Source organism: Paralimibaculum aggregatum, from assembly GCF_030270585.1.
Classification (GTDB): domain Bacteria; phylum Pseudomonadota; class Alphaproteobacteria; order Rhodobacterales; family Rhodobacteraceae; genus Thermohalobaculum; species Thermohalobaculum aggregatum.
In genome coordinates, this window is record NZ_BSYI01000010.1 from 57,509 (window position 1) to 114,072 (window position 56,564).

Consider the following 56,564-nt stretch of genomic DNA (forward strand, 5'->3'; position numbering starts at 1 on the left):
ATCAACTGCATCATCGCCGCGCAGTCCGGCGCCACCGCCCCGGCGACGCTGGCGGGCTTCCTCGCGCAGTCCCTCGCCGAGACGCTGAGCGGGCTGGTGCTGGTCAACCTCTTCGCCCCCGGCCATCCGATGATCTTCTCCAACTGGCCGCTGGTGATCGACCTGCGCACCGGCGCCTTCTGCGGCGGCGGCGGCGAGATCAGCGTGATGAACGCCGCCGCGGCACAGCTCGCCAACCGGCTCGGGCTGCCCTCGGGGGTGGCCTGCTCGATGGCGGATGCCAAGGCGGTGGATGCGCAGATGGGGGCCGAGAAGGCGCTCTCCGCCGCGCTCACCGGCATGGCCGGCGCCAACATGGTCTACGAGGCCGCCGGCATGACCGCCTCGCTGCTCGGCGCCAGCTTCGAGGCGATGGTGCTCGACGACGAGATGCTCGGCCATGTGCACCGCGCGATCCGCGGCATCGAGGTCAATGACGAGACGCTCGGCCTCGGCGCGATCCGCGAGGCGGTGCTGGGCGAGGGGCATTTCCTCGGCGCGGCGCACACCATGGCGGCGATGCAGCGGGACTATCTCTACCCGAAGCTCGCCGACCGCGACGCGCCCGCGGTCTGGGCCGAGAAGGGCGCGCGCGATGCCGCCGCCCGCGCGCGGGAGCGGGTGCGCGAGATCCTCGCGGCGCCGGATGCCGGGCACCTCGCGCCGGAGGCCGATGCGGCGATCCGGGCGCGGTTCCCGATCCGGCCGGGCTGAGACGCGCTACCCCGCCGCGGTGAGCTTCTCGAAGAGCCGCGCCACCGCCTCGGCGCCGGGATCGTTGTGCCCGGCAAGGCTCGCCGCCGCGACATAGCTCGCCCGGCCGGCGCGCGCCCGGGTGATCGCGGCCGTTGCATCGGCCCCGCCCCGCGCCGCCCCGGCCGCCGCCGCGAGCCCGTCCGGCAGCGCCTCGAGCGCCGGCTGCAGCGCGTCGATCATCGTCCGGTCGCCCGGCCGCGCGCCGCCGACCTGCTGCACCCGGTCGAGCCCGGCCTTCAGCGCGCCGATGCCGTCCTTGCCGCTGGCCGAGGCATCCCCCGCCGCGGCGAAGAAGATCGCCAGCAGCACGCCCGAGGAGCCGCCCATGGTCTGGCTGAGCTCGAGCCCGATGGCGCGGTAGAGCTGCGTGCGGTCCGCCAGCGGCAGCCGGTCCATCGCGCCGATCAGCGCCCGCGCCGCGGTGGCCAGGGTGCTGCCGGTGTCGCCGTCGCCGGATTTCGCGTCGAGCGCGTTCAGATCCGCCTCCGCATCGATCAGGATGCCGCAGCAGCGCTCGATGAAGGCCCGCGCCTCGGGGTTGGCCGAGGGGATCGGCTGGATCGGCGTCAGCCCGTCCGGCAGCGCCGCCACCGCCACCTCGCCGAGCGCGAGGCAACCCGGCCAGGCCGCCGGCGCCACCGGGGCGAGCAGCGCCGCCTCGTCGGCCTTGGTCACCGGCAGCAGCGAGACCGAGAAGCCCTGCATGTCGAGCGAGGTCATCAGCGGCGCCGGGCCGATCAGCCAGTGTAGCTGCCCGCCGATGCGCGAGCGGCTGAGCTCCTCGGCCAGCACCCCCATCTCGAGCGGCGTCGCCCCGCCGAGATTGTTGAGCAGCGCCGCATGCGGCCCCGGCCCGATGGCCGGCGCGAGCCGGTCCACCACCATCTCCATCGCGTCGAGCGCGGTCGAGAACTCCACCTGCTCGATGCCCGGCTCGCCATGGATGCCGAGGCCGAGCTCCGCCTTGCCGGCGCCGATCCGGTCCTCCTTGGGCGAGCCCGGGATGGTGCAGGTGTCGAGCGACATGCCGATCGAGACGACGCCCTTCACCACCCGCTGCGCGGCCTCGGCCACGGTGTCGAGATCGGCCCCCTGCTCGGCCAGCGCGCCGGCGATCTTGTGCACGAAGAGCGTGCCCGCCACGCCGCGCGCCTGCGGCAGGTCGGGCAGCGCCACGTCGTCGTCGACGATCACCATCGCGACCTTCAGCCCCTGCGCCCGCGCGCGCTCCGCCGCGAGGCCGAAATTCAGCCGGTCGCCGGTGTAGTTCTTGACGATCAGCAGGCAGCCCGCCTTGCCGGTGACGGCGAGGATGCCGGCCAGCACCGCATCCACCGACGGCGAGGCGAAGATGTCGCCGCAGACCGCCGCCGTCAGCATCCCCTGGCCGACGAAGCCGGCATGGCTCGGCTCGTGCCCGGAGCCGCCGCCGGAGACCAGCGCCACCTTCGAGCGGTCCCAGTCGGAGCGCACCACCACCTTGATGTGCGGATAGCCGTCGAGCCGGGCGAGCCGCCCGCCGCCGGTACGCAGCGTGCCGTCGATCGCTTCGGTGACCAGCGTCTCCTTCGCGTTGATGAACTGCTTCATGGGTCGGGTCCTCTCCTCAGATCCGGTCGCCGGAGACATCGAAATAGAGCGCGTTGCGGGGCTGGATGGCGAGCGCGTCGCCCGGCTCCAGCGGGGTGTGGGCATCGGCCAGCGTGACGATCTCGTGGCCGTCCAGGGTCAGGTGCAGCCGGGTCTGGTCGCCGAGATGCTCGATGCGCGCGACGCGGGCCTCGCGGCCCTCGCCTTGGGCGATGTGCTCGGGGCGGAGCCCGATGGTCGCCGCCCCCGCCGGCGCCCCGGCGAAGAGATCCGCCGGCAGCGCGTTGATCCGCGGCAGGCCGAGCCGCCCGGCGACATAGAGGCTCACCGGGTTCTCGTAGATCTCCCGCGGGCTGCCGAGCTGCACCAGCCGGCCGGCATCGAGCACGCCGACATGGGTCGCCATGGTCATCGCCTCGATCTGGTCGTGGGTGACGTAGAGCATGGTCGCCCCGAGCCCGGCCTGGATGCGCTTGAGCTCGACCCGCAGATCGGCGCGCAGCTTGGCGTCGAGCGAGCTCAGCGGCTCGTCCATCAGGTGGATCTCCGGCTCGCGCACCAGCGCCCGGCCGATCGAGACGCGCTGCATCTCGCCGCCCGAGAGCGCGGTGGCCCGGTTGTCGAGCTTGTGGGCGATGCGCAGCACCTCCGCCACCTCCGCCACCTTGCGCCGGATCTCGTCCTCGGGCGTGCGCAGGATCGGCGAGCGCAGCGGGAAGGCCAGGTTCTCCCGCACCGTCATGTGCGGATAGAGCGAGTATTGCTGGAACACCATCGCGACATTGCGCGCGGCCGGGCTCTCGCCCGCCACCGAGCGCCCGCCGATCAGGATGTCGCCGGCATCCGGCGCCTCGAGCCCGGCGATCAGGCGCAGCGTCGTGGTCTTGCCGGCGCCGGTCGGACCGAGCAGCACCACGAAGGCGCCATCCGGCACGACCATCGAGATCGCGTCGACCGCCTGCGTCGGTCCGAAGGCCTTGGAGACCTCGCTGAGCACAACCTCAGCCATGGGAGAGCACCCCCTCGTTCAGGTCCGAGCGGATCGCGCGGCCGGTCTGGTTGTCGAAGAGCGTCGCCGTGGCGCCGTTGAAGGCGAGCCCCACGGTCTCGCCCACCCGGGCCGGCTGGTCGGAGGCGATGCGCGCCTTCACCTCGCCGTTCGGCGTCGCCAGCGTGACGATCTGCGTGGTGCCGAGATACTCCGCCGCGACGATCTCGCCGCGATAGCCGGCGCTGTCGGAGAGCCGCACATGCTCCGGCCGCACGCCATAGACCATGTCGCCGTCGAACGGCTCGCGCAGCGCCGGGATGCCGAGCGGCTGATGCGAGAGCACCGCCTCGGTCGCCCCCGCCTCGAGGCTGCCATGGAAGCGCAGGAAGTTCATCGAGGGCGAGCCGATGAAATCCGCCACGAACAGGCTCGCCGGCTTGTCGTAGATGTCCTGCGGCGTGCCGAACTGCTCGATCACCCCGTGGTTCATCACCACGATCTTGTCGCCCATCTGCATCGCCTCGAGCTGGTCATGGGTGACATAGACGGTTGTCGCGCCCATCCTGTCGTGCAGTTTCCGCAGCTCTTCGGACATATGTTCGCGGAACTCGGCATCGAGCGCGCCGAGCGGCTCGTCCATCAGGAAGCATTTCGGCTCGCGCACGATGGCCCGGCCGAGCGCGACGCGCTGGCGGTCGCCGCCCGAGAGCCCGCCCACCGGCCGGTCGAGGATCTCCTCGATGCCGAGGATCTTCGCCACCTCCGCCACCTTCTCGCGGACCTGCGCACGCGGCATGCCCTGGCTCACCAGCGGATAGCTGATGTTCCTGCGAACGTTCATGTGGGGATAGAGTGCGAACATCTGGAACACGAAGGCGATGTCGCGCTCCGAGGCCGGGCGCTGGCCGACCTCCTCGCCGCCGATGTAGATCTCGCCCGAGGTCGGCAGCTCGAGCCCGGCGATCATGCGCAGCGTCGTCGTCTTGCCGCAGCCCGAGGGGCCGAGCAGCATGAAGAACTCGCCGTCCTCCACCTTGAAGGAGGACGACTGCACGGCGGTGAACTCGCCGAACTCCTTGCGCAGGTTGCGGATCACGATCTCAGCCATGACTCACTCCGGGAAATGGCTGACGACGATGAACATCACCGTGCCGGTCAGCGTGACGATGAACGACCAGGTGAAGGCCCAGAGCACGAAGGGCTGCATCAGCATGAAGACGCCGAGCGCGATCAGCACCGAGGCGACAATCTCCCAGGGCCCGCGCCGGAGCCGCAGGAGGCCGGAAAGGAAACCCGTCATTTGCGCACCGCTCCGAAGGTGATCCCGCGCAGCAGATGCTTGCGCAGCAGGATGGTGAAGACCATCACCGGCAGCAGGAACAGCGTGGCACCCGCCGCCACCGCCGGCCAGTCCTGCCCGCCGACGCCGATGATCGTGGGGATGAAGGGCGGCGCGGTCTGCGCCGTGCCCGAGGTCAGCAGCACCGCGAAGGCGTATTCGTTCCAGGCGAAGATCAGGCAGAAGATCGCCGTCGCCGCGATGCCGGTGGCCGCCTGCGGCAGCACCACCTTCCGGAACGCCTGGAAGCGGGTATAGCCGTCGATCAGCGCCGCCTCCTCGTATTCGCGCGGGATCTCGTCCATGAAGCCCTTGAGCAGCCAGACCGAGAGCGAGAGGTTGACCGCCGTGTAGAGCAGGATCATCCCGGCATGGGTGTCGGAAAGCCCGAGCGAGCGGAACATCAGGAAGATCGGGATCGCCACGGCGATCGGCGGCATCATCCGGGTCGAGAGGATGAAGAACAGCAGGTCGTCCTTCAGCGGCACCCGGTAGCGCGAGAAGGCATAGGCCGCCAGCGTGCCGAGGAACACCGAGAGGAAGGTCGAGCCGAAGCCGATGATGACAGAGTTGAGGAACCGCTCGCCGAAGCGCGAGGGCCCGGCGATCACCATGCCCTTGGCATGCACCATCTCCTCGTACCAGCTCTCCGGCGGGTTCTCGGCCAGATAGGCCTCGGTCTGCCGGGTCTGCGTGGTGAAGAGGTTCACATAGCCCTCCAGCGTCGGCTCGAAGGCGAGCTTCGGGGGATAGGCGATGGCGTCCGAGGGCGACTTGAACCCGGTGGTGAAGATCCAGAGCAGCGGCAGCAGCGTGATCACGGCATAGAGGGCGACCAGCACCCCGGCGATCCATTGCTGCCGGCGGCTCGGCGCGGTCACGGAATAGGCGCTCATCGTTCCTTCACCCTGTTGAGGGCCTTCACATAGATCGAGGCGAGGCCGAAGACCGTGACGAAGAGGATGATCGCATAGGCCGAGGAATAGCCCGTGCGCCACTTCTCGAAGGCCTCGCGCTTCAGGTCGATCGAGGTCAGCGTGGTGATGTTGCCGGGCCCGCCGCCGGTGAGCTGCACCACCAGGTCGAACATCTTGAAGTTCTCGATGCCGCGGAACAGCACCGCCAGCATCAGGAAGGGCAGCACCATCGGCACCGTGATGGTCCAGAACTGCCGCCATTTCGAGGCCCGGTCACACTCTGCCGCCTCGTAGATGGAATCGGGGATCGAGCGCAGCCCGGCGAGGCAGATCAGCATCACGAAGGGCGTCCACATCCAGGTATCGACGATCACGATGGCCCAGGGCGCGAGGCCGGTATCGCCGATCATGCTGAAGCTGGTCGGGTCGGCCCCGGTCAGGAACGCCACCGAATAGTTGAACAGCCCGATCTGCGGCTGGTAGAGGAAGGTCCAGAAGTTTCCCACCACCGCCGGCGAGAGCATCATCGGCAGCACGATCACCGTCGTCCAGAAATTGCTGCCGCGGAACTTCTGGTTGATGAACCAGGCCAGCGCGAAGCCGAGCAGCACCTGCAGCACGATGGTCCAGAACAGGAAATGCGCCGTCGCCTGCATGGTCAGCCAGATGTCGCTGTCGGTCAGGATGCGCTCGTAGTTGCGCAGGCCGATCCACTTGACCTCGGCATTCGGCCGGTTGGCGCGGAAATTGGTGAAGCTCAGCCGGATCGTCCAGATCAGCGGGAAGATGTTCACCGCCAGCAGCAGGAAGATCGTCGGCGCCACGAAGATCCAGGCGATGGCGCGGTCGGAAAGGCCGCGGATCCGTCGCGCAAGCTTCGGCGGCGTCGCCTTTGCGGCGCGCTCGATGGTGGTCTCGCCCATGGGATGTTCCCCGGATGGTCGTCAGCTTGGGGCCGGAAGAATGCCCGGCCGCGGCAGCCCGTGCCCGCGCGCGGCGGGCACGGGAGCGCTCCTCAGAGCTTGCCTTCGTCCTCGAAGACCTCGACCCAGTCCTCGACCAGCTTGTCGAGCGCCTCCTGCGCGGTGCCCTCGCCGGCGATGACATACTTGTGCACCCGGTCCTGCATCGAGAGCAGCAGCGAGGCATAGGCGGGCTCGGCCCAGAAGTCCTTCACGATGGCCATGCTGTCGAGGAAGGTCTGGGCATAGGGCTGGCTGGTGGCGAAGCCCGGGTCCTCGACCACCGCGCGCAGCGCCGAATAGCCGCCGAGCTCCCACCACTTCTTCTGCACCTCGGGCTGCGCGAACCACTTGATGTATTCGAGCGCCGCCGCCTGGCTGTCGGAGTAGGAGACCACCGAGATCCCCTGCCCGCCGAGCTGCGCGAAATGCCCGCCCGGCCCGGCCGGGTTGGGGAAGTAGCCGGACCTGTCGCCGCCCACGTTGGGGTCGGCATTCACCCCCGGCCAGATGAAGGCGAAGTTCATCTGCAGCGCCACTTGGCCCGACTTGTAGGCGTCGATGTTCTCCGACATGTACCAGTCCGACGAGCCCGGCGGGGTGCAGCAGTCGTAGAGCGCCTTGTAGAACTCGAGCCCGGCCGCCGCCTCCGGCGAGTTGACATAGCCGTCCATGTCATAGGGCTTGTCCGGGTTCTCGTAGAGGAAGCCGAAATTGTAGAGCGCGTTGGTCACGCCCATGGTGATGCCTTCCGAGCCGCGCTCGGTGTAGATCGCCGCGCCGTAGACCGTGGTGCCGTCGATCTCGCGGCCCTGGAAGAAGGCGGCGATGTCCTTCAGCTCGGCCAGCGTCTTCGGCGGCGCGAGGTCGCGCCCGTGCATCTCGCGGAACTCGGCCTGCAGCTCGGGGCGCTCGAACCAGTCCCTGCGATAGGTCCAGCCCACCACGTCGCCGAAGGCCGGCAGCGCCCAGTAGTTCGGCGTGCCCTTCGGCCACTCGGAATAGCCGGTGACCGTGGCGGGGATGAAATCCGCCATCGAGATGCCCTCGGCCTCGAAGAAGTCGTTGAGCTTGACATAGTGGCCCGCCTCGGCGCCGAGGCCGATCCACTGGCTGTCGCCGATCATCAGGTCGCAGAGCTGGCCGCCGGAGTTGAGCTCGTTGAGCATGCGGTCGGCAAAGTTCGGCCAGGGCACGAACTCGAAGCTCATCTTGTGCCCGGACGTCGCCTCGAAATCCTTCGACAGCTCGATGAGCGCGTTGGCCGGGTCCCAGGCCGCCCAGCAGAGCGTGAGATCGTCGGCCCGCGCACCGGTCGTGCCGAGCCCGGAGACCAGCGCGAGCGCCGTCGCCGCCATGAGATGCGTCGTCTTCATCGGATATCTCCTCCCGTCTGGCGGGCGCATCTTGGTCTGCTGGTTCGCGCGCCACGCTGTCGCACCATCTCGCGATGCCTCCAGCAAGGTAACCGAGCCGCGCGGCTCCTGTCCACGAATTTTTGAGGTGCGTACCTCAGAATTGCATCGGGAAACCCCTCAAGGGGGGCCGGGCGATCAGGGAAGGTTTTCGCGTACCACGATCTCGATGCGGATCCGCTCCTGCGCCTCGAAGATCGGCGTGCGGTCGCAGAGCGTGCGCAGAACCCGCAGCGCGCTGCGGATCAGGTGGCCGACATTCTGGGTGATCACCGCCGTCACCGCGCCGCTCTCGAGGCCCCTGCGGGTGGCCGGGGTCAGCTCGTGCGCGATGGAGACCAGCTCCCCTGCCCGGCCGCTCTCGCGCAGCGCGTCGAGGATGCGGGTGTTGCCGGTGCCCATCGAGTAGATCCCCACCAGCCGCGGCCGGCTCCGCAGCACCTCCGCCACCACCGCCTCCATTCGGCGCGGGTCGTCGAAGGACTCCACCGTCGGCAGCACCGCGAGGCCGGGAAAGTCGGCGGCGATCACGTCGTCGAAGCCGAGCCGGCGTTCCAGGCTGTCGCGCGAGCGCAGCGAATTGGTCGCCACCAGCACCTCACCGCCCGCCCGCGCGAACCGGCCCATCAGCAGGCCGGCCGTCCGACCCGCCGCTATGCTGTTGATACCGATGAAATAATCCCGCGGCGCATTCGGCAGGTCCGACACCAGCGCGACCACCGCGAGCCCGGCATTGCGAAGCCGCGCCACCGCATCGCGCACCTGCGGCGTCTCCGGCGCCATGATCGCCACGCCGTCGAGCCGCGCCGGGTTGAGCCCCTGCAGCACCCGCACGATGCCATGCGGGTCATGCGCCGGGATGGTCACGATCTTCACCAGCAGCCGGTCGGCGATCTGCGCCGCCGTGGCCTCCCGCAGTGCCGCCGTCAGCGTGTCGACGAACTGGCTCGGCCCCTCCGGCAGCACGAAGACGAAGCGGTATTGCCGCTGCCGCGCGAGGTTGGCGGCGGAGGTGTCGCGTACATATCCGAGCCGCGCGACCGCCTCCTGAACCCTTGCGATGGTCTGCTTGCGCACGCCGGGGCGGGCATTGAGCACACGGTCCACCGTGGCCAGGCTGACCCCCGCCTCCTTCGCGATGTCATGGACGGTGGGCTTGTTCACGACCTGCTCTCCGATCCCCCAAGGGGTAGAGGCAGGGATGAGGCACGTCAATCAGTTATCGGCACGGAACCCGGCAGCGCCCGGCCCATGCCGGACAGCCCTGCGCGCGGCCCCCAGGCCCGTGCGCAAGGCCCCCAAGGATTGCCTGATAAAACGGCTTCCGCCGGCGCGCGCACCCGGTTGTGACGGGCGTCACCGGCCGGCGCGGTTTCCCCGCCATGCGCCCGGCAGAGCCCGCCTTTCACCCTCTGACCGCGGCATCTCCCCCCTCCAAGGACGGCCACCGTCCAGCAACCGAAACGGCCGGAAGGCAGACCCGAGCGGCGCCCCGGCACGAAATGGAGATCGAGAGAATGGCAGCCCCCACCCCCCTCAAGCCCATCATGCAGCCCGGCGTGAAGCTCCCCGGGGTCGACTGGAACAAGTTCAAGCTGATCATCGAAGGCAGCGAGAAGGCCGACCGCCTGAGCGGCAACCGATTCGACAACCACATCACCAGCGTCCAGGGCGACGACACCATCGTCGGCTCCGAGGGCAACGACCATGTCGACGGCGGCACCGGGCAGGACACGGTCGACTACACCTGGCTCGACGGCAGTGTCGATGTCGATCTCGTCGAGGGTAAGGGCGTCAAGAGCGGCAAGCTCGGCACCGACACCTATTTCAACATGGAGCATGTCACCGGCACCCGGTTCGCCGACGTGATCCTCGGCAATGCCGCCAGCAACCTCCTCCAGGGCCTCGGCGGCCACGACTATCTCGGCGGGCGCGCCGGGCATGATACGCTGCGCGGCGGCGGCGGCCACGACACGCTCGAGGGCGGCTCCGGCGCGGATGTGCTCGAGGGCGGCTCCGGCAGCGACACCGCCTCCTATTCCGCATCCGCCGCCGGCGTGACGGTCAATCTCGGTGGCTCGGTCCAGTTCATGTTCGACACCTACGAGGCCGGCGCCGCGATCGGCGGCGACGCCGAGGGCGACAGCCTGAGCTCGATCGAGAACCTCGCCGGCTCGGCCCATTACGACACCCTGATCGGCAACTATCTCGGCAACCGCCTCGCCGGCGCCGGCGGCGACGACAGCCTGTTCGGCCGTGCCGGGGCAGACACCCTGGAGGGCGGCGGCGGCAACGACTTCCTGCTCGGCGGCGACGGCGCCGATGCCAACCATGGCGGCGCCGGATGGGACATCGCGGCCTATCTCGACTCGGCGACCGGCGTCACCGTGCGGATCGACGGCACCTCCTCCGGCGGCACCGCCGAGGGCGACACCTATACCGGAATCGAGCAGGTCTACGGCTCGCATCACGACGACACCTTCCACGGCGGCGCCGGCAACGAGAGCTTCCTCGGCCTCAACGGCGACGACAGCTTCCACGGCAGCGCCGGGGCGGACACGCTGAACGGCGGCGGCGGCATCGACACCGCCAGCTACGAGGACAGCGACGACGCGGTCTTCGTCGACCTCCTGTTCGAGACCGGCGAGGGCGGCGATGCCGAGAACGACGTGCTGAAGGGCATCGAGAACCTGATCGGCAGCCATGCCGCGGAGAACACGCTCTATGGCAGCATGGAGGCAAACCACATCGTCTCCCACGGCGAGGACGACACGATCAACGCCCGCGACGGCGACGACGAGATCGAGATCCGCGGCCAGTTCAAGTTCGTCAACGGCGGCGCCGGCGACGACCTGATCACGATCATCGACGACCAGACCGAAGCGGTCTGGCTCGACGAGTGGTTCGCCTGGGGCACCGAGATCTATCACCGCGATTATGCCGGCGTGGAGATCAAGGGCGGCAGCGGCATCGACACGGTGGATTTCGACATCCCGTCGAACTGGATCGAGATCCCCGGCGGCGAGACCTCGTCCCATCCCGGCGCCTTCGTGACGCTCGGCTACGGCTACAGCTCCAGCATGAGCTTCACCCTGCGGGGCATCCACTACAACGGCGAGACCACGGCGGACGGAACGCAACTTGGCGACCGGCACCAGACCGAGGGCAAGATCGAGGACGTGGAGAACCTGATCGGCACGCAGTATGCCGACAGCTTCTCCGGCAACGACGTGGCCAACCATTTCCAGGGCCTGAGCGGCGACGACACGCTCAAGGGCAAGGAGGGCGACGACACCCTCGAGGGCGGCAACGGCGCCGACCTGCTCGAGGGCGGCATCGGCTCGGACCTGCTGATCGGCGGCGCCGGGGCCGACGTGATCCGCGGCAACGAGAACTGGTCGAGCGAGGAGGACAGCGGCTTCGACACGGTGAGCTATGCCGGCAGCAATGCGGGCGTGCAGGTCAGCCTCACCTCCGGCACCGCCTCGGGCGGGCATGCCGAGGGCGACACCTTCGAGGATATCGAGAACGTCACCGGCAGCGCCTATGACGATGTGCTCGAGGGCAACGAGGGCCGCAACCTCTTGGCCGCCGGCGGCGGCGCGGACGTGCTCGACGGCGCCGGCGGCGACGACACGCTCGAGGGCGGCGCGGGCGCCGACGAGTTCATCTTCGGCTCGGAGTTCCACTTCCAGGACAGCGACGTGGTCGTCACCGATTTCGAGCTCGGCGTGGACCGGCTCGACCTCAGCCAGCATGCCGACAGCGTCGCCGAGATCCTCGACGGCTTCACCCAGAGCGGCGCCGACGCGATCTACTACTACGAGGACTCGAGCATCCGCCTCGAGGGCATCGACATGGAGGACCTGACCGCGGCGGACTTCATCGTCTGACCCCGCCGCCGCCGCGCCGGACCCCGGCCCGCCCGCGCCCCGCGCAGGCGGGCCGAAGCGTCGGCCCCCGTCAAACAGGTCTTGAAACCGACCCCGCGCAGGCGCGATCCTCCCGTTTCCGTTCCAGTGGACAACGACAACGGGCGCAAGACCCGGCCGGGAGGAGATCATGACCGAGACACGCCCCCCGCGGGCGGCCGCCAACATGTCGCTGGCGCTGCGCGCCTGGAACATCCGGCGCAAGGCGCTGCGCATGGGCGCGGTGCAGGGCCAGGGCTATATCGGCCAGGCGCTCGGCATCGCCGACGTGCTGGCGGCGGCCTATTTCCACGCCCTCGACCATCGCCCCGAGGCGCCGGACTGGGAGGGCCGCGACCGCTTCCTGCTCTCCATCGGCCACTACGCCATCGCGCTCTATGCCGCGCTGATGGAGGCCGGGGTGCTGCCGGAGGAGGAGCTCGAGACCTATGGCATGGACGACAGCCGGATGCCGATGTCGGGCATGGCCTCCTACACCCCGGGCATGGAGATCACCGGCGGCTCGCTCGGCCAGGGGCTCGGCATCGCCGTCGGCATGGCGCTGGGGCTGAAGCGCAAGGGCAACCCGGCCTTCATCTACAACCTGATGTCGGATGGCGAGCTTGGCGAGGGCTCGACCTGGGAGGCCGCGATGGGCGCGGCGCATCACCGGCTGGACAATCTGATCGCGCTGGTGGACTTCAACAACCAGCAGGCCGACGACAGGTCCACCGCGGTGCTCTCCGCCGAGCCCGTGACGGCGAAGTTCGCCGCCTTCGGCTGGCATGTGCAGCGGGTCGACGGAAACGATCTCGACGCCGTGGTCGCGGCCTTCGACAGCGCCCGCGCGGTGGAGGCCCCCTGCCCCCGCGCCATCGTCTTCGACACCCGGATGTGCCGCGGCGTGCCCTTCCTCGAGGCGCGCGAGATCACCCATTTCGTCCGCGTCGAGCCCGACGAATGGGCCAAGGCGCTCGCCGTTCTCGACGAAGGGAGGCCGGAATGACCCGCGATTCCATGGCCCGCAAGCACCAGCCCCGCAAGGCGCCTGAGGGCCCCCGCGCCGCCACCTCCGCCATGATCGCCTCGCTGGAGGCGGAGGGCTACGATACCGTCGCGGCGCCCTTCGGCCATGCGCTGGTCGAGGCCGCGAAGGCCGACGGGCGCATCGTCGGGCTCACCGCCGATCTCTCCAAATACACCGATCTGCATGTCTTCGCGCAGGCGATGCCGGATCGCTTCTACCAGATGGGCATGGCCGAGGCGCTGCTGATGTCCGCCGCCGCCGGGCTGGCGCGCGAGGGGTTCGTGCCGTTTGCCACCACCTATGCGGTGTTTGCCTCGCGCCGGGCTTACGACTTCATCGCGATGGCGATCGCCGAGGAGGTGTTGCCGGTCAAGATCGTCTGCGCGCTGCCGGGGCTGACCACCGGATACGGCCCGAGCCACCAGGCCACCGAGGATCTCGCGATCTTCCGCGGCCTGCCGGAGATGACCATCATCGACCCCTGCGATGCCGACGACATCGCCGGCATGGTGCCGCAGATCGCGGCGCATCCGGGGCCGGTCTATGCCCGGCTGCTCAGGGGGCGCGTGCCGCGGGTGCTCACGCGCTGGAAGCCGGACTACCGCTTCGCGCTCGGCCGCGCGCAGATGATCCGCGAGGGCGGCGACGTGCTGGTGATCTCCACCGGTTTCATGACCATGCGCGCGCTCGATGCCGCCGCGCTGCTGGCGGCGGACGGGATCGAGGTGGCGGTGCTGCACGTGCCCACGGTGAAGCCGCTCGATACCGCGACGATCCTGGCCGAGGCCGGCCGCGGTGGGCGCCTCGTGGTGACGGCGGAGAACCACACGGTGGTCGGCGGGCTCGGCGAGGCGGTGGCGGCGCTGCTGCTGACCAACGGCGTGGCGCCGGCCTTCCGCATGATCGGGTTGCCGGATGCCTTCCTCGAGGCCGGCGCGCTGCCGACGCTGCACGAGATCTATGGCCTGACCCCCGCGCTGGTGGCCGAGCGGATCAGGGGCTGGCTGTGATCGGGCTGGAGCCTGCAACCCGCCCCGGCCCTCGCGGCCTGCCGCACCGGCACCGGGCCCGCCGGCACGCTCCGCCCGCCGGTCTGCCGGGCGCACGGCCCTGGCCGCCGCGGCAGCCGCAGGCATTCAGGGCATGGCCCAGGGCGGCGCCTTGCCGATCTTCTCCAGCAGGAAGTCGATGAAGATGCGCACCTTCACCGTCAGCACGTTCGATTTCGGATAGACCAGCCAGAGCACCGAATTGTCGGCGACCTCGTAGTCGGGCAGCACCCGCACCAGGCTGCCCTCCTCCAGCTCGCGGTGGACGCTCCAGATCGAGTTGTTCGAGATGCCCGCGCCGGCCATGGTGGCGATCTTCTGGCTGAGCCCGTCATCCACCACCATCCGGCAGTTGCCGCCCCGCGTGTCGAAGGTGCCCGCCGGACCATCGGGGCCCATGATCTCCCGCGGCTGCTGGTTCCGGAAGGCGACGAGGCGGTGGCCGGCGAGATCCTCCGGCACCCTCGGCATGCCGTGGCGCGCGATGTAGTCCGGCGAGGCGCAGAGCAGCCGCGTGTCGTCGGCGAGCTTGCGGCCCTTGAGGCTGGTGTCGAGCAGCGGCGTGTTGCGCAGGGCCAGATCGAAGCTGCCCTCGATCAGGTCGAACTGCGCATCCGACAGGCGCAGATCGAGACTGATCCCGGGATGGCTCTCGAGGAACTCGGGCAGGAGCGGCGCGATGTAGAGCTGGGCGAAGGTGCTGGAGGCCGCGAAGCGCAGCGTGCCTATGGCGGTCGGGCTGCCATGGCCGAGGGCGGCGCGCGCCGCCGCCTCCTGCGCCAGGATCTCGCGGGCATAGGGCAGGAACTCCGCCCCCTGCAGCGAGAGCGAGACCTTTCGCGTGGAGCGGTGCAGCAGGTCGGCGCCGAGCTCGGTCTCCAGCTTGGCGAGCCTCGTGCTGGCGACCGCCGGCGCCATGCCGAGTTCCCGGCCGGCGGCGCTGATGTTGAGCCTCTCGGCGGCGAGCACGAAGAGGCGGAGGCTCTGAATATCCATCCAATTGCATTCCTGATGCGAATTATCAGGCCGATAATTGGTCGTTTATATGGATCCTGCAAGCCTTCTCTCCGTCCTCGCACGCCCGGAACGGGAGACCGCAAACATCGCGAATCCCGGCCGGATCGCCGCGGGCGGGGCTCGCATTGCAAGGCACGGGGTGTCCAGCGGGGAGCGGGGAGCTTGCTTGGGGGGCAAATGACGCCGCCGGCGCTCAGATCGTCAGCCGTGCGAATTCCTCGATATAGTCGAGCAGGGCATCGGAGGCCGCGCCCGCCGCGCCCGGCTCTCCCTCGGCGATCGCCACCGCCACCGCCTGGTGCAGCCGGGCACAGCGCGGCAGGTCGAGCACCGCCTCGTAGTGCCGGTACCAGAAGCGCCGCGACAGCCCCTGGATCTGCCGCATCGCATTGGCGGCATACTCGTTGTGGCTCGCCTCCACCGTCAGCCGGTTGAAGCGCCGGTCGAGCCGCATGAAGGTGACCGGGTCGTCCTCGTCGGCCGAGCGGCCGAAGGCCTCGGCGATCTGCCGGAACGCCGCCCGCTCCGCCGCCGAGGCCCGCCGCGCCGCCGCCTCGGCGATGAAGCGCTCGAGCACCCGGCGGATCTCGAGCAGCTGGAGATGCCGGCTGATGTTGATCTCCGAGACCAGGATGCCCCGCCGCGGCAGCACCACCACCAGCCCCTCGGAGGCCAGCCGCTGCAGCGCCTCGCGCACCGGGGTCCGCCCGATGCCGAGTTCCGCCGCGAGCTGCGCCTCGGAGAGCACCTGCCCCGGCGCGTAGCGGAGCGTCACGATCAGTTCCTCGAGCCGGCGATAGGCGCGATCGGTGAGCGTGGCGCCGCTCTGCTGCTCGGGCTCCGCCGCCCCGTCATCGGGGCGCTCGAACTTCGCGCTGTCGTCGGTCAAGCCGTCCTCCCTCGGGGCTGCCGCGCCCCGGGCCCTGGCGCCGCCCGGCGGCGGCGCATCCGTGTCAGTATAGCCGCCTGCCGGCGAGCCGGGAAAGCGACCTGCCTCAGCGCTTCTTCAGATCCTCCTTCTTCGGCTCGGGAAAGATCCAGAGGCCGATGACCATCACCACGACGAGGCCGACCAGCAGCCAGAGCGGCGCGCCGAGGCCGGTCACGTCGCGGAAGACATGCGCGGCGAAGATCGCGCCGACGATGAAGCAGGTGACGAGGATCTTGTAGATCGGGGGCATGGTTTTCTCTCCCTCAGAAAAGGCTGTCGGCAGGCAGCGCGACGAGCACGAGACAGCCGAGCACGGCGAAGAGGCCGAGCCCGGCCTTGGTGTCGCGGATCCGCTCCGGCACCGGCTGCACCAGGAAGGGCGCGAGCAGGAAGGCCGAGCCCGCCGCCACCACCGCGACCGCCCAGTCGAGCCGCGCCGCCGCGACCGCGACCGCCAGCACCGCAATGAGGGCGGTGAGGGCGACCCCGAGCCAGAGCAGCAGCCCGCCCAGCCCGCCGGCCACCGCCTCGGGCCGCGCCGCGCGCGGGAAGAAGCCGGAGATGAACACCGCCCCGGCGCTCACGAAGAGCGCGGCGGCGCTGAAGCCTGCGAGCACGCCGAGATCGAGATTGGCGAGCGGTCCCATGGCGCAATCCTCCTGTTGCATCAGATATTCTACTGATATATTACATGCTGGACAGGCTTGGCAAGGGAATCATTGGCCGGATGGAGGAACCAGAGGTGGCAGGCACCGAGACAGGTACCGGGAAGCGCTATGTGGGCGAGCGGACGATCGACGGATGCCAGGTGCTCGTCGACGGAGAGCCGCTCGACGAGGCGCTGGAGGTCCGCGCGATCAGCAGCGACGGGTTCGAATGGAGCTATGAGGGCGAAGGGCCGGAGCAGCTCGCCTTCGCGATCCTCTACGACCACTTCGGCGATGCCGAGCGCGCCAGCGCCCGCTGCACTTCCTTCATGCGGGCCGTCGTCGCGAACTTCAACAACGACTGGGAAATGACCACGCACGACATCGATCGCGCGCTGGAGAACATCGGCACCACTGCCTGAGACGGAACGGAGCACCGGAAGAGGAGCTATCTGATGGCGACCGAGCTTACCGACACCCCAATGACCGACCGCCAGCGGAAATACCGCGAGATCTACCGCTCGCGCGTCGTCGGCTGGTACAATGGCTGGCTGCACGTGGCGATCATCTACACGATCGGCATCGCCGCCATGACGATCTACATCGAGAGCATGAACGACATCCAGTGGTACGAATGGCTGATCGTGCCCGTCGTCTTCCTCGGCGCGAACTTCTTCGAGTGGTTCCTGCACCGCTACATCATGCACCGGCCGTCGAGCTTCGCGCCGTTCCGGGCGATCTATCAGCGCCACACGCTGATGCATCACCAGTTCTTCACCGACGAGGAGATGCGCTTCGCCGGCAGCCACGACTTCCGCGTGACCTTCTTCCCGCCCTATGCGCTGGTGACCTTCCTCTGCATGTCGATCCCGATGGCGCTGGTGGCCGGCTGGCTGTTCACGCCGAATGTCGGCTGGCTGCTGATCTCGAGCACCACGGTGATGTACCTGCTCTACGAGTTCATGCACGCCTGCTGCCACATCGAGGAGAACTGGCTGGTCCGCAACGTGCCCTTCATCAACACGATCCGGCGCCACCACACCGCGCATCACAACCAGTCGATCATGATGGAGCGGAACATGAACCTGACCTTCCCGATCATGGACTGGCTGTTCGGCACCTCCGACCTCGACCGCGGGCTGATCGGGCATCTCTTCAACGGCTATGACACGCGCCACGTGAAGACCGACATGCGCAAGACCTCGCGCACCCCGGACGGGCGCCCGACCCGGTCGATGGCGGCCACCGCGGCCGAGTAACCCCGGTCCTGATCCCGAGACCGGCACATGGCGCCGGTGCCCCGCAGGGTGCCGGCGCCCTTTTCATGCGAATTCCACGAAAGGGGAGAGAGATGACCGAGCGCAAGAAGCGGACCATCGAGGAGATCCGCAACTCCAAGACCAGCGGCGAGAAGATGGTCTACACCTCGGTGCCGGACTATACCTCGGCGCAATGGGCCGAGGCCGCCGGCGTCGATGTCGTGGTGGTGGGCGACAGCCTCGCGATGATCGCGCACGGGCACAGCTCGACCATCCCGGCGACCATGGAGATGATGGTGCTGCACGCCCAGGCGGTGCGCCGCGGTGCGCCCAACACCTTCTCGCTCGGCTGCATGCCCTACCAGAGCTACCACACCGAGGAGAAGGCGCTCGCCAATGCCACCCGCTTCATGCAGGAGGGCGGCTGCGACGCGGTGAAGCCCCAGGGCGGCAAGAGCCAGGCCCATGTGCTGAAGGCGATGGTGGCCGCCGGCATCCCGACCGCGAGCCATATCGGCATGGCGCCGCACCGGGTGGCGATGTATGGCGGCTTCCGGATCCAGGGCCGCACGCCAGAGGCGGCGATGGAGATCCTCGAGGACGCGCTGGCGATCCAGGATGCCGGCTGTTTCATGCTGGAATTCGAGGCGGTGCCGGCGCCCATCGCCAGGCTGATCTCGGAGCAGCTCGAGATCCCGACCATCGGCATCGGCGCGGGTGCGGGGACCGACGGGCAGATCCTGCTGTCCTACGACCTGCTCGGCGTCTTCACCGATTTCAAGCCGAAATTCACCAAGCGCTATGCCAACCTGACCGAGGTCGCGGTGGACGGGCTCAGCCGCTATGTGGCGGATGTGAAGGGCGGCACCTTCCCGGACGACGACCACTCCTACTCGGCCAAGCCCGAGGTGGTCGAGGCCTTCGCCGAGATGATCGAGAAGCGCCGGCAGATCTGAGCCGCGCGCCGTCCCGGGCGGTGCGCCGCCCGGGGCTCAGCGCTCCAGCACCCGCTCGGCGAAGCGGTTCACCGCGGCATGGAGCAGGATGGTGAAGACCGCCAGCACGATGAGCGCGGCGAACATCAGGTCGGTCTTGGCGCGGCCATTGGCCAGCAGCATCAGGTAGCCGAGGCCCTTCGAGGCGCCCACCCATTCCCCGATGATCGCGCCGATCGGGGCATAGACCGCGGCGAGCCGCAGACCCGAGGCAAAGCCCGGCAGCGCCGCCGGGATGCGGATGTGCCACATGATCCGCATCGGGCTCGCCCCCATCACCCGCGCGAGGCCCAGCCAGTCCGGGTTCGTCCGCATCAGCGCGTCGAAGAAGGCCGAGGTCACGGGGAAATAGATGATCAGCAGCGCCATCGCGACCTTCGACATCAGCCCGTAGCCGAGCCAGAGCGTGAGCAGCGGCGCCAGCGCGAAGACCGGCACGGCCTGGCTGAACACCAGCATCGGCCGGACCAGCGCCCGCGCCAGCGGCGAGGCCGCCAGCCCGATCGCCGAGAGCCCCCCGAGCAGGGCGCCGAGCAGCAGGCCCATCAGCACCTCGGCGATGGTGACGACCGCGTTCTCGGCGATCAGAACCCGGCTGGTCCAGAGCGTCTCGGCCACCAGCGCCGGCCCCGGCAGGATGAAGCGCGGCAGCCCGGTGGCCCAGACCAAGCCCTGCCAGAGGGCGATGCCGAGCAGCGCCGAGGCGAGCCCGGCCCGCCAGCCGGCAAGGGCGCCTGCCGCGGTCACGGCCGCACCGGGAAGCCGGCCCAAGCGGCATCGAAGAATGCCCGCTCGAGCCGCACCGCGCGGGTGAACATCGTCTCGACCTCGCCGCGGGCGTCCGGCGCCAGCCCCTCCCAGGCGGCGTCGAGCTGGGCGCGGAGATAGGCCACCACCCCCGCGAAGCCGTCGCCGGAATGCAGGGTGATCCACTCGCCGAGCCAGAACGGCAGCGCCTCCGCCCGGTCGGCATGGGGGCTGGCCCAGTCGAGATAGCTCCACTCGGCGACCGTCAGCACCGCCAGCATCAGCTCGTAGCGCCCGGAGCCCCGCGCTTCGGCCATCAGCCCCTGGAACGCCGCGGCCTCTGGGGCGGGCCCGGCCTCCGAGGCGACGCCGAGCGCCTCGAGGCTGCGCAGGAAATAGGTGTTCTCCGGCCCGGTGATCACCGCGAGGAACTGCGCCGCCGGCACGCTGTCGGCAAGGCTCGGCGCATGGGCGATGGCCGAGGCCAGCAGCCGCACGAAGCCGTCGACGAAGAGATAGTCCTGCTGCAGATAGCCCGCCATCTTCTCCGGCGGCAAGGTGCCGGCGGCCAGCGCGTCGGTGAAGGCATGGCGCGTGGCGGCCTGCCAGTCGTCGGCGGCGAGGGCACGCAGGTGGTCGGTCGGGCGCATCAGCTCTCCTTTCTCAGCCGGGCCAGCAGGGATGCCTGCGCCCACAGCACATGCTCGTCGTCGACCGGGCGCGGCGGCGCGCCGGGCGGCGGCGGCACCTCCTCGATGCCGTCCTCGGTCATGATGCGGATGACGTCGCCGAGCCGCGCCGCCTCCGCCGGATCGTGGGTCACCAGCAGCACCGTGCGGCCGGCGAGCAGCCGGGCGGTGAGCTCCTGCATCTGGGCGCGGGTGCGCGCATCGAGCGCCGAGAAGGGCTCGTCGAGCAGCACCACGGGCCGGTCCTCCATCAGTGTCCGCGCCAGTGCGGCGCGCTGGCGCTGCCCGCCGGAGAGCTCGCGCGGCCGGCGGTGGAACATGCCCGCGAGGCCGACCGCCGCCAGCACCTCCCGCGCGCGGGCCGTATCCGCCGCCTCGCCGCGCAGGCGCGCGCCGAGGGTGGCATTGCCGATGAGGTCGAGCCAGGGCAGCAGCAGATCGTCCTGCGCCATCAGCGCGACGCGGCCCGCGAGCGGCCCGTCGGAGGCGGCGCAGGTGCCCTCGTGCACGACGCCGGTGGCGAGCCCGGCAAAGAGGCGCAGCACCGTGGTCTTGCCCACGCCGCTCGGGCCGAGCAGGCAGGTCCAGCGCCCCGCCGGCACCGCGAAAGCGATGTCGCGGAAGAGCGGCTCGCCGCCGATGGTGGCCGAGCCCGCGAGCGACAGCGCCGGCGGCTGGGTCACGGCGCCAGCCCCATGTCCCAGAACCCGATCTCGAGGCGGGTGGCCCGCACGAAGCGCCCGGTGACGGCTTCCCAGCGCGGCGCGGCCTCCGGCGCCTCGCCGATGCGCCGGGCGGCCGCACCGTCGATCAGCGCGCCGACCTCGCAGCAGAGCGCCTGGTACTCCGCCCCCGCATAGGTGCCGATCCAGCCGCCATAGGTCTCGGCATGGGGCTCCCGCCCGAGCCGGGCGCCGATCTCGCCATAGCCGAGCACGCAGGGCGCGAGTGCCGCCAGCAGGTCGAGCAGATCGCCCGAATGCCCGGCATCGAGCACGTAGCGCGTGTAGGCCAGGTTCTCCGGCCGTTCCTCGGCGGCGAAGAGCGCGGCCTCCGGGATCCCCGCCTCGGCGCAGATGCCGACATGCAGGCTCAGCTCCTCGTTGACCAGCGCGTTCACCGTGCCGGCGCAGTGCCGCAGTTCCTCAAGCGTCTCCGCCTTGGTGACGGCGAGCGCCCAGGCCCGGGCGAAATGGATGAGGAACACGTAGTCCTGCACCAGATAGTGCAGGAAGGCCGCGCGCGGCAGCGTGCCGTCGCCGAGCCGGCGGACGAACGTGTGCTCGACATAGGCCGTCCAGTGCTCGCCCGCGGCGGCCCGCCAGAGCGGGAAGGTGCGCCCGTAGCTCATTCCGCCCCCAGGTCCACGGCAAGCTTCGAGACCGGCCGGGTGCCCTCGATAAGCCCGGCCTCGGCGAGGAAGGCCTCGAAACGGGCATAGCGGCCCTCGTCCAGCGCCTCCGGGCGCAGCGCGAAGCGGGGGAAGGTATCGGCCCAGGCGCGCTCGTTGAGCTCGTCCTGCAGCTCGGCGGAGGTGGCGGCGAAGAGCTCCCAGCTCTCCTGCGGATGGTTCACGATGAACTGCGTGGCCAGCTCGGTGGCGCGCAGGAAGCGGCGGATCATGCCGGCATCCATGCGCTCGGGATTGGCGACATAGATCAGCTCGTCATAGGTCGGCACGCCCTCCTCCTCGATGTAGAAGCAGCGGCCGGGTACCCCCTCGATATCCATCTGGTTGAGCTCGAAGTTGCGATAGGCGCCGAGCACCGCGTCCACCTGCCCCGACATCAGCGCCGGCGAGAGCGACCAGTTGACGTTGACCAGCTCCACGTCGTCCACGCCGAGCCCGTGCTGCCCGAGGATCGCGCCGAGCAGCGCCTCCTCGACGCCGGCCACCGAGTAGCCGATCTTGCGGCCCTTGAGATCGGCGATCTCCTTCACCGGGCCGTCCTCCAGCACCAGCAGGCAGTTGAGCGGCGTGGCGACCAGCGTGCCGACGCGCACCAGCGGCAGCCCCTCGGCCACCTGCAGATGCAGCTGCGGCTGGTAGGAGACCGCGAGATCCGCCTGCCCGGCGGCGACCATCTTCGGCGGGTCGGAGGGATCGGCCGGCGGGATCACCTCGACCGCCAGCCCCTGCTCGGCGAAGAACCCCTTCTCCTGCGCGATGATGATCGGCCCGTGATCGGGGTTTACGAACCAGTCGAGGATCAGGGTCATCCTGTCCTGCGCCACGGCGGGCGTGGCGATCAGCAGCGCGGCGGCTGCGGCGAGGATGCGTTTCATGCGGCGTCTCCTTGGTGTGGTTGGCAGGGCTGCGGGCCCTGCGTCAGGCGAGGGCCTCGAGCCAGGCCCGCACGCGGGCCTCCGGATCGGGATTGAGGGTGATGTCGGTGACTGCCGAGACAATGTCCGCCCCGGCCTCGATGGCGCCGGGCGCGCGCTCGACACTCATGCCGCCGATGGCGACGAGCGGAGTCGCGCCGATCAGCCCGCGCCATTCGGTCAGCCTGCCGAGGCCCTGCTCGTGCCACTTCATCTTCTTTAGGATCGTCGGGTAAACCGGCCCCAGAGCGACGTAATCAGGGTTCAGCGCCAGCGCGCGGCCGAGCTCGGCCCGGTCATGGGTCGAGATGCCGAGCTTCAGGCCGGCGGCGCGGATCGCGGCGATATCGGCGGTGTCGAGATCCTCCTGGCCGAGATGCACCCAGTCGCATCCGAGCTCGATGGCAAGGCGCCAGTAGTCGTTGACCACCAGCACCGCGCCGTGCCGCGCGCAGAGATCGCGCGCCTCGGCGAGCTGGGCGCGGGTGTCCGCCTCCGGGCGGTCCTTGATGCGCAGCTGCACCAGCCTGATCCCCAGCGGCAGCAGCCGGCGCAGCCAGGCGACATCGTCGAAGATCGGATAGAACGGGTGCAGCCGCATCAGAGGAACGCCTTTCCGAGCACCGGGGTCGAGGGGGCGGCCATGTCGCGCGGCTCCATCGGGTCGGCGGCATGGGCGAGCGCGCCGGCCTCCACCGCGCGGGCAAAGCCCTCGGCCATCATCGCGGGGTCGCCGGCTCTGGCGACGGCGGTGTTGAGCAGCACCGCGTCATAGCCCATCTCGATCGCCTGCGCCGCCTGGCTCGGCAGCCCGAGGCCGGCATCGATCACCAGCGGCAGCTCGGGGAAATGCGCGCGCAGGCTGCGCAGCCCGTAGATGTTGTTGAGCCCGAGCCCGGTGCCGATCGGCGCGCCCCAGGGCATCAGCACCCGGCAGCCGGCCTCCACCAGCCGCTCGCAGAGCACCAGATCCTCGGTGCAGTAGGGGAACACCTCGAAGCCTTCACCGACGAGGATGCGCGCCGCCTCCACGAGGCCGAACGGGTCCGGCTGCAGCGTGTCGGCATGGCCGATCACCTCCAGCTTGATCCAGCGGGTGTCGAAGAGCTCCCGCGCCATCTGCGCCGTGGTCACCGCCTCGCGCACCGAATGGCAGCCGGCGGTGTTGGGCAGCAGGGCGACGCCAAGCTCCTGCACCAGCGCCCAGAACGCCTCGCCCGCCCGCTCGCCGCCGGCCTCGCGGCGCACCGAGACCGTGGCGATGCCGGCGCCGGAGCGGCGGAAGGCCTCGGCCAGGATCGCCGGCGAGGGATATTGCGCGGTGCCGAGCATCAGCCGGGACGCGATCTCGGTTCCGTAGAAATTCGGCATCTCAGCCCCCCTGCCGCGGCGAGACGATCTCGACCCGGTCGCCGGGCGCGAGCGTGCGGGCCTCGCGCGCACCCATCGGCACGAAATCCTCGTTCACGGCCGTCGCGACCCTGGCCTCGCCCTGCCCGAGCTCCTCGAGCAGCGCCGCCAGCGTGCCGGCCGCGGTCTCGACCGCCTCACCGTTCACTGTGATCTTCATGGAAGTCCTCCGGTATCCTGCCCTCCAGCACGAGATCCGCCGCCATCACCGCCAGCGCGGGCGCGAGCAGGAAGCCGTGCCGGAAGAGGCCGTTGGCAAAGAGCCGCCCGCCCTGGCGCCGCAGCCGCGGGAGATTGTCCGGGAAGGCCGGGCGGGCATCGACGCCGATCTCCAGGATCTCGGCCTCGGCAAAGGCGGGGTGCAGGGCATAGGCCGCATTGAGCAGCTCCATCACCGAGCGCAGGGTGGCGCGCCGGCGCTCGCCGCTCTCGATCTGGGTGGCGCCGAGCATGTAGACGCCGTCGCCCCGTGGCACGATGTAGAGCGGGAAGCGCGGATGCAGGAGCCGCACCGGCCGGCTGAGCGTGATCTCGGGGCAGCGAAGCACCACCATCTCGCCCTTGACCCCGCGCAGGTCGGCCAGGCTGTCGCGCGCGGCGAGACCGCGGCAGTCGATCACCTGCCCCTCGGCCGGCCCGTCGGCCGGTTCTTCGGTGCGGAAGGCGACGCCCTGCCCGGCCAGCCGCGCGCGCAGGCCGGCGAGCGTGGCGCGCGGGTCGAGATGCGCCTCCGCCTCCATCAGCAGCGCCTCGGCGAAGCGCTCGCCGAGATCGGGCTCGAGCGCGGCAATCTCGTCGCGGCCGATCCGCCGGGCATTCTCGGCCCGGCGCGAGAAGGTGGTGAGCTCCGAGCGGTCGCGGCCGAGCGCGACCACCAGCGTGCCGTTGCGGATGACCTCGGCGCCGCGGGCCTCCCACCAGTCGGCCGCGCGGCGGCCATGGCGCACCACCCCGGGCTCGGCCGAGACCCCCTCGCAATCCGGCGCCAGCATGCCGCCCGCCCACCAGGAGCAGGCATGCGGCCCCGGCGCGCCGGCCGGATCGACCAGCCCGACCGCGGCACCGCGCGCCGCCAGCTCCGCCGCCACCGCGAGCCCGCAGACGCCGCCGCCGAGCACGGTGAACGCCGCGCTCACGCCCAGACCTCGTGGAAATGATGCACCGGCCCGTGGCCGTGGCCAACCGCGAGGCCGTCGGCGGCGCGGATCGCGGCATGCAGCCAGCCATGCGCCGCATCGACCGCGGCCCCAAGCGGCTGCCCCTTCGCCAGCCCTGCCGCGATCGCCGAGGAGAGCGTGCAGCCGGTGCCGTGCGTGTTCCTGGTGGCGATCCGCGGGGCGGCGAGCGGGGTCTCGGCGCTCTCGGCGATCAGCCAGTCGGTGCAGGTCTCGCCGGCGGCATGCCCGCCCTTCATCAGCACCGCCCCGGCGCCGAGCACGCGGAGCGCCCTGCCCTGCGCCTTCAGCGCCGCATCGCTATCGGCCTCTGGCACGCCGAGAAGCTGCGCGGCCTCCGGGATGTTCGGCGTCAGCACGGTGGCCCGCGGCAGCAGCCGGCTCCGCAGCGCCTCGACGGAGCTCTCCGGCAGCAGCACCGCCCCGGATTTCGCCACCATCACCGGGTCGAGCACCACCGGCCCGGCGAAGCGCTCCAGCGCCTCGGCAACGCAGGCGATCAGCTCCGGCGTGCCGAGCATGCCGATCTTGACCGCCGCGACATCGATATCGGCCAGCACGGCGGCGATCTGCGCCGCGACGATATCGGTGGGGATCGGGTGAACCGCGGTCACGGCCTGCGTGTTCTGCGCGGTGACGGCGGTGATCACGCTGGCGCCATAGACGCCCAGCGCGGAGAAGGTCTTCAGGTCGGCCTGGATGCCGGCGCCGCCCCCGCTGTCGGAGCCGGCGATGGTCAGAGCAATGGCGGTCAAAGCCGTCGGTCCTTCACGTCAATGGCAAGGACCGACAGGGGGAGAGGTCTTTCGGGGTCTCGATGCTCCGAAGGCCTGTTCCCTACGCCGGTCCTAACCGGTTCAGGTTCAATGGGTTCGCTTGCGCATCTCAGCCCCGGAGGGCACCCCAACAGAGTCCTTCAGCGTGCTTACACCCCTTTCCCGCTCAACGGAAGCCCAGAACCTGCTCCGGCAGCCAGAGCGCGGTTTCCGGGAATGCGGCAACAATGCCGAGCGCCACGATCTGGATCGCGATGAAGGGCACCACCCCGCCATACATCTGCCGCAGGCTGATCTCCGGCGGCGCGACGCCCCGCAGGTAGAAGATCGCCGGCGCCATCGGCGGCGTCAGATAGCTCGTCTGGATCATGATCAGCACCAGCATGCAGAACCACACCGGCTCCATCCCCGCCATCAGCACGAAGGGAATGAAGATCGGGATGAAGATCAGCAGGATAGAGATCCATTCGAGGAAGAAGCCGGCGATGAACACGATGCCGAGGAAGGTGATCAGCAGCCCCCAGTAGCCGAGGTCGAAGGCCTGGATCAGCTCGCGCATCATCTTCATGCCGCCATTGCCGACGAAGACCCCGGTGAAGAGGCTGCCGGCGAGCAGGATGAACATGATCATCGAGGTGATGGTCAGGGTCTTGATCAGCGCCTCCCAGAAGGTGCGGAGCGTGAGCTTGCCGTAGCACATCGTCAGCAGGAAGGCGCCCAGCGCGCCCAGTGCCGCCGCCTCGGTCGGCGCCGCCCAGCCGAGCATGATCGAGCCGAGCACCGCGAAGATCATCGCCAGCGGCGGCGCCAGTGCCCTCGCCGTGATCGCCAGCTTCTCGCCGAGGCTGGGCTCGTCCTCGTCCCGCGGCGCCACCGGGCCGGCACTCGGCGAAACCGTGCAGAGGATGACGATATAGACGATGTAGAGCCCGGAGAGGATCAGGCCCGGGAAGATCATCGCCACCATCAGGTCGCCGATCGAGACGTTGGCGATCGGCCCGAGCACCACCACCACCACCGAGGGCGGGATGATCGTGCCGAGCGAGCCGCCGGCGCAGATCGTGCCGGAGATCAGCTTGTTGGAGTAGTTGTGCTGCATCATCGCCGGGATCGCGAGCAGGCCGACCACCGTCTCGGTGGCGCCGATCACGCCGGTGGAGGCGGCGAAGATGATGCACATGATGACGGTGCCGATGGCGAGGCCGCCGGGCAGCCGCCGCGTCCAGAGATGCACCGCGCTGAAGAGCTCCTTGGCGATGCCGGAGCGCTCGAGCATCGAGCCCATGAAGACGAAGAGCGGCACCGCGGCCAGCACGAAGTTCGAGGCGACGTCCTCGATCTTCTGCACGAACTGGAAGAACACCGCGTCGCCAAAGGCATAGAGCCCGAAACCGAAGGCCACCCCGAGCAGCGAGAGCGCCACCGGAAAGCCGAGGAAGATCAGCGCGAAGAGCGCCGGAAACATCAGGATGGCAGCCATCTCAGCCCTCCTCGGCCGGCTGGAGCGGCGCGCCGCGCAGCACGGCGATGGCCTTCAGCGATTCCGAGACCACCTGCAGCGCCAGCAGCCCGAAGCTCGCCAGGATGATCGCCCGGAACGGCCAGATCTCCGGGTTCCAGGCCGACTGGCCGGTCCGCTCTCCTGTAGTCATGGCGTTGCTCGTATGCTCCCAGAAGCGCAGGCAGATCATCACCAGCGCCGGCAGCACCAGCAGCGCATAGCCCGCGAGGTCGATGATCGCCCGCCGCCGCGGCGGCAGCCGGGCATAGATCAGGTCGATCCGCACATGCTGCTGGCGCAGCAGCGTGAGCGCACCGCCGAGGAGGAAATGCAGTCCCATCAGCATGTAGCCGAGCTCGAAGGCCCAGATCGTCGGCGCGCCGAAGATGTAGCGCGCCAGCACCTCCCAGCAGGTCGCGAGCACCAGCGGAATGATGATGAGTGCGGCAACGCTCCCCACAACCGTGGAGAGCGTGTCGATTGCACGGCAAACACTGCCCATGCCGTCACTCGGCGCCGCGCGTTTTCACGTTGCGGTACTTGCCGGAATCCTTCCAGAGCTCGTCGAACGCCTTCTGGCTGTCGAGCACCTTCCTGAACCAGGCATTCTCGGCGGCGATCTGCTCGGCCCAGGCAAGCCCCGCCTCGCGGGCCTCGTACTGCACCTCGGGATCGAGCTCGATGATCTCGTTGCCCTGCGCGCGGAAGAAGGCGAGCGCCTCCGCGTCGTTCTGGCCGATGGTGAGCCAGGACTCCATCGTGGTCATGAAGGCGGCGTCGCGGATCAGCTGCTGATCGGCCTCGGAAAGCTCGGCCCAGCTGTCCTCGTTGATCACCAGCTCGAAGGGCGCGGTCGGCTGGTGGACGCCCGGGATGATCACGTATTTGGTGACCCGGTGGAAGCCCGGCGCCTGGTTCTCCCAGAGCGTGCCCCACTCGGTGGCGTCGATCGCGCCGCGCTCCAGCGCGGTATAGACATCGCCGCCCGGCATGGTCACCGGCGCCGCGCCCATGTTCTTCGAGATCTCGAGCCAGGCACCCGCGGTGCGCAGCTTCAGCCCCTCGAGATCGGCCAGCGTGGAGACCGGCTTGCGCGAATGCAGGAACACCTCGGCGGTGCGGATGAAGAGCGGCATCGAGACCAGCCCGAACACGTCGCGGCGGAACTCCTCCTGCAGCTCGGCGCCGCCCGCGCGATAGATCCAGTGCAGCATGCGCTCGCTGTCGAAGGAGCCGGCGAAACCGCCGAACAGCACCGTGGTGCGGTCGATGCCCCAGTCATAGCCCATCCAGGTGTGGCCCATGTCGGCGATGCCGTTCTTCACGGTCTCCGAGACCTTGAGCCCCGGGCCGAGCGTGCCGGCGGGATAGACCTCGATCTCGATCCGGCCGTCGGACATCTGCGCGACCTTCTCTGCGAAGGCCTGTGCGCCGATCTCCATCAGCGGCCCGCCCGACCAGCCGGTGGCCATGGTGAAGGAGTGGGTCTTCTCCTCCGCGATGGCCGCAGTGCCCAGTGCCACGGCCAGGGTGGCCGCGATCGCACGAGTGAACATCTTGTTTCCTCCCCTTTTCCGGCCGGGCTCAGGGTGCTTCGTGCCCGACCACTGATATGTTAGACGTATGTCATTGTTACTGGCACAGCAATCCCTGCGTCAACAGCAGCCGTGCGGCGACGCGGATTTCCTCTGAAATTCATGGGGAAGCGGGGATCGCGGGGATCGCGGGGCATGCGATTCAACGGTTCCGGAATTCACGAATCTTCAGATTATATCGCGAACGAAGATTGTGAACTCGGATCTCCGGCATTTACCTCCGCGGCAGAAGGGCCAGTTTCACGGCTCTTACCGGATCACCCGGGACTCCGTCATTGGAACCGAAAGGGCCCCATATGCTGGTCAGAATCAGGGATACCGCATTCGCGCCGATCAACCGTGGCTATGACGCGGTATTCCGGGCCGGCCGGCTGAGCGTCGGGCTGGTCGCGCCGATCACCGCCTACCCGGCGGGCCCGGTGCCGGCGATGGACGGCCAGGTGGCGCGCATCCGGCTCGCCGAGGAGCTCGGCTTTGCCGCCGTCTGGCTTCGCGACGTGCCCTTCAACGTGCCCTCCTTCGGCGATGCCGGGCAGCTCTTCGATCCCTTCGTCTATCTCGGGATGCTCGCAGCCGAGACCAGCCGGATCGCGCTCGGCGTCGCCAGCATCGTGCTGCCGCTCCGCCATCCGGCGCATGTCGCCAAGGCGGCGGCGAGCGCCGACGTGCTCTCGGGCGGGCGGCTGATCCTCGGCGTCGCCTCGGGCGACCGGCCGGAGGAATATCCCGCGCTCGACATGCCCTTCGCCGAGCGCGGCGAGCGGTTCCGCGAGAGCTTCGACTACATCCGGCGCATGGCGGAGCCTGCCCCCGCCTTCGACAACGCCTATGGCAGCCCGGGCGGCGGGATCGACATGCTGCCCAAGCCGGCCGGCGGCAGGCTGCCGATGCTGGTGACCGGCGGCAGCCGCCAGCAGCCGGACTGGTCCGCCCGGCACGCCGATGGCTGGATGACCTATCCGCGCAATCTCTCGGCCCAGGCCGCGGCGGTAGCCGACTGGCGCGCGCGGGTGGCGGCGGCAGGCCGTGCGCCGCTCCCGGTCATGCAGCCGCTCTATATCGACCTGACCGACGACGACGACGCGGTGCCGCAGCCGATCCATCTCGGCTTCCGGCTCGGCCCCCGCCATCTGCGCGACTACCTCACCGCGCTCGAGAAGATGGGTCTCAACCACATCGCGCTCAACCTGCGCTTCAACAGCGCGGACATCGAAGAAACGCTGCATCGTCTGGCCGAGGAGGTCCTGCCGGATTTTGCCACCCATGGAGGTCCGACACATGGCTAAGACGATCCTCATCACCGGCTCCACCGACGGCATCGGTCTCGCAACCGCACGCATGCTGGCGGAGGCGGGCCACCGGGTGATCCTGCACGGGCGCAGCCGCGAGAAGCTCGACGCCGCGGCCGCCGGGCTCTCGGCGTTCGCGGGCGGCCGGCCGGTGGAGCGCCACGTCGCCGATCTCTCGCGCATGCCGGACGTGGCCGCGCTGGCCGATGCGGTCGCGGCCGCGCATCCCCGGCTCGACGTGCTGATCAACAATGCCGGCGTCTACAACGCGCCGGTGACGCTGACCGCGGAGGGTTTCGATATCCGCTTCGCGGTCAACACCATCGCGCCCTATCTGCTGACCCGGCGGCTGCTGCCGCGGTTCGGGCCTTCGGGCCGCATCGTCAACCTCTCCTCCGCCGCGCAGGCGAAGGTCGATCACGAGGCGATCTTCGGGCGGGTGCGGATGAGCAACGGGATGGCCTATGCCCAGAGCAAGCTTGCGCTGACGATGTGGACGCGGGCGCTGGCGACGGAGCTCGGTGCCGGCGGCCCCGTGCTGGTCGCCGTCAATCCCGGCTCGATGCTCGGCAGCAAGCTGGTGCAGGAGGCCTTCGGCGTTGCCGGCGGCGATATCCGCATCGGCGCCGAGATCCTGACCCGTGCGGCGCTCTCCGACGAGTTCGCCGCCGCCTCCGGGGCGTATTTCGACAACGATATCGGCCGCTTCGCCGAGCCCCACCCGGATGCGACGGACCCCTGGAAATCGCGCGACCTGGTCAGGGCGCTCGAGGCCGCGCTCGGCGAGGGCGTGGACTGAGCGCCGGGCGCGGCCGCCCCGGGCGCCGGGGCAGCCGCTGGCCCGACCGGGCCGCCGCGGTCAGAACCGCACGCTCACGGTGAGCGCCACGCTGCGGCCCGGCTCGTTCAGCGCGATCACGCTGCCCGGGATGCCGATGCCGTCGGAGGTGCGGAAGGCATAGGTCTCGTCAAAGATGTTCTTGACGTCGAGCCGCACCTCGACCGCCTCGAGCCCCTCCGGACGCCAGGAGGCAAAGAGGTTGACCACCTCGTAGCCGTCGAGATCGACGCCGGTGCCGCCGAAATCGTCATAGTCGAGCGCGACCTGCGCCGTGCCCCCGAGCGTCACCCCGGTATAGGGCTGCCAGCCCGCCGAAAGGCCGAAGATGTGCCCCACCGGGCGGCCGTAATAGTAGGAGGTGGTCGGGATCGCCTCGCCGTTCAGCTCGACATCGGCATAGGTGTAGTTGAGCTCCGCGAAGAGGCTCTCGTCGGTGTAGCGCAGCGAGGCGTCGACGCCCTTCGAGGTCAGGTCCGCATCGCTGCGGGCGGCGGTGAGCACGTCGTCGATGTTCTCGATGCTGGTCCAGAAGAGGGCGGCATTGGCGGTGAACGGCCCGATCTCGTAGCGCAGCCCGGCGCGGCCGTTGTAGGAGCGCGAGGGATCGGGCCTGCCATAATCCCATTCCCCGCCGAGATTGATCAGCGAGGCCTCGCTGAGCTCATAGCCGCCCCAGACCGTGGAGCCGCCGAGGTTCAGCGAGAGCTGGTCGATCAGCCTGACATCCACCTGCCCGTTGGCGCTGACCCCGGCCCGGTTGTGCGTGGTGTCGTCGGCCAGCTCGAAACGCTGCGCATCGACGCGCGCGCCGTAGGAGAGCGAGACCCGGTCGCCGATGTCCTGGCGCATCTGGGCATAGAGCCCGATATTGCTCAGCCGCTCCTTCGCGTCGCCGAGATTGAGCTGGCCATGCCCCTCGGCGGTGTCGTGGAAGAAGTCGAGACCGGCGCTCAGCACGCCGCCGAGCAGCTGGAAATCGTTCTGCGCCTTGCCGCTCAGGCTGGTGTTGGTGCCGTGGGCGCCGCCGGCCTCGACGAGCTGCTCGTTGTAGGTGAGCTGCGCGGTCGGCGCCCACTGCCCTTCGGGCAGCTCGTCGGTGTAGTTGAAGGTCAGCGAGCGGCGCTCGCTCAGCGCCGGCAGATAGACCGAATCGCGCCCGACGACCCCGGCAAAGTCGGGCCGCGCAAAGTAGAGCCCGCCCGGGCCGGCCTGCATCGCGCGGTCGCCCTCGTCGCGGGTGATCGAGCCCTCGAGCTCGAAGCGGTGGCCGGCCCCGGAGGTGTAGGCGAGCTTGGCCACCCCCGCGAGCACATCCGCCTCGGTGCCGCGCACCGTGACGCCCGATCCGTCCTCATAGTCCTGCCCCGTGGTGCTGGCGGCGCTCAGCAGCACCTCGAAGCCCTCGTGCTGGCCGAACATCGTGCCGATCGCCCTGAACTCGCGGCCGTTGCTGCCGAAGGAGGTGGTGATCTGCCCGCCGATGGTCTCGTCCGGATAGAGCAGGTCGCGCGCGTCCAGCGTCTCGTAGGCGAGCAGGCCGGCCAGTGCGCCGGGGCCGGAATCCGCCGGCGCCAGCCCGGAGCTGACCTCGACCTGGCGCAGCAGCGCCGGGTCGAGCAGCACGTTGCCGGTGTGGTGGAAGGCCGACTTGTTCTGCCGCGCGCCGTCGATGGTCACCGAGAGCAGGCTCTCCTCGATGCCGTGGACGAAGATCTTCTGGGCGATCGAGGCGCCGCCGCTGACGGTGATCTCGGACTCCCCGTCGAAGACATCGCCGAGCGTCGTCGGGTTGCGCCGCGCGATGTCCTGCTGGGTGATCACGGTGTTGCCGAGCGTGTCCTGCGCGGCCTCCGATTCGACCCGGATCTCCTCGAGCAGGACCTGGTCCAGCCCCCGCTCCTGCGCCCCGGCCGTGACCGTGGCCGCCAGACAGGTTCCCGTGACGACACCAATTCTCCCGCACCGCTTCATCGGCCGGCCTCCTTCTGCACTCTCGTGATCGGTGATTGGCTGGCCGGCCTCCGCCGGAACTGGCTGGGCCCGGCGAATAGGTATTCCGACAAAAATGTTCAAGATAATTTTTTGGCTGCCGGAATGCGCACAAGCCCCGATTTTCGCTTGCAATTCCCGTCGCCCTCTCGATATCCGATAGAAAGAATCGGATAAAGGATAACCCCATGCTCAAGGCCTCGGCACGGTTCGAGACGGAGAACGCCTCGCGCTATCTCCAGCAGCTCTGCAAGCATTTCGCGCACAAGGTCCCGGTCGACTACGACGCGACGCGTGCCCGGGCCGAGCTGCCCCCGGGCCCGGCGCGCATGGCCGCGGATGCCACCGGCCTCGACATCGAGGTGACCGCCGCCGAGGCCGAGAGCCTGACCCGCGCGAAGTTCATCATCGAGGATCACCTCAAGCGCTTCGCCCATCGCGAGGCGCCCGCAGACCTCGTCTGGTCCTGACCGCCGGGCGCCGCCGCGGCGCCCGCATCCTCCCTTGACCGGGCGCGATGATGCATCGCAACATCACGCGATGTCGAACCGCCTGAAATCGCAGATCCGGATTGCCGTCGTCGAGCGCGAGCGCGAGCGCGCGCTGCTCATCGTCGACGGTCTGGCCGAGGCCGGCGATTTCGACGTCACGGTGATCGGCGACGATACCGGCCTCGCCCGCCGGCTCGAGGCGCTGGCCCCGGATGTCGTGCTGATCGACCTCGAGAACCCCTCGCGCGACATGCTCGAGGGGCTCGCCATCGCCACCGGAACGACCGAGCGCCCGGTGGCGATCTTCGTCGACCGCAGCGACGACGAGATGACCCGCGCCGCCATCGAGGCCGGCGTCAGCGCCTATGTGGTCGACGGGCTGAGGCCCGACCGGATCAAGCCGATCCTCGACACCGCGATCGCGCGCTTCAGCATGTTCAGCCGGATCCGCCGCGAGCTGGATGCCACCAAGGCGGCGCTGGCCGAGCGCAAGACCATCGACCGGGCCAAGGGTCTGCTGATGTCCGCCAGGGGGCTCTCCGAGGACGAGGCCTATGGCCTGATGCGCAAGACCGCGATGGCGCAGGGCAAGAAGATCATCGACGTGGCGAACGCGCTGGTCACCGCGGCGGATCTGCTCGGATGAGCCTGAAGACCCTTTCGGTCGGCTTCGTGCCGCTGGTCGACGCGGCGCCGCTGGTGGTCGCCGCCGAGCTCGGCTTTGCCGAGGCGGAGGGGGTGCATCTCGCCCTCAGCCGCGAGCCCTCCTGGTCGGCGGTGCGCGACAAGCTCGCGCTCGGCGCGCTGGATGCGGCGCAGATGCTGTCGCCGGTGCCGATCGCCATGTCGATGGGGGTGAGCGGATTGCCGAGCGCCATGGAGGTGCTCTCGGTGCTCTCGGTCAACGGCAACGTGGTGGGCGTGACCCCGGCGCTGGCGGCGCGGATGCGCGGCGGCGGCTGGCAGCCGGCACGGTCGGACGCTGCAGCAACCGGGCGGGCGCTGATCGCCGCGGCCGAGGGCGGGCTCACGATCGGCGTGCCGTTCCCCTTCTCGATGCATGCGGAGCTGCTCTACTACTGGCTCGGCAAGCTCGGCCTCGCCGCCCCGGCAGGGCTCGACGTGCGCACCATCCCGCCGCCGCGGATGGCCGAGGCGATGGGTGCCGGCGAGATCGACGCCTTCTGCGTCGGCGAGCCCTGGGGCTCGGTGGCGGCGGAGGCGGGCGCGGCGGAGATCGTGCTGGCCGGGCGTGCGATCTGGCAGTTCGCGCCCGAGAAGGTGCTGGCGGTCCGCGGCGGCTGGGCCGAGGCGGAGCCGGCCGCGGCGACGGCGCTGCTGCGCGGGGTCTGGCGCGCGGCGCGCTGGCTCGCCGATCCGGACCACCGGCTTGCGGCGGCCGAGATCCTCGCCGGCGAGGCCTATCTCGACCTGCCCTCCGAGGTGGTCGACCGGACACTGGCAGGGCGGGTCCTGACCGCAGCGAGCGGCGAGGAACGCCGGGTGCCGCAGCTGATCGAGTTCTTCGACGGCGCCGCGACCTTCCCCTGGCGCAGCCAGGCGCTCTGGATCGCCGAGCGGATGGCGGCACGCATGGGGCTCGACCGGGCGGAGGCCGCGCGCGCCGCGCGGCGCTGCTTCCGCGCCGATCTCCACCGGCAGATCCTCGGCCCGATCGGGGCCGACCTGCCCGGCGCCTCGGAGAAGATCGAGGGCAGCCTGCACCACCGCACCCCCGTGGCCTCCGCGACCGGGGAGATGTTCCTCGGCCCGGATGCCTTCTTCGACGGCATCGCATTCGATCCCGAGCGCGATACGCAGTCCTGAATTGCCCATATATCAGGCAGTGAATTTTTCTGCCCCGTTATTGAACTTTCCTCTTGATCTCGCGACTGCGAGATGGCCTATTCGGAGGGCCGGCGGGCAATGGCGTCCGCCTCCGACCTTCCCCGATGAAGCGGGATCGATGAGCAAAGCCGCTCGTGTGCGCGTGGATCTTCCACGCCGTCACACGGGCGGCTTTTTTCGTTTCCGGACGCCGGCACCGACCGCCGTCCCGCAATGGAGAGACGCAGATGAGTTTGCGCGCGACCACCGCCGCCGCGGCCCTGGCCACGCTGATGGCCGGCACCGCCCCGGGCCCCGCCCCTGCCGAGATGCTGCTGCCGGAGAAGGACGAGCTCACCTTCGGCTTCATCAAGCTGACCGACATGGCGCCGCTCGCCGTCGCCTACGAGCGCGGCTATTTCGAGGACGAGGGTCTCTTCGTCACCCTCGAGGCGCAGGCCAACTGGAAGGTGCTGCTTGACGGGGTGATCGACGGCCAGCTCGACGGCGCCCACATGCTCGCCGGCCAGCCGCTGGCGGCAACCATCGGCTTCGGCACCGAGGCGCATATCGTCACCCCGTTCTCGATGGACCTGAACGGCAACGGCATCACGGTCTCCAACGAGATCTGGGCGCAGATGAAAGAGCACATCCCGCACGACGCCGAGGGCCGGCCGGTGCACCCGATCTCCGCCGCCGCGCTGAAGCCGGTGGTCGAGCGCTATCGCGCCGAGGGCAAGCCGTTCAACATGGGCATGGTCTTCCCGGTGAGCACGCATAATTACGAGCTGCGCTACTGGCTGGCCGCCGGCGGGCTCGAGCCGGGCTACTACTCGCCCGAGGACATCACCGGACAGATCGGCGCCGACGTGCTGCTCTCGGTGACGCCGCCGCCGCAGATGCCCGCCACCATGGAGGCCGGCACCATCCACGGCTACTGCGTCGGCGAGCCGTGGAACCAGCAGGCGGTGTTCAAGGGCATCGGCGTGCCGGTGATCACCGATTACGAGATCTGGAAGAACAACCCCGAGAAGGTCTTCGGCATCACCGCCGAGTTCGCCGAGCAGTATCCCAACACCGCGCTGGCCGTGACCAAGGCGCTGATCCGCGCCGCGATCTGGCTCGACGAGAACGACAATGCCAACCGCCAGGAAGCGGTGGAGCTGCTCTCGCGGCCGGAATATGTCGGCGCCGATGCGGAGGTCATCGCCAACTCGATGACCGGGACCTTCGAATACGAGCCCGGCGATACCCGCGACGTGCCGGACTTCAACGTCTTCTTCCGCTACTACGCCACCTATCCCTACTACTCCGACGCGGTCTGGTACCTCACCCAGATGCGCCGCTGGGGCCAGATCGCCGAGGCCAGGCCCGACGGCTGGTATGACGAGGTGGCGCGCAAAGTCTACCGCCCGGACATCTATCTCGAGGCGGCGCGGCTGCTGGTCGAGGAAGGGCTGGCCCGCGAGGAGGACTTCCCCTGGGAGACCGACGGCTACCGCGCGCCGCAGTCCGAGTTCATCGACGGCGTCACTTTCGATGGCCGCAGGCCGAACGCCTATCTCGAGCAGTTCCCGATCGGGCTGAAGGGCGCCCAGCGCGTCGTCGGCAGCGGCGTCGACGGCTGAGCCACGGGCAGAGGCGCCCCGCGGGGCGCCCGCCACGGCCAGGCCCCCAGCATTCGCGAGGCATTCCATGACCGCAGTCACCGATACCACCCTGCCCGAGGACGCCGCGCGCGAGGCGCGCCGCTCCCGGCTCTTCACCCGCATCAACAGCGCCGAGCCCTGGTTCCGCGTGCTCGGGCTCAGCTTCGTCCCGCCGCTGCTGCGCGCGGCGGCCGGCGACAACCCGCGCGCCCGGATGCGCGAGGCGATGCAGCTGCTCGGCGTGCCGCTGCTCGCCATCATCGGTTTCCTGGTGCTCTGGGCCCAGCTCGCGCCGCAGTTCGAGACCTCGCTCGGCGCGATCCCCGGCCCGGCCGAGGTCTGGGAACAGGCCGGCACGCTGCACGAGGACGCCGCCCGCAAGGCCGAGAAGGAAGCCGCCTTCCTCGAGCGCCAGGAGGCGCGCAACGCCAAGCTCGTCGCCGCCGGCCACGGGGACCGCGTGAAATGGCGCGACTATACCGGCGCGCCCTCCTATTACGACCAGATCTGGACCTCGCTGCAGACCGTCTTCTTCGGCTTCCTGCTGGCCACGCTGGTGGCGGTGCCGCTCGGCATCCTCTGCGGCCTGTCGCAGACCGCCTCGGCCGCCTTCAACCCGCTGATCCAGATCTTCAAGCCGGTCTCGCCGCTGGCCTGGCTGCCGATCGTCACCATGGTGGTCTCGGCGGCCTATGCCACCAATGACGGCACCTTCTCGAAAGCCTTCCTGACCTCGGCGATCACGGTGACGCTCTGCTCGCTCTGGCCGACGCTGATCAACACCGCGCTCGGCGTCTCCTCGATCGACCGCGACCTCGTCAACGTCTCCCGGGTGCTGAAGATGTCCACCTGGAGCAAGATCACCCGGCTGGTGCTGCCCTCGGCGCTGCCGCTAATCTTCACCGGGCTGCGGCTCTCGCTCGGCGTCGGCTGGATGGTGCTGATCGCGGCGGAGATGCTGGCGCAGAACCCCGGGCTCGGCAAGTTCGTCTGGGACGAGTTCCAGAACGGCTCCTCCGACAGCCTCGCGCGGATCATGGTCGCGGTGTTCACCATCGGCATCATCGGCTTCGTGCTGGACCGCATGATGTACGCGATCCAGGCCGCCTTCACCCATTCGGCGACGCGGTGACCGGCATGAGCATCCTCTCTCTCAACGGCGTCTCCAAGGGCTATGGCGAGGGCGCAGCGCGCGCCGAGGTCCTGAAGGACATCGACCTCGAGGTCCGCGACGGCGAGTTCCTCGCGATCCTCGGCTTCTCCGGCACCGGCAAGACGACGCTGATCAACCTGCTCGCCGGGCTCGAGCATCCGGACAGCGGCGAGGCCCGCTTCCGCGGCGCGCCGATCGCCGGGCCGGGGCCGGAGCGCGGGCTGGTGTTCCAGTCCTACTCGCTGATGCCCTGGCTCACGGTGGAGCGGAACGTCGCCCTCGCCGTCGATGCCGTGCACGGGCGCAGCTCGCGCGCCGAGCGCCGGGCCCTGGTGCGGCGCTATGTCGGGATGGTCGGCCTCGGCCATGCGCTCGACCGGCGCCCGGCGGAGCTCTCGGGCGGCATGCGCCAGCGGGTCTCGGTGGCGCGGGCGCTCGCCATGAACCCCGAGGTGCTGCTGCTCGACGAGCCGCTCTCGGCACTCGACGCGCTGACCCGTGCCAACCTGCAGGACGAGATCGAGCGGATCTGGGAAGGCTCGGCCGAGGATGGCGGGCGCAAGACCGTGGTGCTGATCACCAACGATGTCGACGAGGCGATCCTGCTGGCCGACCGCATCGTGACGCTGACGCCGGAGGGCCGGCTCGGCACCGAGTTCGCCGTGCCGCTGGCCCGCCCGCGCGACCGCACGGCGGTGAACCATGACGCGGACTACAAGCGCCTGCGCGCCCGGGTCACGCAGTATCTCATGGATATCGGCATCGCGGCGAAGGCCGGCGGCACCCGCCGCCTGCCCGACGTCACCCCGCTGCACGCGCTGCCGCGGGCCTATGCCGAGGCGGCGAAGGCGCATTCCGACGAGCGCTACCTGCACTACTCGAAGCTCTCGAAGATCTATCCCACGCCCAAGGGCCCGCTCACCGTGGTCGAGGAATTCGACCTGACGCTGGCCAGGGGCGAGTTCGTCTCGCTGATCGGGCATTCCGGCTGCGGCAAGTCCACCGTGCTGACGATGACCGCCGGGCTCAACGAGATATCCGAGGGCGCGATCGTGCTCGACGGCAAGCATGTCACCGATGCCGACCCGGAGCGCGCGGTGGTGTTCCAGTCGCCCTCGCTGTTCCCCTGGCTGACCGCGCGGGAGAACGTGGCCGTCGGCGTCGACCGGGTCTATCCCAGGGCGAGCCGGGCCGAGCGCGGCGACGTGGTCGACCACTATCTCGAGCGGGTCGGCCTCGCCGATGCGATGAACAAGCCAGCCGCCGAGCTCTCCAACGGCATGAAGCAGCGCGTCGGCATCGCGCGGGCCTTCGCGCTCTCGCCCAAGCTGCTGCTGCTCGATGAACCCTTCGGCATGCTCGACAGCCTGACCCGCTGGGAGCTGCAGGAGGTGCTTATGGAGGTCTGGTCGCGCACCCGCGTGACCACGGTCTGCGTCACCCATGACGTCGACGAGGCGATCCTGCTCGCCGACCGGGTGGTGATGATGACCAACGGGCCGCGCGCCCGCATCGGCAGGATCATGGAGGTCGACCTGCCCCGCCCGCGCAGCCGCAAGGCGCTGCTCGAGCATCCCGACTATTACGGCTACCGCGAGGAGCTGCTCGGCTTCCTCGCGGAGTACGAGCACGGGCATGCGGCGAAACCCAGCAAGAAGGAGGCCGCGTGATGGCCGAGAAACTGGTCGTGATCGGGGCCGGCATGGCCTCCGGGCGGATGCTGGAGGAGCTGTTCGCAACCGCCCCCGGCGCCCATGAGGTGACGCTGTTCGGCGCCGAGCCGCGGGGCAACTACAACCGCATCATGCTCTCGCCGGTGCTCTCGGGCGAGAAGACCTACGACGAGATCGTCACCCACGATGCCGCCTGGTATGCCGCGAACGGCGTCACCTGCCGCTTCGGCGAGCCGGTCACCGGCATCGACCGGGCCCGCAGGGTGGTGGTCTCGGCCACCGGCGAAACGCCCTATGACCGGCTGGTGATCGCCACCGGCTCGGCGCCCTTCATCATCCCGGTGCCGGGGCACGCGCTGCCCGGCGTGCTGACCTATCGCGACCTCGACGACACCGAGGCGATGATCGCGGCGGCGGCGAAACCCGGTGCCAGGGCGGTGGTGATCGGCGGCGGTCTGCTCGGGCTCGAGGCGGCGGCGGGCCTGCGCCTGCGCGGCATGGAGGTGACGGTTCTGCACCTGATGCCGCATCTGATGGAGCGCCAGCTCGATCCGGCCGCCGGCTATCTGCTGCAGAAGGAGCTCGAGACCCGCGGCATCCGCATCCACACCCGCGCCAACACGCACGAGATCGTCGGGCGCGAGCGGGTCGAGGCGGTGCGGCTCGACGACGGCACCGAATACCCCGCCGATATCGTGGTGATGGCGGTGGGCATCCGGCCCGATACCGGGCTCGCCAAGGCGGCGGGGCTCGCCTGCGGCCGCGGCCTCCATGTCGATGACCGCATGATCACCTCGGACGGGAGCATCCTCGCGGTCGGCGAATGTGTCGAGCATCGCGGCCAGTGCTACGGCCTCGTGGCGCCGCTCTACGAGATGGCGAAGGTGGCGGCGAAGACCCTCGCCGGGGAGCCCGCCGAATATGCCGGCTCGGTCACCTCGACCAAGCTCAAGGTCACCGGGGTGGACCTGTTCTCCGCCGGCGACTTCGCGGAAGGCGACGACCGCGAGGAGATCGTGTTCCGCGACCCCGCCCGCGGCGTCTACAAGCGCCTCGTGATCCGCGACCAGCGGATCATCGGCGCGGTGATGTATGGCGACACGGCGGACGGCGCCTGGTTCTTCGGCCTTCTGAAGGACGCGGCCGACATCGCCGAGATGCGCGACACGCTGATCTTCGGCCCGGCCTATGCGGGGGGTGCCCCGCTGGACCCTATGGCGGCCGTTGCAGCCTTGCCGGATGAGGCGGAGATCTGCGGCTGCAACGGCGTGTGCAAATCCACCATCACCGAGGCGATCGCCGGCGGGGCGGGCAGCCTCGACGCGGTGCGGGCGGGCACCAGGGCCTCGGCCTCCTGCGGCTCCTGCACCGGGCTGGTCGAGCAGCTCCTTGCGGCGAGCCTCGGCGACGCCTATGCCGCCCCCGCGGCCCGGCCGGTCTGCGGCTGCACCGATCTCACGCATGAGGATGTCCGCCGGCTGATCAAGGCGCGGGCGCTGAAATCCATGCCCGCGGTGATGCAGGAATGCGGCTGGCGCACGAGCTGCGGCTGCCATGTCTGCCGCCCGGCGCTCAACTACTACCTGCTGGCGGACTGGCCGCTCGACTATGCGGACGACCCGCAGAGCCGCTTCGTCAACGAGCGCAACCATGCCAACATCCAGAAGGACGGCACCTATTCCGTGGTCCCGCGGATGTGGGGCGGCATAACCACGCCGGGCGAGTTGCGCGCCATCGCCGATGCGGCGGAGAAGTTCGCGGTGCCCACGGTCAAGGTCACCGGCGGGCAGCGGATCGACCTGCTCGGCGTCGCCAAGGAGGACCTGCCGGCGATCTGGGCCGACCTGAACGCGGCGGGGCTGGTCTCGGGCCATGCCTATGCCAAGGGGCTGCGCACGGTGAAGACCTGCGTCGGCACCGATCACTGCCGCTTCGGCACGCAGGATTCCACCGGCCTCGGCGTCGCCATCGAGAAGCGCATGTGGGGCGCCTGGACGCCGCACAAGGTGAAGATGGCGGTCTCCGGCTGCCCGCGGAACTGCGCCGAGGCGACCTGCAAGGATGTCGGCGTGATCTGCGTCGACTCCGGCTTCGAGGTCGGCGTCGCCGGGGCAGCGGGCATGGATCTGCGCGAGACCGAGCCGCTCGGCAAGACCGCGACCGCGGCGGAGGCCATCGAGCTGATCGTCGCCTTCGTGCAACTCTACCGCGAGCAGGCGAAATATCTCGACCGGCCCTACAAGTGGGTCGCCAAGGTCGGGCTCGACTGGGTGCGCGAGCAGGTGGTCGACGATCTCGAGAACCGCCGGGCGCTGGTCGCGCGCTTCGATCTCTCGCAGCGCGTCTTCCAGAAGGACCCCTGGGCCGAGCGCGCCACCCCCGAGACCGAGGCGCGCTGGCGCCCGCTGGCGGATCTGACCCTGGAGGCGGCGGAATGAGCGGCTGGATCGACATCGGCGCCCTCGCCGACATTCCCGTGCGCGGCGCCCGCGTGATCCGGACGCCGGCCGGCTGCGTCGCGGTCTTCCGCACCGCCGGGGACGAGGTCTTCGCGCTGGACGATCGCTGCCCGCACAGGGGCGGTCCGCTTTCGGAGGGGATCGTGCATGGCCGCAGCGTCACCTGCCCGCTGCACAACCGGGTCTTCGCCTTCGAGACCGGCGCGGCAGAGCGCCCGGAGGAGGGCCGGGTCGCGACCTATCCCGCCCGCATCGAGGGCGGCCGCGTGCTGATCGACGCCGCGCATCTCGCCCGGAGGACCGCGGCATGAGCGCCGGTGAGCCAGCGGCAACGGTCTGCACCACCTGCCCCTATTGCGGCGTCGGCTGCGGCGTGCGCGCCGCGCCCGACGGCCGGGGCGGCGCGGCGATCTCGGGCGACCCCGAGCATCCCGCGAACCGGGGCCGGCTCTGCTCCAAGGGCTCGGCGCTCGGCGAGACGCTGGATCTCGGCGACCGGCTGCTGGCGCCCCGGATCGGCGGGCGCGCGGCGGGCTGGGACGAGGCCATCGCCCTCACCGCCCGGCGCTTCTCCGAGACCATCGCGCGGCACGGGCCGGACAGCGTCGCCTTCTACGTCTCCGGCCAGCTGCTGACCGAGGACTACTACGTCGCCAACAAGCTGATGAAGGGCTTCATCGGCTCGGCCAACATCGACACCAACTCGCGGCTCTGCATGTCCTCTTCGGTGGCCGGGCACAACCGGGCCTTCGGCGCCGACACCGTTCCCGGCACCTATGAGGACCTCGAGCTGGCCGAGCTCGTGGTGCTGGTGGGGTCCAACCTCGCCTGGTGCCACCCGGTGCTGTTCCAGCGCCTCGCCGCGGCGAAGGCGGCCAATCCGGCGCTGCGGGTGGTCACCGTCGATCCGCGGCGCACCGCGACCAGCGAGCTGGCAGACCAGATGCTGCCGATCGCCCCGGGCTCGGATGTCGCGCTGTTCAACGGGCTGCTGCACGCCATCGAGACCGGGGGCGCGCTCGACCGGTCCTATCTCGCGGCCCATGTCTCGGGAGCCGAGGCCGCGCTGGAGGCCGCCCGCGGCTATCCGGGCGAGCGGGTCGCCGCGCTGACCGGTCTCGCCCCCGCCGAGATCGCCGCCTTCTACGCAGGCTGGATCGGCGCGAAGCGCGTCGTCACGGTCTTCAGCCAGGGGGTAAACCAGTCCTCCTCCGGCACCGACAAGGTGAACGCGATCATCAACTGCCACCTCGCCACGGGGCGGATCGGGCGCCCCGGCGCCGGGCCCTTCTCGGTGACCGGGCAGCCCAACGCCATGGGCGGGCGCGAGGTCGGCGGGCTCTCCAACATGCTGGCGGCGCATCTCTCGCTCGAGGACCCGGGCCACCGCGCCGCGGTGCAGCGCTTCTGGCGCGCGCCGCGGATGCCGGAACGGCCCGGCCTCAAGGCGGTGGAGATGTTCCGCGCCGTCGCCGAGGGGCGGATCAGGGCGATCTGGATCATGGCGACCAACCCAGCCGTCAGCATGCCCGAGGCCGATGCGGTGCGCGACGCGATCGCCGCCTGCCCCTTCGTCGCGGTCTCCGACATCACGGCCGAGACCGACACCGCGGCGCTGGCCGACGTGCTCCTGCCGGCGACCGGATGGGGCGAGAAATCCGGCACGGTCACGAATTCCGAGCGGATGATCAGCCGGCAGCGCGCCTTTCTCCCCGCCCCCGGCAGGGCGCGGCCGGACTGGCGGATCATCTGCGACCTGGCCGCCGCCATGGGCTGGGGTGACGCCTTCGCCTATGACGGCCCGGCCGCTATCTTCCGCGAGCATGCCGCGCTCTCGGGCGTCGCCGCAGGGCTGGGGCGCGACTTCGACATCTCCCCGCTCGCCGGGCTCAGCGATGCCGCCTATGACGCGCTCCCTCCCAGCCGCTGGCCGGCCGGGCCGGAGGGTGGCCGGACGCGCTTCTTCGCCGAGGGCGGCTTCTTCACGCCCGACCGCCGCGCGCGGATGCTGCCGCTGACCCACCGGGCGCCGGCGACCGCGACCACGCCGGGCTATCCGCTCCGTCTGAACACCGGGCGCGTGCGGGACCACTGGCACACGATGACCCGCACCGCGAAGGCGCCGCGCCTCAGCCGGCACATCGCCGAGCCCTTTGCCGAGATCCACCCGGACGATGCCGCCCCGCTGGGCATCGCGCCGGCCAGCCTCGTGACGGTGGAGAGCCCGCATGGCCGCATCGTGGTGCGCGCCCTGGTGACCGACCGGACGCCGCCGGGCAGTGTCTTCGTGCCGATGCACTGGACCGCGCAATGGTCCGCCGCGGGCCGCGTCGGCGCCGCGATCCCGGCCGCCACCGACCCGATCTCCGGCCAGCCCGAGAGCAAGGCCGCCGCGGTCAGGCTCGGCCGCTTCGCGGTCGGGTTCTACGGCTTTGCCGTGGCGCGCACGGCCTTCCGCCCGCAGACCGCCTTCTGGGCCCGGGCCCGGGTGCAGGGCGGCTGGCAGGCGGAGCTTGCGGACAGCGCGCCGCCGGCGGACTGGGAGGGCTTTGCGCGCCGCCTCTTCGGCATCGCCGAGGGCGACGCCACGATCCTCACCGATGCCGGCACCGGCGCCGCGCGCCTCGCGATCTCGGTGGACGGAGCGGTCGTCGCCGCGCTCTTCACCGCGCCGGAGCCGGTGGCGGTATCGCGCAGCCATCTCGCCGAGGCGCTCCGCCGCGCCGAGGGCCCGGCCGAAATGCTGGCCGGGCGCCCGGGCGCCGACCGGCCGGACCCCGGCCCAACGGTCTGCAGCTGCCGCGATGTCGGGGTCAACACGATCCTCGCGGCGATCGCCCGCGGCGGGCGCGCCAGCCTGGATGCCGTCGGCGCGGCGACCGGCGCCGGCACCTGCTGCGGCTCCTGCCGGCCGGAGATCGCCGCGCTGATGAGCCGCGCATCGGTCGCGCTGGCCGCGGAGTGACCCCCCGCGGCCCCTGCCCGTCACGCGCCCGGGCCGGCACGCCCGCCCGGGCGCCCGCCATCACCTGGCGACGGGCATGGTGAACTCGGCACCCTTCTCGATGCTTTCGGGCCAGCGCTGCATGATCGACTTCTGGCGGGTGTAGAAGCGCACGCCCTCCTCGCCATAGGCATGCATGTCGCCGAACAGGCTCTTCTTCCAGCCGCCGAAGCCGTGCCAGGCCATCGGCACCGGGATCGGCACGTTGATCCCCACCATGCCGACCTGGATACGCCGGCCGAACTCGCGCGCGACATTGCCGTCGCGGGTGAACAAGCTGACGCCGTTGCCGTATTCATGCGCGTTGATCAGATCGACGCCCTCGGCGAAGTCCTTCACCCGGACGCAGGAGAGCACCGGGCCGAAGATCTCCTCGCGGTGGATGGTCATCTCCGGGGTGACATGGTCGAACAGCGTGCCGCCAAGCCAGAAGCCGCCCTCGTGGCCCTCCACCCTGTGGCCGCGGCCATCGACCACCAGCTCGGCACCCTCGGCGACGCCCGTCTCGATATAGCCGGCGATCCGGTCGCGCGCCGCGCCGGTCACGATCGGGCCCATCTCGGCATCGAGCTCGAGCCCGTTCTTGATGGTGAGGCTCCGCGCCCGCTCGGCCAGCATCGGAACGATGCGATCGGCCACGTCGCCGACCAGCGTCGCCACCGAGATCGCCATGCAGCGCTCGCCGGCGGAGCCGTAGGCGGCGCCGACCAGCGCATCCACCGCCTTGTCGAGATCGGCATCGGGCATCACCAGCATGTGGTTCTTGGCGCCGCCGAGCGCCTGCACCCGCTTGCCGTGCCGCGCGCCGGTCTCGTAGATGTAGTTGGCGATCGGCGTCGAGCCGACGAAGGAGAGCGCCTGCACGTCGGGATGCTCGATCAGCGCGTCCACCGCCACCTTGTCGCCCTGCACCACGTTGAAGACACCGTCGGGGAAGCCGGCCTCCTTCATCAGCCCGGCATAGAGCAGCGAGGCGCTCGGATCGGTCGGCGAGGGTTTCAGCACGAAGGTGTTGCCCGCCGCGATCGCCACCGGGAACATCCACATCGGCACCATCACGGGGAAGTTGAACGGGGTGATGCCCGCCACCACGCCAAGCGGCTGGCGCGTGGTCCAGTTGTCGATGCCGGTGGAGACCTGCTCGGTGTAGTCGCCCTTCAGCAGCTGCGGCATGCCGCAGGCGAACTCGACGATGTCGATGCCGCGCTCGACCTCGCCGCGGGCATCGGTGAAGACCTTGCCGTGCTCGAGCGTGATCGCGCGGGCGAGCTCGTCCTTGTGCTGGTTGAGGAGCCCGAGAAAGCGGTTCATCAGCCGCGCGCGGCGGATCGGCGGCATCGCCGCCCAGGCCGGAAAGGCCGCCCGCGCCGCCGCGACCGCCTCGGCCACCTCGTCGGCCCCTGCCAGCGCCACCCGGCCCGTCACCGCCCCGGTCGCCGGGTTGTAGACCTCCTGCGCCCGGCCGCTGCGGCCGGCGACCTGCGCGCCCCCGACATAGTGACCGATCTCGGCGATCTGCTCGTTGTCCTTCATGGTGGTCTCCTCCGGCTTCAGTCGATCTGGCGCAGGATGTCGGCAAGCTTGCCGAACAGCGCCTGGATTTCGGATTCGGAAATGATGAACGGCGGCGAGAGCTGGATGGTCTCGCCGGCGGCGCGGATCATCAGCCCCTCGGCCCAGGCGCGCTTCATCGCCTCATAGGCCCGGGCGCCCGGCTGGCCGGGCCGCGATTCCAGCTCGATCCCGCCGACCAGGCCGAGATTGCGCAGATCGAGCACATGCGGCAGCCCGCGCAGGCTGTGGATCGCCTCCTCCCAGACCGGCGCGAGCGCCGCCACACGGGCGAAAAGATCGTTGGCGCGGTAGCTCTCCAATGTCGCCGTGGCAGCCGCCACCGCAAGCGGATGCGCCGAATAGGTATAGCCGTGGAAGAGCTCGATCGGCGCATCGGCATTGGCCATGGCGGAGGCGTGGATCTTCTCGTCCACGATCACCGCGCCCATCGGCACGACGCCGTTGGTCAGGCCCTTGGCGGTGGTGATGAGGTCGGGCTTGACGCCGAAATACTCCGCCGCGCTGGCCTTGCCGAGCCGGCCATAGGCGGTGATCACCTCGTCGAAGATCAGCAGGATGCCGTAGCGGTCGCAGAGCTCGCGCAGGCGCTTGAGATAGCCCACGGGCGGCAGCAGCACGCCGGTGGAGCCCGCCATCGGCTCGACAATCACCGCCGCGATGGTCGAGGGATCGTGCAGCTCGGCGATGCGGATGAGATCGTCCGCCAGTTCCGCGCCGTGCTCCGGGCAGCCGCGGGAGAAGGCGTTCCGCGAGAGGTCGTGGGTGTGGCGCAGATGATCGACACCGGTCAGCAGGCCGCCGAAATACATCCGGTTCTTGACGATGCCGCCGACCGAGATGCCGCCGAAGCCGGTGCCGTGATAGCCGCGCTCGCGGCCGATCAGCCGGGTGCGGGCGCCGTCGCCGCGCATGCGGTGGTAATGCAGCGCGATCTTCAGCGCGGTATCGACCGATTCCGAGCCGGAATTGGTGAAGAACACATGGTTCAGCCCCTCCGGGAACAGCGCCGCGACCTGCGAGGCCAGCTCGAAGGCCTGCGGCGTGGCGAAGTTGAAATGCGGCGCATAGTCGAGCGTCGCGATCTGGCGCTGCACCGCCTCGACGATCCGCGGGTCGTTGTGCCCGGCATTGACGCACCAGAGCCCCGCGGTGGCGTCCAGGATCTGCCGCCCGTCATGCGCGGTGTAGTACATCCCGTCCGCCGCCACGATCAGGCGCGGATCGGCCTGGAAATCGCGGTTCGGCGTGAACGGCATCCAGAAGCTCGACATGTCGTTGGGGGTAAGCTGGCGGTTCATCGGGGGGCCTCCCTGGCGCGCGTGGCTGTCGCTGCGGCTTCTCCCACGCGCTTCGTGCGCCGATCAATCCCGATTTGAGGACAAATTCATATTGTTGATCCGGCTGGATAAATTATCCTTCCGCTTCGGATCGGAAGCGGAAAATCACATGGCGGACAAGACAACGACCCATGACGCGATGGTCGCCCGTCGGCTACGCGTGGTGCGCCAGTCCAAGGGGCTCTCGCAGCGCGAGCTGGCCCGGCGCACCGGTGTCGGCAGCGGCACCATCAGCCAGATCGAGGCGATGGCGATGCAGCCCTCGGTCTCGGTGCTGAAGAAGATCCTCGACGGCGTGCCGATGGATCTGGCGACCTTCTTCAGCTTCGAGATGGCCGAGGAGACCGCGGTGGTCTATCGCCGCGGCGAGCATGTGGATATCGGCGCCGCCGGGGTGAGATACCTGCTGGTGGCGGCGGGGCGGCGCAACCGCAGCCTGCAGATGCTGCACGAGTTCTACGAGCCGGGGCGGGATTCCGGCCGCCGCGCGCTGTCGCACGAGGGCGAGGAATGCGCGATCATCGTCGCCGGAACCCTCGAGGTCACGGTCGGCGACGAGACCTTCCTGCTCGGGCCGGGCGATGCCTACTACTTCGCGAGTGCCACCCCGCACCGGTTCCGCAATCCGGGACCGGAGGTCTGCGAGGTGATCAGCGCCTGCACCCCGCCGAGCTTCTGAGCGCGGAGTCCCGCGCCGGGCCGTTGTCGGCTATCCTCGGGGGAGCGCATCTGTGAAGGCACCAGGATGACCGAGCGGGACGCCAATGCCGATCCCGCCGCCGACGAGCCCCCGATCGTCGCGGCGCTCCACCATCTGACCGGCCGGTCGCGGGGCCAGGTCTCCTGGCTCAGCCGCGAGGCGCACGGCGTGCATGTCTCGGACAGCGGCGCGATCCGCGTCACCGCCGACGGCCGGAGCCTCCCCGGCATGACGCCCTGCGCGAGGTTCCATCAGGCCGGCCGCTCCTATGTGCTCGACGCGGTCGGCGAGGCCGTGCTCTGGGTCAACCGGGTGCCGCTGCGCGAGCGGCATCTGCACCATGGCGACATGATCGAGTTCGGCGAGCAGGGGCCGCTCTCGCGCTTCGAGCTGATCGACGCGCAGCACCCGATCCGCCGCACGCTCCCGGAGATCCTGTCGGACATGATGGCCTATCTCCGGGTCAGCCGCCGCCCGCTGCACCGCCGCCTGCCGCGCGCGCTGGGCGGGCTGGCGCTGAGCCTTCTGAAGGAGACGACGATCCTGTTCCGCGTCAGCGTGGTGCTGGCGCTGGCCGTGATCATCGTGCTCGGCATCCGCCAGGGCCGCGAGATCGACCGGATCGAGGCCGACATGCGCTCGGGCGCGACGCGGCTCGACGCGATCTCCACCGCCATCGCGCGGGACCGCGAGACCGCGCTGCGCCCCGGCGATCTCGACGCCGTGCGCCAGGAGCTCGGCCAGGCCGTACAGCGCCAGTCGGCGCGGATCGAGACGCTGGAGTTTCGCTGGAAGGCCGGCGCCGAGGCGATCGCCGGCGCGCGCGGCTCGATCGCCTTCCTGCACGGGTCCTTCGGCCTGCGCGACGGCGCGACCGGCCGCATGCTGCGCCATGCGGTGGATGCCACGGGCCGCCCGCTCTCCTCGCCGCTCGGGCGCCCGCTGCTCACGCTGGAGGGTGACGGGCCGGTCGCCGAGCGCGAGTTCACCGGCACCGGCTTTCTCGTCGGCGGCGGGCGGCTGCTGGCGACCAACCGGCACGTCGCCCTGCCCTGGGAGCGCGATGCCGCCACCGTAGCCTCGGCGGGCATGGGGCTGGAGCCGGTGATGCTGGTGTTCCGGGGCTATTTCCCCGACCGGCCGGAGCCGCTGGAGCTGAGCCTGCGCGCCGCCAGCGACAGCGTGGATCTCGCCGTGCTCGACATCGGCGGGCCGGTCGACGGGCTTGCCGACCTGCCGCTCGCCGAGGCGCCGCCGCGGATCGGCGCCGAGATCATCGCCATGGGGTATCCGACCGGACTGCGGGCGATGCTGGCACAGTCCGGCGATGCCTTCGTGGCGGCGCTTCAGGCCGAGGCGCAATCGCTCGATCTCGAGGGCGTCGCCGCGCGGCTGGCGGAGGCCGGGCATATCCGCCCGCTGGCGAGCCGCGGCATCGTCGGGCAGATCTCGCCGGAGGCGGTGGTCTTCGATGCCGAGACCACCCATGGCGGCAGCGGCGGGCCGCTGCTCGATCTCAGCGGCCATGTGGTGGCGATCCAGTCGGCGATCGTGCCGGAATTCGGCGGCTCCAATCTCGGCGTGCCGGCGGTGGAGCTGCGCCGCCTGCTCGACACGCTGGAAAGCGCCGGCGTGCATTGACGCCGCGGCTATTCGGCCGCGGTCTTCTGCCCTTCCTCGAGCGCCGCGGCGTCCTCGGCGATCTCGAACACCGCCTCGCGGTTCTCCACCCGGACCGAGGTGATCGTCACCGTGGTCAGGTCCTCGCGGTCGAACAGCAGGCGCGAGATCGGGTTGATCAGGTATTTCTCAATCCGGTTGCCGATGCCGCGGCCGCCGTCGCCGATCTCCTCGGTGCAGAGGGCCATCAGCTCCTCCTGCGCCGCTTCGGTCAGCGTCACCGAGATGCCGTGCTCCTCCATCACCGCCCTGATCACCTTGCGCAGCAGCGCCTCGAAGATCACGAAGGCGTTCTTCGGGTTGATGAACTCGAAGACGACGATGTTCTGGCCCATGCGGTTGAACAGCTCCGGCCGCTTGAGCTGGAAGCGGAAATGGTCCGCCACCGCGTCGGTCAGCTTGTCCTCGAGCTGCTCGCCGCGGTCCGAGGGCGTCACCTTCTGGCCCGAGTTGTGGAAGCTGTCGCCGCCGACGATGCCGACATTGGAGGTGAAGATGATCAGCGACTCGGAGAAGTAGCCGGTCTCGCCGCGGCTGTCGGTGAGCCGGCCGTCGTCGAGGATCTGCAGGAAGGCATCGAGGATCCGCGGATGCGCCTTCTCGATCTCGTCGAACAGGAACACCGAGAACGGCTTGGCGCGCACCGCGTTGATCAGGTCGCCGCCCTGCTCGTAGCCCGGCGCGCCGGGCGGCGGGCCGATCAGCCGGCCCATGCTGGCCTCGTTGACGAATTCCGACATGTCGAAACGCTGCATCGCGCTCTCGTCGCCGAACAGCGCCTCGGTGACGCCCTTGGCGAGCTCGGTCTTGCCGACGCCGGTGGGGCCGACGAAGAACAGCACGCCGCGCGGGCGGTTGCCGCGGCTCGAGGTCTGCGCCGCCGAGAGCCCCATGATCGAGCGCACCAGGATGTCGTAGGTGCGCTTGATCGCCCGCGGCTGGCCCTTCACCCGGTTCTCCAGCAGCGTCAGCGTCGAGCGCACCCGGGCGCGCATCGCCTGCGAGGTCCAGGGGTTGCGCGTGGTGCCGATGCGAAAGCGCCGGATCGCCCTGTCGATCTCCCTCAGCGAGCAGCCATCGCCCTCCGCGAGATCGACCACCGCGCGCAGGTCGCAGAGCCCCATCCCGTCGAGGCCGAGCGCCAGCCGCTCGACATGGCTGCGCCGGTCCTCCGCGGTCATCTCCGCCGGGATCTCGAGGCGCTCGACCTCCGCCGATGCGAAGGCGATCCGGTCGGAGAGGTCCGGCAGCTCGATCATCAGGTCGCGCACCGCCGGGTTGCGGCGCATGAACCACTCCGGCAGATCCCCCGCGCGCTCGACGATCCAGAGGATCGGGTTTGCCGCCGGGCAGTCCCATTCCAGCTTCGGACGTGCCAGCTTCGGCCCGCGGGTCGCCTTGTCCATCGCCACGAAGAGCCGGTCGGCGGCGGCAGGGTCGCTGCGGAGCTGGGTCGAGGCATAGTCGACGATCAGCGCGACCGGCAGCCGCCGCTCGCGCGTCACCCGGTCGACGAGATCCGACATCGCCTCCACCGTGTCGGCGACATGGCCGATCGGCAGCCCGCATTCGGTGAGCACCTGGCCGAGCCGCGGGTCGCAGTCCTCGTGGAGCCTGAGCCCGGAGACCGGGTCATGGACCATCAGCGCCAGCACGCCCTTGGCCTGGAGCACGCGCCAGATCGCCGACGGGAAGGCAACGAACCGGGTCTCGTCTCCCTCGGGCACGGGGTAGATGTCGCGCACATTGCCCGACACCACGAACTGCGAGCGAACGGCGAGGGCGGAGGCGATCTCGTCGAGCCATGTCGGCGGCGCCGGCGCGAGGCGCGGCGCCTCGGCCTCGCCGTCCGGTTCGGCGGTGGCGGTCACCGCGCTCTCGCCATTCTCGGCCGCCGTCTCGGCAGCCTCCGGAACGATGGTCTCGGTCACGGTAATCTCGGTCACGGTGGTCTCGGTCACGGCGCCCCCTTCCCCGACACAGCCACGGCACAGGCGACAAGACCAATACAACCTTAAGATGAAGTTTGCACGTGCAAAAATACAATTTGTGAACCAATTGACCCTACGACAACGCCGGCAGCACGAACGAGGACAACACGCCCTGCCCGCCGCCCGCCCTCGCAACGCGCCACCAGGGCCAGCCTCTGCCCCGAGAGGTTGGCCGGAGCCCCGGCCTCGCTCTGCAGGGCCAGGGTGTGCAGCGCGTCTTTCCGGCGCGGGCCGCCCAACAGATGATCGGTGCCGGCGTACTGGCCGAGGCCGATACCGGCATCCGCGCCGGAACGGGGATGCCGTGCCTGACGTGTTCCGCGCTGCCGTCCGTGGCGACGATTCAGGCGGGTCTTCGAGGTGCCAGAGCCGAGCGCGCCCCCCGGCGCGGTCGGCATCCCCGTCGTGCTGTGCCCTCTCCACCGCGTTGAGCGGGTTCAAGCCGAAAGCGCGCGTGAACCGTCTGCAAATGATCGCCCGCTCCCACGACAGACCTTGCGGCCCGGCCGGCCTCCACTGCGGCGGTGCCGGCGACGGGGCAGGATCGGCACCGCGGGCGGGGCCGGCGGGCCGATCCTGCCGGCGTCAGTTGCCGACGGGCTCGACCTCGCTCGGCCGCCAGGACTTGTCGAAGAACCCGGCGAGCGGGCTGTAGAGGCGCAGCAGCATGACCCATCCCTTCTTCGGGTCGGTCTGGATCCAGTTGCCGCGGGCCACGCCCTCGGGCTGCTCGGGCGAGAACCAGACGGTGGTCGCGCCCTCCGCATCGGCCTCGGCCGCCGGCGAGGGATAGCTCTGGCTGCCGGCGCGGGGATATTTCTGCGGCGTCTGCAGCATCGAGCGGGTCTGGTTGTCATAGAGCGTGAGCGACCAGAACGCCGCCGCCGGGATGCCCTTCGGCAGCGTGACCTTGTAGGTGGCGGCGCCGTCGAAGAATTTGCCGTTCGCATCCTTGGTGGCGAAGAGGTATTGCGAGCCCACCCCGGTCAGTCGCATCGCCATCGCCGGGGTGATCCCGGTGGCATTGTAGAAGAACGAGGTGCGGGCGTCGTTCTGCTTGTAGCCGCTCGGCGGATAGGGCCTGGCGCCCTCGGCGGTGATCTCCGGCAGCGGGGTCTCGAAATTGTAGCCGCCGCCGAAGAGCGGGTTCCACCACTGCGAGTTCTCGTACCAGAACCAGTCCGGGTCGCGCGGATCGAAGCCCAGCGTGCGGCCGGTGGCATTGGCGACCGCGACGGCCTCGGTCAGGATCTTCCTCATCCGCGCATCCGGCGCGAAGTCATGCCCCTTCCTGATGCCGATCGCGGCGATCGGGCCCATCAGCTCGGGGTCGAGCACCGCGGCGGGCTCGCTCTGCACCAGCCGGTCGAGCATCTCGAAATAGCTGAAATCGTTGGGCGGGATGGTGTTGATCGAGAGGCCGGTGCCCTCGTGGAAGACCGGCGTCTTCGGCTCGGCATTGCGGCCGAGCTGCACCCCGCCCTCGAGGAACCGCGCGATCGGCAGCCCGACGCCGCCGGGGGCATAGGGATAGATCTTGAGGTTCTCGCGGATCACCCTGACCGTCGGCGCCGGGTCGTCTCCGGTCAGGAAGGAGCGGCCGAGCAGCACGACGCGGCTGGTCTGCGAATGCGCGACATGGAAGCCGCTCTCCGGCAGGAAGCCCTCATGGCCGGGCCCGACGAGCAGATACCTGCCGCCCTCGCCGCGATCCGGCCCCGGCCGGCCGAAATCGCTGACCCAGCGGAACCACACGTCGTCGAAGGTGCCGAGCGCGTCGGGCGGCGTCTCCACCACCATCGGCCCGTCCGAGAGATCGACGAAGCCGAGATAGTAGACCGTGTCGGCATTCGCGGTGAGGAACAGCGAGCTGGAATCCATCAGCTCCGAGAACAGCAGGATCTCGTTGTCCTTGATGCCGGCGGCCTCGAAGCCCTCCAGCACCGCACGCACGCTGACGCCCTTGAACGTGTCGGTGAAGGCACGGAAGGCATAGGTGAAATCGAGATGGTCATAGACCGCCGCGGCGGTCTCGGCGCTCGGCGCGCCATCGGTGAAGGAGAGTGCGCCGATCCGCGACTGGACGCTGTCCGGTGTCGAGATCGACCGGAGCTGCGCCTCGGTGACATCCGCCGCCGCGCCGGAGGACAGCAGCAGCGCCGAGGCGAGGGCGGTGCCGGATACGAGCTTTCGAAGACATGTCATCAAATCGATCCTTGCAACTTTCTGTACCGGAGGGCGCGCCGCCCTGTCCCGTCCCCGCGCGCCGGTGCATCGCCGAATCAACCGGCCAGCGGATCCGATATCTGTATAGCACCCGGCCGGTGACGCGTTTCGCCCCGTGTTCAGAAGCCTGCACGCCGGGCAGCCTGCGGTGACCGAGCAGCCTTGCCAATGCCCTGTGCCCGTCCGGATCTGGCGCCGAGGCCAGGGGGCGGACGCTGCCGCCAGAGCAATGCCCCGCGCCCGTCCGGATTTGGCGGCTGGGCCTCTCGGCCCCTTTCCGCCGCTGGCCGAGGGAGAGCGGGCGGCCTGCCGGCACCCCATGCGGCACCCGGCCTGCCCGTGGGCGCGGGAGCGATCCCCGCGCGCCGGTCCCGCTCACCAGCATCCGGGCGCCGATGCGCATCCCGGCCGGGCCAGCGGGGCCAAGCACCCCCTGCCGGGCCGTCGGCGATCCGTGCGGCGCGGGCACGGCGGCAGCCGCGAGACCGCCGGGCATGAAGCTCCCCGCCGCAGCAGTAAGAGCCGCCCGGAGGTCCCAGATCACTCGGATGCCGCCGTCGTGGTTGCCGGCGTTTCGATTTCGGTTCTCGGGACGGCCCGGGCAGAGCACCGGCATCGCCGCACGGTCGATGGGCCCGTTGGCGCCGGAAGCTGAGCCGGCACCGTCGGCACCGCGAAGCAGGACATTGCCGAAGGGAAATGGCCGCGATCGGACGGCCGCACCCGCCCGATCCCCTAGGGGGGCCCCCGGTCTCCGTACGGAAGCCGCAACTCGGCGCGCCCGCCGGGGCGTGGCGTCCACCCCCTCCCGGCCCGCAATTGCACTTGGGTCACCGTTTCGTCGCCCGGGTCCAGCGCGTATCAGCACATATGATGGGCGCGAACCTCGTGATCCATCGCCGCCGCCACCTCCGGAGGACGGGGGCGATATGGGCCAGCCCGGAAGTGGGGTTCAGGATCGGATCATGGCCCCCCCGACGACCGGGGATCTCGCGTTGCTGGCCGCCGGCCTGCCGGCAGGGCGTGCAGTGGCATTCTCTGGCCTATCCGTTTCTCCCGGCCAGCACGCGGGCCGATTTCGCCAGTTTCTTCGACAGGGACATCGAGCCGCTGCATGGCGGCGGCGGCCCGGCGCCGACCGTGGCACAGGCCTGACCCAGCTGCGCAACAATGCTGCGGTGGAGCGCGAATCCGGCACCACATGTGTCGCAACACTGAGACAGTGGCGGCGGCCGACCGGGATCCCGGACTTGCGCGCCTGCCGGACGGCCGGTTTCCTCGATCGATGCGGGCGATCGCCGGTTGCCCGGACAGCCGGAGGGCATGGCCCGAACCACACCAGGGGATCGGCATCCCCGGCGGCAGGGAGAACCGCATGTACTTTCCGGCCGATGGAGATAGGTTGGCGTAGGAGCAGCCTGCCCGGAGGACGAACGGCCGCATCCGGCCGCGAAAACGACCCAGTCGCCGATCATGCAACCCGCACCGGACAAGCGGGAGATCGGCGGCGGAGAGAGAGGCCGGCGCCAGCCGCCGGAGGAAGGAGCCCAGGATGACGAGGCACGCCGACAGCGTGTGGTCCGCCGTGTCGTCGCGCGGCGACCATGCGCCCCATAC

General features: G+C 69.9%; 52 protein-coding genes and 1 riboswitch (2 of these 53 running past the window's edge). Of the genes, 22 read left to right on the forward strand and 30 right to left on the reverse strand.

Going from position 1 to position 56,564, the window contains the following annotated elements:
- Positions 1–753, forward strand: partial view of a trimethylamine methyltransferase family protein gene (locus tag QSJ97_RS07930; RefSeq protein WP_285671173.1) — the 3' portion only. The gene continues 780 nt to the left of window position 1, outside the view; the window shows 753 of its 1,533 coding nt (coding positions 781–1,533); its start codon lies off the left edge, out of view; its stop codon occupies positions 751–753.
- A gap of 6 nt (positions 754–759) precedes the next feature.
- On the opposite strand, the gene QSJ97_RS07935 is transcribed toward QSJ97_RS07930, so the two are convergent.
- The 8 genes from QSJ97_RS07935 to QSJ97_RS07970 all read right to left on the reverse strand — a co-directional run bounded on the left by QSJ97_RS07935 (position 760) and on the right by QSJ97_RS07970 (position 9,173).
- Complete coding sequence (locus QSJ97_RS07935; protein WP_285671174.1) at positions 760–2,385, reverse strand: dihydroxyacetone kinase subunit DhaK; 1,626 nt, start codon at positions 2,383–2,385, stop codon at positions 760–762.
- A gap of 16 nt (positions 2,386–2,401) precedes the next feature.
- Positions 2,402–3,394, reverse strand: coding sequence for an ABC transporter ATP-binding protein (locus QSJ97_RS07940; RefSeq protein ID WP_285671175.1), 993 nt, complete (start codon positions 3,392–3,394; stop codon positions 2,402–2,404).
- The gene (locus tag QSJ97_RS07945; RefSeq protein WP_285671176.1) at positions 3,387–4,484 is read right to left on the reverse strand and encodes an ABC transporter ATP-binding protein; all 1,098 of its coding nucleotides are present in this window, start codon (positions 4,482–4,484) and stop codon (positions 3,387–3,389) included. Before QSJ97_RS07945 ends, QSJ97_RS07940 begins: the two co-directional genes overlap by 8 nt.
- Before the next feature lie 3 nt (positions 4,485–4,487).
- Positions 4,488–4,676 (reverse strand): hypothetical protein, encoded by a 189-nt coding sequence (locus tag QSJ97_RS07950; protein WP_285671177.1) that lies wholly within the window; start codon positions 4,674–4,676, stop codon positions 4,488–4,490.
- Entirely contained in the window at positions 4,673–5,611 is a 939-nt protein-coding gene (locus tag QSJ97_RS07955; RefSeq protein ID WP_285671178.1) for a carbohydrate ABC transporter permease, read from the reverse strand. The genes QSJ97_RS07950 and QSJ97_RS07955 overlap by 4 nt, the downstream gene beginning before the upstream one ends.
- Entirely contained in the window at positions 5,608–6,555 is a 948-nt protein-coding gene (locus QSJ97_RS07960) for a carbohydrate ABC transporter permease (RefSeq protein WP_285671179.1), read from the reverse strand. The genes QSJ97_RS07955 and QSJ97_RS07960 overlap by 4 nt, the downstream gene beginning before the upstream one ends.
- 92 nt (positions 6,556–6,647) lie before the next feature.
- Entirely contained in the window at positions 6,648–7,970 is a 1,323-nt protein-coding gene (locus QSJ97_RS07965; RefSeq protein WP_285671180.1) for an ABC transporter substrate-binding protein, read from the reverse strand.
- Positions 7,971–8,147: 177 nt separating this feature from the next.
- Positions 8,148–9,173, reverse strand: a complete 1,026-nt coding sequence (locus QSJ97_RS07970; protein WP_285671181.1) for a LacI family DNA-binding transcriptional regulator — start codon at positions 9,171–9,173, stop codon at positions 8,148–8,150.
- 353 nt (positions 9,174–9,526) lie between these two features.
- Here QSJ97_RS07970 and QSJ97_RS07975 point away from each other — a divergent pair, with 353 nt between their 5' ends.
- The 3 genes from QSJ97_RS07975 (at position 9,527) to QSJ97_RS07985 (ending at position 13,957) form a co-directional block, all read left to right on the forward strand.
- Entirely contained in the window at positions 9,527–11,902 is a 2,376-nt protein-coding gene (locus QSJ97_RS07975) for a calcium-binding protein (RefSeq protein WP_285671182.1), read from the forward strand.
- A gap of 169 nt (positions 11,903–12,071) precedes the next feature.
- Positions 12,072–12,926 (forward strand): transketolase, encoded by an 855-nt coding sequence (locus QSJ97_RS07980; protein ID WP_285671183.1) that lies wholly within the window; start codon positions 12,072–12,074, stop codon positions 12,924–12,926.
- A complete protein-coding gene (locus QSJ97_RS07985; protein ID WP_285671184.1) occupies positions 12,923–13,957 on the forward strand; it encodes a transketolase family protein in 1,035 nt (344 codons plus the stop codon). Before QSJ97_RS07980 ends, QSJ97_RS07985 begins: the two co-directional genes overlap by 4 nt.
- A 126-nt stretch (positions 13,958–14,083) precedes the next feature.
- On the opposite strand, the gene QSJ97_RS07990 is transcribed toward QSJ97_RS07985, so the two are convergent.
- The 4 genes from QSJ97_RS07990 to QSJ97_RS08005 all read right to left on the reverse strand — a co-directional run bounded on the left by QSJ97_RS07990 (position 14,084) and on the right by QSJ97_RS08005 (position 16,591).
- Complete coding sequence (locus QSJ97_RS07990) at positions 14,084–14,992, reverse strand: LysR family transcriptional regulator (protein WP_285671185.1); 909 nt, start codon at positions 14,990–14,992, stop codon at positions 14,084–14,086.
- A gap of 214 nt (positions 14,993–15,206) precedes the next feature.
- A complete protein-coding gene (locus QSJ97_RS07995) occupies positions 15,207–15,902 on the reverse strand; it encodes a GntR family transcriptional regulator (RefSeq protein ID WP_285671186.1) in 696 nt (231 codons plus the stop codon).
- Between the two features lie 106 nt (positions 15,903–16,008).
- The gene (locus QSJ97_RS08000) at positions 16,009–16,194 is read right to left on the reverse strand and encodes a hypothetical protein (protein ID WP_285671187.1); all 186 of its coding nucleotides are present in this window, start codon (positions 16,192–16,194) and stop codon (positions 16,009–16,011) included.
- A gap of 13 nt (positions 16,195–16,207) precedes the next feature.
- Positions 16,208–16,591 (reverse strand): hypothetical protein, encoded by a 384-nt coding sequence (locus QSJ97_RS08005; protein ID WP_285671188.1) that lies wholly within the window; start codon positions 16,589–16,591, stop codon positions 16,208–16,210.
- A 44-nt stretch (positions 16,592–16,635) separates the two neighbouring features.
- Between QSJ97_RS08005 and QSJ97_RS08010 the strand changes: the two genes are divergently transcribed.
- The 3 genes from QSJ97_RS08010 to panB all read left to right on the forward strand — a co-directional run bounded on the left by QSJ97_RS08010 (position 16,636) and on the right by panB (position 18,806).
- A complete protein-coding gene (locus QSJ97_RS08010) occupies positions 16,636–17,013 on the forward strand; it encodes a DUF6166 domain-containing protein (protein ID WP_285671189.1) in 378 nt (125 codons plus the stop codon).
- 33 nt (positions 17,014–17,046) lie between these two features.
- The gene (locus QSJ97_RS08015) at positions 17,047–17,850 is read left to right on the forward strand and encodes a sterol desaturase family protein (RefSeq protein WP_285671190.1); all 804 of its coding nucleotides are present in this window, start codon (positions 17,047–17,049) and stop codon (positions 17,848–17,850) included.
- Positions 17,851–17,942: 92 nt separating this feature from the next.
- A complete protein-coding gene (panB, locus tag QSJ97_RS08020; RefSeq protein WP_285671191.1) occupies positions 17,943–18,806 on the forward strand; it encodes a 3-methyl-2-oxobutanoate hydroxymethyltransferase in 864 nt (287 codons plus the stop codon).
- Between the two features lie 36 nt (positions 18,807–18,842).
- On the opposite strand, the gene QSJ97_RS08025 is transcribed toward panB, so the two are convergent.
- From QSJ97_RS08025 to dctP, 13 genes are all read right to left on the reverse strand, one after another.
- Positions 18,843–19,592, reverse strand: coding sequence for an ABC transporter permease (locus tag QSJ97_RS08025; protein WP_285671192.1), 750 nt, complete (start codon positions 19,590–19,592; stop codon positions 18,843–18,845).
- A complete protein-coding gene (locus QSJ97_RS08030) occupies positions 19,589–20,242 on the reverse strand; it encodes a TenA family protein (RefSeq protein WP_285671193.1) in 654 nt (217 codons plus the stop codon). Before QSJ97_RS08030 ends, QSJ97_RS08025 begins: the two co-directional genes overlap by 4 nt.
- On the reverse strand, positions 20,242–20,964 hold the full coding sequence (locus QSJ97_RS08035) for an ATP-binding cassette domain-containing protein (RefSeq protein ID WP_285671194.1): 723 nt from the start codon (positions 20,962–20,964) through the stop codon (positions 20,242–20,244). Before QSJ97_RS08035 ends, QSJ97_RS08030 begins: the two co-directional genes overlap by 1 nt.
- Positions 20,961–21,632 carry a thiaminase II gene (tenA, locus tag QSJ97_RS08040; RefSeq protein WP_285671195.1) on the reverse strand — a complete coding sequence of 224 codons (672 nt, stop codon included), beginning with the start codon at positions 21,630–21,632 and terminating at the stop codon, positions 20,961–20,963. Before tenA ends, QSJ97_RS08035 begins: the two co-directional genes overlap by 4 nt.
- Positions 21,629–22,567: an ABC transporter substrate-binding protein gene (locus tag QSJ97_RS08045; protein ID WP_285671196.1), complete on the reverse strand. Its 939-nt coding sequence runs from the start codon at positions 22,565–22,567 to the stop codon at positions 21,629–21,631. Before QSJ97_RS08045 ends, tenA begins: the two co-directional genes overlap by 4 nt.
- A 43-nt stretch (positions 22,568–22,610) precedes the next feature.
- Complete coding sequence (locus QSJ97_RS08050) at positions 22,611–23,207, reverse strand: thiamine phosphate synthase (RefSeq protein ID WP_285671197.1); 597 nt, start codon at positions 23,205–23,207, stop codon at positions 22,611–22,613.
- Positions 23,207–23,977 carry a thiazole synthase gene (locus QSJ97_RS08055; RefSeq protein ID WP_285671198.1) on the reverse strand — a complete coding sequence of 257 codons (771 nt, stop codon included), beginning with the start codon at positions 23,975–23,977 and terminating at the stop codon, positions 23,207–23,209. Before QSJ97_RS08055 ends, QSJ97_RS08050 begins: the two co-directional genes overlap by 1 nt.
- 1 nt (position 23,978) lies before the next feature.
- Positions 23,979–24,176, reverse strand: coding sequence for a sulfur carrier protein ThiS (thiS, locus tag QSJ97_RS08060; RefSeq protein WP_285671199.1), 198 nt, complete (start codon positions 24,174–24,176; stop codon positions 23,979–23,981).
- Positions 24,154–25,152, reverse strand: coding sequence for an FAD-dependent oxidoreductase (locus QSJ97_RS08065; RefSeq protein WP_285671200.1), 999 nt, complete (start codon positions 25,150–25,152; stop codon positions 24,154–24,156). The genes thiS and QSJ97_RS08065 overlap by 23 nt, the downstream gene beginning before the upstream one ends.
- Positions 25,149–25,946 (reverse strand): bifunctional hydroxymethylpyrimidine kinase/phosphomethylpyrimidine kinase, encoded by a 798-nt coding sequence (thiD, locus tag QSJ97_RS08070; RefSeq protein ID WP_285671201.1) that lies wholly within the window; start codon positions 25,944–25,946, stop codon positions 25,149–25,151. The genes QSJ97_RS08065 and thiD overlap by 4 nt, the downstream gene beginning before the upstream one ends.
- A 62-nt stretch (positions 25,947–26,008) precedes the next feature.
- Positions 26,009–26,107: riboswitch (TPP riboswitch) on the reverse strand.
- 26 nt (positions 26,108–26,133) lie between these two features.
- Positions 26,134–27,447, reverse strand: a complete 1,314-nt coding sequence (locus tag QSJ97_RS08075; protein ID WP_285671202.1) for a TRAP transporter large permease — start codon at positions 27,445–27,447, stop codon at positions 26,134–26,136.
- A gap of 1 nt (position 27,448) precedes the next feature.
- Positions 27,449–27,970 (reverse strand): TRAP transporter small permease subunit, encoded by a 522-nt coding sequence (locus tag QSJ97_RS08080; protein WP_285671203.1) that lies wholly within the window; start codon positions 27,968–27,970, stop codon positions 27,449–27,451.
- Between the two features lie 4 nt (positions 27,971–27,974).
- Positions 27,975–29,024 carry a TRAP transporter substrate-binding protein DctP gene (dctP, locus tag QSJ97_RS08085; protein ID WP_285671204.1) on the reverse strand — a complete coding sequence of 350 codons (1,050 nt, stop codon included), beginning with the start codon at positions 29,022–29,024 and terminating at the stop codon, positions 27,975–27,977.
- A 335-nt stretch (positions 29,025–29,359) separates the two neighbouring features.
- Between dctP and QSJ97_RS08090 the strand changes: the two genes are divergently transcribed.
- Together QSJ97_RS08090 and QSJ97_RS08095 are read left to right on the forward strand one after the other, a co-directional pair.
- Positions 29,360–30,349: an LLM class oxidoreductase gene (locus tag QSJ97_RS08090; protein ID WP_285671205.1), complete on the forward strand. Its 990-nt coding sequence runs from the start codon at positions 29,360–29,362 to the stop codon at positions 30,347–30,349.
- Complete coding sequence (locus QSJ97_RS08095) at positions 30,342–31,151, forward strand: SDR family NAD(P)-dependent oxidoreductase (RefSeq protein WP_285671206.1); 810 nt, start codon at positions 30,342–30,344, stop codon at positions 31,149–31,151. Before QSJ97_RS08090 ends, QSJ97_RS08095 begins: the two co-directional genes overlap by 8 nt.
- 60 nt (positions 31,152–31,211) lie before the next feature.
- Here QSJ97_RS08095 and QSJ97_RS08100 read toward each other — a convergent pair whose 3' ends face one another.
- Entirely contained in the window at positions 31,212–33,164 is a 1,953-nt protein-coding gene (locus QSJ97_RS08100) for a TonB-dependent receptor domain-containing protein (RefSeq protein ID WP_285671207.1), read from the reverse strand.
- Positions 33,165–33,370: 206 nt separating this feature from the next.
- On the opposite strand from QSJ97_RS08100, the gene QSJ97_RS08105 reads away from it, so the two are divergent.
- The 9 genes from QSJ97_RS08105 to QSJ97_RS08145 all read left to right on the forward strand — a co-directional run bounded on the left by QSJ97_RS08105 (position 33,371) and on the right by QSJ97_RS08145 (position 45,399).
- The gene (locus QSJ97_RS08105) at positions 33,371–33,652 is read left to right on the forward strand and encodes a DUF2218 domain-containing protein (protein ID WP_285671208.1); all 282 of its coding nucleotides are present in this window, start codon (positions 33,371–33,373) and stop codon (positions 33,650–33,652) included.
- 70 nt (positions 33,653–33,722) lie between these two features.
- The gene (locus tag QSJ97_RS08110; protein WP_434220899.1) at positions 33,723–34,319 is read left to right on the forward strand and encodes an ANTAR domain-containing response regulator; all 597 of its coding nucleotides are present in this window, start codon (positions 33,723–33,725) and stop codon (positions 34,317–34,319) included.
- Positions 34,316–35,500, forward strand: coding sequence for a CmpA/NrtA family ABC transporter substrate-binding protein (locus QSJ97_RS08115; RefSeq protein ID WP_285671209.1), 1,185 nt, complete (start codon positions 34,316–34,318; stop codon positions 35,498–35,500). The genes QSJ97_RS08110 and QSJ97_RS08115 overlap by 4 nt, the downstream gene beginning before the upstream one ends.
- Positions 35,501–35,748: 248 nt before the next feature.
- Positions 35,749–37,128, forward strand: a complete 1,380-nt coding sequence (locus tag QSJ97_RS08120; protein ID WP_434220900.1) for a CmpA/NrtA family ABC transporter substrate-binding protein — start codon at positions 35,749–35,751, stop codon at positions 37,126–37,128.
- Between the two features lie 67 nt (positions 37,129–37,195).
- Positions 37,196–38,281 carry an ABC transporter permease gene (locus QSJ97_RS08125; protein WP_285671210.1) on the forward strand — a complete coding sequence of 362 codons (1,086 nt, stop codon included), beginning with the start codon at positions 37,196–37,198 and terminating at the stop codon, positions 38,279–38,281.
- A gap of 5 nt (positions 38,282–38,286) precedes the next feature.
- A complete protein-coding gene (locus QSJ97_RS08130; protein WP_285671211.1) occupies positions 38,287–39,972 on the forward strand; it encodes an ABC transporter ATP-binding protein in 1,686 nt (561 codons plus the stop codon).
- On the forward strand, positions 39,972–42,413 hold the full coding sequence (gene nirB / locus QSJ97_RS08135) for a nitrite reductase large subunit NirB (RefSeq protein WP_285671212.1): 2,442 nt from the start codon (positions 39,972–39,974) through the stop codon (positions 42,411–42,413). The genes QSJ97_RS08130 and nirB overlap by 1 nt, the downstream gene beginning before the upstream one ends.
- Complete coding sequence (nirD, locus tag QSJ97_RS08140; RefSeq protein WP_285671213.1) at positions 42,410–42,745, forward strand: nitrite reductase small subunit NirD; 336 nt, start codon at positions 42,410–42,412, stop codon at positions 42,743–42,745. Before nirB ends, nirD begins: the two co-directional genes overlap by 4 nt.
- Positions 42,742–45,399, forward strand: coding sequence for a nitrate reductase (locus QSJ97_RS08145; protein WP_285671214.1), 2,658 nt, complete (start codon positions 42,742–42,744; stop codon positions 45,397–45,399). The genes nirD and QSJ97_RS08145 overlap by 4 nt, the downstream gene beginning before the upstream one ends.
- 60 nt (positions 45,400–45,459) lie before the next feature.
- On the opposite strand, the gene QSJ97_RS08150 is transcribed toward QSJ97_RS08145, so the two are convergent.
- A complete protein-coding gene (locus QSJ97_RS08150; RefSeq protein WP_285671215.1) occupies positions 45,460–46,971 on the reverse strand; it encodes a CoA-acylating methylmalonate-semialdehyde dehydrogenase in 1,512 nt (503 codons plus the stop codon).
- Between the two features lie 17 nt (positions 46,972–46,988).
- Positions 46,989–48,311 carry an omega-aminotransferase AptA gene (aptA, locus tag QSJ97_RS08155; protein WP_285671216.1) on the reverse strand — a complete coding sequence of 441 codons (1,323 nt, stop codon included), beginning with the start codon at positions 48,309–48,311 and terminating at the stop codon, positions 46,989–46,991.
- Between the two features lie 148 nt (positions 48,312–48,459).
- On the opposite strand from aptA, the gene QSJ97_RS08160 reads away from it, so the two are divergent.
- The gene (locus QSJ97_RS08160; protein ID WP_285671217.1) at positions 48,460–49,029 is read left to right on the forward strand and encodes a cupin domain-containing protein; all 570 of its coding nucleotides are present in this window, start codon (positions 48,460–48,462) and stop codon (positions 49,027–49,029) included.
- 66 nt (positions 49,030–49,095) lie between these two features.
- Positions 49,096–50,691 (forward strand): S1 family peptidase, encoded by a 1,596-nt coding sequence (locus QSJ97_RS08165; protein WP_285671218.1) that lies wholly within the window; start codon positions 49,096–49,098, stop codon positions 50,689–50,691.
- A gap of 8 nt (positions 50,692–50,699) precedes the next feature.
- On the opposite strand, the gene QSJ97_RS08170 is transcribed toward QSJ97_RS08165, so the two are convergent.
- The gene (locus QSJ97_RS08170; protein ID WP_285671219.1) at positions 50,700–52,691 is read right to left on the reverse strand and encodes an AAA family ATPase; all 1,992 of its coding nucleotides are present in this window, start codon (positions 52,689–52,691) and stop codon (positions 50,700–50,702) included.
- Positions 52,692–53,306: 615 nt separating this feature from the next.
- On the reverse strand, positions 53,307–54,926 hold the full coding sequence (locus QSJ97_RS08175; protein ID WP_285671220.1) for a DUF1254 domain-containing protein: 1,620 nt from the start codon (positions 54,924–54,926) through the stop codon (positions 53,307–53,309).
- A 1,044-nt stretch (positions 54,927–55,970) separates the two neighbouring features.
- Here QSJ97_RS08175 and QSJ97_RS08180 point away from each other — a divergent pair.
- The gene (locus tag QSJ97_RS08180) at positions 55,971–56,102 is read left to right on the forward strand and encodes a hypothetical protein (protein ID WP_285671221.1); all 132 of its coding nucleotides are present in this window, start codon (positions 55,971–55,973) and stop codon (positions 56,100–56,102) included.
- Between the two features lie 397 nt (positions 56,103–56,499).
- On the forward strand, positions 56,500–56,564 hold the beginning of the coding sequence (locus tag QSJ97_RS08185) for a helix-turn-helix domain-containing protein (protein WP_285671222.1). Its footprint extends 880 nt past the window's final position; the window shows 65 of its 945 coding nt (coding positions 1–65); its start codon is at positions 56,500–56,502; its stop codon lies off the right edge, out of view.

Coding starts and splice junctions, on each gene's coding strand:
- QSJ97_RS07935 (WP_285671174.1), bottom strand. CDS start 2,385: ATGAAGCAGTTCATCAACGCGAAGGAGACGCTGGTCACCGAAGCGATC.
- QSJ97_RS07940 (WP_285671175.1), bottom strand. CDS start 3,394: ATGGCTGAGGTTGTGCTCAGCGAGGTCTCCAAGGCCTTCGGACCGACG.
- QSJ97_RS07945 (WP_285671176.1), bottom strand. CDS start 4,484: ATGGCTGAGATCGTGATCCGCAACCTGCGCAAGGAGTTCGGCGAGTTC.
- QSJ97_RS07950 (WP_285671177.1), bottom strand. CDS start 4,676: ATGACGGGTTTCCTTTCCGGCCTCCTGCGGCTCCGGCGCGGGCCCTGG.
- QSJ97_RS07955 (WP_285671178.1), bottom strand. CDS start 5,611: ATGAGCGCCTATTCCGTGACCGCGCCGAGCCGCCGGCAGCAATGGATC.
- QSJ97_RS07960 (WP_285671179.1), bottom strand. CDS start 6,555: ATGGGCGAGACCACCATCGAGCGCGCCGCAAAGGCGACGCCGCCGAAG.
- QSJ97_RS07965 (WP_285671180.1), bottom strand. CDS start 7,970: ATGAAGACGACGCATCTCATGGCGGCGACGGCGCTCGCGCTGGTCTCC.
- QSJ97_RS07975 (WP_285671182.1), top strand. CDS start 9,527: ATGGCAGCCCCCACCCCCCTCAAGCCCATCATGCAGCCCGGCGTGAAG.
- QSJ97_RS07980 (WP_285671183.1), top strand. CDS start 12,072: ATGACCGAGACACGCCCCCCGCGGGCGGCCGCCAACATGTCGCTGGCG.
- QSJ97_RS07985 (WP_285671184.1), top strand. CDS start 12,923: ATGACCCGCGATTCCATGGCCCGCAAGCACCAGCCCCGCAAGGCGCCT.
- QSJ97_RS07990 (WP_285671185.1), bottom strand. CDS start 14,992: ATGGATATTCAGAGCCTCCGCCTCTTCGTGCTCGCCGCCGAGAGGCTC.
- QSJ97_RS08000 (WP_285671187.1), bottom strand. CDS start 16,194: ATGCCCCCGATCTACAAGATCCTCGTCACCTGCTTCATCGTCGGCGCG.
- QSJ97_RS08005 (WP_285671188.1), bottom strand. CDS start 16,591: ATGGGACCGCTCGCCAATCTCGATCTCGGCGTGCTCGCAGGCTTCAGC.
- QSJ97_RS08010 (WP_285671189.1), top strand. CDS start 16,636: ATGCTGGACAGGCTTGGCAAGGGAATCATTGGCCGGATGGAGGAACCA.
- QSJ97_RS08015 (WP_285671190.1), top strand. CDS start 17,047: ATGGCGACCGAGCTTACCGACACCCCAATGACCGACCGCCAGCGGAAA.
- panB (WP_285671191.1), top strand. CDS start 17,943: ATGACCGAGCGCAAGAAGCGGACCATCGAGGAGATCCGCAACTCCAAG.
- QSJ97_RS08030 (WP_285671193.1), bottom strand. CDS start 20,242: ATGCGCCCGACCGACCACCTGCGTGCCCTCGCCGCCGACGACTGGCAG.
- tenA (WP_285671195.1), bottom strand. CDS start 21,632: ATGAGCTACGGGCGCACCTTCCCGCTCTGGCGGGCCGCCGCGGGCGAG.
- QSJ97_RS08045 (WP_285671196.1), bottom strand. CDS start 22,567: ATGAAACGCATCCTCGCCGCAGCCGCCGCGCTGCTGATCGCCACGCCC.
- QSJ97_RS08050 (WP_285671197.1), bottom strand. CDS start 23,207: ATGCGGCTGCACCCGTTCTATCCGATCTTCGACGATGTCGCCTGGCTG.
- QSJ97_RS08055 (WP_285671198.1), bottom strand. CDS start 23,977: ATGCCGAATTTCTACGGAACCGAGATCGCGTCCCGGCTGATGCTCGGC.
- thiS (WP_285671199.1), bottom strand. CDS start 24,176: ATGAAGATCACAGTGAACGGTGAGGCGGTCGAGACCGCGGCCGGCACG.
- QSJ97_RS08075 (WP_285671202.1), bottom strand. CDS start 27,447: ATGGCTGCCATCCTGATGTTTCCGGCGCTCTTCGCGCTGATCTTCCTC.
- QSJ97_RS08080 (WP_285671203.1), bottom strand. CDS start 27,970: ATGGGCAGTGTTTGCCGTGCAATCGACACGCTCTCCACGGTTGTGGGG.
- dctP (WP_285671204.1), bottom strand. CDS start 29,024: ATGTTCACTCGTGCGATCGCGGCCACCCTGGCCGTGGCACTGGGCACT.
- QSJ97_RS08090 (WP_285671205.1), top strand. CDS start 29,360: ATGCTGGTCAGAATCAGGGATACCGCATTCGCGCCGATCAACCGTGGC.
- QSJ97_RS08095 (WP_285671206.1), top strand. CDS start 30,342: ATGGCTAAGACGATCCTCATCACCGGCTCCACCGACGGCATCGGTCTC.
- QSJ97_RS08100 (WP_285671207.1), bottom strand. CDS start 33,164: ATGAAGCGGTGCGGGAGAATTGGTGTCGTCACGGGAACCTGTCTGGCG.
- QSJ97_RS08105 (WP_285671208.1), top strand. CDS start 33,371: ATGCTCAAGGCCTCGGCACGGTTCGAGACGGAGAACGCCTCGCGCTAT.
- QSJ97_RS08110 (WP_434220899.1), top strand. CDS start 33,723: ATGTCGAACCGCCTGAAATCGCAGATCCGGATTGCCGTCGTCGAGCGC.
- QSJ97_RS08115 (WP_285671209.1), top strand. CDS start 34,316: ATGAGCCTGAAGACCCTTTCGGTCGGCTTCGTGCCGCTGGTCGACGCG.
- QSJ97_RS08120 (WP_434220900.1), top strand. CDS start 35,749: ATGAGTTTGCGCGCGACCACCGCCGCCGCGGCCCTGGCCACGCTGATG.
- QSJ97_RS08125 (WP_285671210.1), top strand. CDS start 37,196: ATGACCGCAGTCACCGATACCACCCTGCCCGAGGACGCCGCGCGCGAG.
- QSJ97_RS08130 (WP_285671211.1), top strand. CDS start 38,287: ATGAGCATCCTCTCTCTCAACGGCGTCTCCAAGGGCTATGGCGAGGGC.
- nirB (WP_285671212.1), top strand. CDS start 39,972: ATGGCCGAGAAACTGGTCGTGATCGGGGCCGGCATGGCCTCCGGGCGG.
- nirD (WP_285671213.1), top strand. CDS start 42,410: ATGAGCGGCTGGATCGACATCGGCGCCCTCGCCGACATTCCCGTGCGC.
- QSJ97_RS08145 (WP_285671214.1), top strand. CDS start 42,742: ATGAGCGCCGGTGAGCCAGCGGCAACGGTCTGCACCACCTGCCCCTAT.
- QSJ97_RS08150 (WP_285671215.1), bottom strand. CDS start 46,971: ATGAAGGACAACGAGCAGATCGCCGAGATCGGTCACTATGTCGGGGGC.
- aptA (WP_285671216.1), bottom strand. CDS start 48,311: ATGAACCGCCAGCTTACCCCCAACGACATGTCGAGCTTCTGGATGCCG.
- QSJ97_RS08160 (WP_285671217.1), top strand. CDS start 48,460: ATGGCGGACAAGACAACGACCCATGACGCGATGGTCGCCCGTCGGCTA.
- QSJ97_RS08165 (WP_285671218.1), top strand. CDS start 49,096: ATGACCGAGCGGGACGCCAATGCCGATCCCGCCGCCGACGAGCCCCCG.
- QSJ97_RS08175 (WP_285671220.1), bottom strand. CDS start 54,926: ATGACATGTCTTCGAAAGCTCGTATCCGGCACCGCCCTCGCCTCGGCG.